Origin of the sequence: Pseudovibrio flavus (assembly GCF_009711345.1) — a bacterium.
Taxonomy (GTDB): Bacteria; Pseudomonadota; Alphaproteobacteria; order Rhizobiales; family Stappiaceae; genus Pseudovibrio; species Pseudovibrio flavus.
In genome coordinates this window covers 1-49,473 of sequence record NZ_SMMA01000059.1, presented here as the reverse complement: position 1 = coordinate 49,473, position 49,473 = coordinate 1, and the positions used below count along the sequence as shown (strand labels likewise).

Annotated in this window: 45 protein-coding genes; 27 read left to right on the top strand and 18 right to left on the bottom strand. The window is 52.7% G+C overall.

The features are described 5' to 3' along the window. Positions 1 to 534: energy transducer TonB (locus E1162_RS07685; RefSeq protein ID WP_257098759.1), on the top strand; the 534-nt coding region annotated here is incomplete at its 5' end. A 68-nt stretch (positions 535 to 602) separates the two neighbouring features. Here E1162_RS07685 and E1162_RS07680 read toward each other — a convergent pair. From E1162_RS07680 to E1162_RS07670, 3 genes are read right to left on the bottom strand one after another with little or no spacing between them, the layout of a single operon-like run. Continuing rightward, positions 603 to 1,388, bottom strand: coding sequence for a heme ABC transporter ATP-binding protein (locus E1162_RS07680; RefSeq protein ID WP_155128971.1), 786 nt, complete (start codon positions 1,386 to 1,388; stop codon positions 603 to 605). 29 nt (positions 1,389 to 1,417) lie between these two features. Next, positions 1,418 to 2,512 carry a FecCD family ABC transporter permease gene (locus E1162_RS07675; RefSeq protein ID WP_257098756.1) on the bottom strand — a complete coding sequence of 365 codons (1,095 nt, stop codon included), beginning with the start codon at positions 2,510 to 2,512 and terminating at the stop codon, positions 1,418 to 1,420. A gap of 12 nt (positions 2,513 to 2,524) precedes the next feature. Continuing rightward, entirely contained in the window at positions 2,525 to 3,400 is an 876-nt protein-coding gene (locus E1162_RS07670) for a heme/hemin ABC transporter substrate-binding protein (RefSeq protein WP_155128969.1), read from the bottom strand. A 255-nt stretch (positions 3,401 to 3,655) separates the two neighbouring features. Here E1162_RS07670 and E1162_RS07665 point away from each other — a divergent pair, with 255 nt between their 5' ends. Further along, on the top strand, positions 3,656 to 5,704 hold the full coding sequence (locus E1162_RS07665) for a TonB-dependent hemoglobin/transferrin/lactoferrin family receptor (protein ID WP_155128967.1): 2,049 nt from the start codon (positions 3,656 to 3,658) through the stop codon (positions 5,702 to 5,704). Positions 5,705 to 5,737: 33 nt separating this feature from the next. Then, positions 5,738 to 6,067 carry a heme-degrading protein HmuQ gene (hmuQ, locus tag E1162_RS07660; RefSeq protein ID WP_155128965.1) on the top strand — a complete coding sequence of 110 codons (330 nt, stop codon included), beginning with the start codon at positions 5,738 to 5,740 and terminating at the stop codon, positions 6,065 to 6,067. A gap of 59 nt (positions 6,068 to 6,126) precedes the next feature. Here the strand turns inward: hmuQ and hutX are convergent, their stop codons facing one another. Together hutX and hutW are read right to left on the bottom strand one after the other, a co-directional pair. Then, positions 6,127 to 6,627, bottom strand: coding sequence for a heme utilization cystosolic carrier protein HutX (gene hutX, locus E1162_RS07655; RefSeq protein ID WP_155128963.1), 501 nt, complete (start codon positions 6,625 to 6,627; stop codon positions 6,127 to 6,129). Between the two features lie 8 nt (positions 6,628 to 6,635). Then, on the bottom strand, positions 6,636 to 7,973 hold the full coding sequence (gene hutW / locus E1162_RS07650) for a heme anaerobic degradation radical SAM methyltransferase ChuW/HutW (RefSeq protein ID WP_155128961.1): 1,338 nt from the start codon (positions 7,971 to 7,973) through the stop codon (positions 6,636 to 6,638). Positions 7,974 to 8,311: 338 nt separating this feature from the next. Here hutW and E1162_RS07645 point away from each other — a divergent pair, with 338 nt between their 5' ends. The 14 genes from E1162_RS07645 to E1162_RS07580 all read left to right on the top strand — a co-directional run bounded on the left by E1162_RS07645 (position 8,312) and on the right by E1162_RS07580 (position 23,599). Next, the gene (locus tag E1162_RS07645; protein WP_155128959.1) at positions 8,312 to 9,982 is read left to right on the top strand and encodes an ABC transporter ATP-binding protein/permease; all 1,671 of its coding nucleotides are present in this window, start codon (positions 8,312 to 8,314) and stop codon (positions 9,980 to 9,982) included. Next, on the top strand, positions 9,979 to 11,592 hold the full coding sequence (locus E1162_RS07640) for an amino acid ABC transporter ATP-binding/permease protein (RefSeq protein ID WP_155128957.1): 1,614 nt from the start codon (positions 9,979 to 9,981) through the stop codon (positions 11,590 to 11,592). Before E1162_RS07645 ends, E1162_RS07640 begins: the two co-directional genes overlap by 4 nt. 126 nt (positions 11,593 to 11,718) lie before the next feature. Continuing rightward, on the top strand, positions 11,719 to 13,332 hold the full coding sequence (locus tag E1162_RS07635) for a cytochrome ubiquinol oxidase subunit I (RefSeq protein ID WP_155128955.1): 1,614 nt from the start codon (positions 11,719 to 11,721) through the stop codon (positions 13,330 to 13,332). 5 nt (positions 13,333 to 13,337) lie between these two features. Beyond that, the gene (gene cydB, locus E1162_RS07630) at positions 13,338 to 14,501 is read left to right on the top strand and encodes a cytochrome d ubiquinol oxidase subunit II (protein ID WP_155128953.1); all 1,164 of its coding nucleotides are present in this window, start codon (positions 13,338 to 13,340) and stop codon (positions 14,499 to 14,501) included. A 15-nt stretch (positions 14,502 to 14,516) separates the two neighbouring features. After that, positions 14,517 to 14,657: a cytochrome bd-I oxidase subunit CydX gene (gene cydX, locus E1162_RS07625; RefSeq protein WP_155128951.1), complete on the top strand. Its 141-nt coding sequence runs from the start codon at positions 14,517 to 14,519 to the stop codon at positions 14,655 to 14,657. Between the two features lie 61 nt (positions 14,658 to 14,718). Further along, the gene (locus E1162_RS07620) at positions 14,719 to 16,023 is read left to right on the top strand and encodes an NAD(P)/FAD-dependent oxidoreductase (protein WP_155128949.1); all 1,305 of its coding nucleotides are present in this window, start codon (positions 14,719 to 14,721) and stop codon (positions 16,021 to 16,023) included. An 18-nt stretch (positions 16,024 to 16,041) separates the two neighbouring features. Continuing rightward, a complete protein-coding gene (locus E1162_RS07615; RefSeq protein WP_155128947.1) occupies positions 16,042 to 16,401 on the top strand; it encodes a DUF5368 domain-containing protein in 360 nt (119 codons plus the stop codon). A gap of 405 nt (positions 16,402 to 16,806) precedes the next feature. Continuing rightward, on the top strand, positions 16,807 to 17,397 hold the full coding sequence (locus E1162_RS07610) for an ABC transporter permease (protein ID WP_371311850.1): 591 nt from the start codon (positions 16,807 to 16,809) through the stop codon (positions 17,395 to 17,397). Continuing rightward, a complete protein-coding gene (locus E1162_RS07605) occupies positions 17,397 to 18,194 on the top strand; it encodes an ABC transporter ATP-binding protein (protein ID WP_155128943.1) in 798 nt (265 codons plus the stop codon). The genes E1162_RS07610 and E1162_RS07605 overlap by 1 nt, the downstream gene beginning before the upstream one ends. Further along, positions 18,187 to 19,137: an ABC transporter substrate-binding protein gene (locus E1162_RS07600; RefSeq protein ID WP_155128941.1), complete on the top strand. Its 951-nt coding sequence runs from the start codon at positions 18,187 to 18,189 to the stop codon at positions 19,135 to 19,137. Before E1162_RS07605 ends, E1162_RS07600 begins: the two co-directional genes overlap by 8 nt. Positions 19,138 to 19,146: 9 nt before the next feature. After that, on the top strand, positions 19,147 to 19,704 hold the full coding sequence (locus E1162_RS07595) for a hypothetical protein (RefSeq protein ID WP_155128939.1): 558 nt from the start codon (positions 19,147 to 19,149) through the stop codon (positions 19,702 to 19,704). Positions 19,705 to 20,066: 362 nt separating this feature from the next. After that, the gene (locus tag E1162_RS07590; protein WP_155128937.1) at positions 20,067 to 20,705 is read left to right on the top strand and encodes a TetR/AcrR family transcriptional regulator; all 639 of its coding nucleotides are present in this window, start codon (positions 20,067 to 20,069) and stop codon (positions 20,703 to 20,705) included. A gap of 49 nt (positions 20,706 to 20,754) precedes the next feature. Then, a complete protein-coding gene (locus tag E1162_RS07585) occupies positions 20,755 to 22,074 on the top strand; it encodes an enoyl ACP reductase FabMG family protein (RefSeq protein ID WP_155128935.1) in 1,320 nt (439 codons plus the stop codon). A gap of 409 nt (positions 22,075 to 22,483) precedes the next feature. Beyond that, positions 22,484 to 23,599 (top strand): hypothetical protein, encoded by a 1,116-nt coding sequence (locus E1162_RS07580; RefSeq protein WP_155128933.1) that lies wholly within the window; start codon positions 22,484 to 22,486, stop codon positions 23,597 to 23,599. Between the two features lie 109 nt (positions 23,600 to 23,708). Here the strand turns inward: E1162_RS07580 and E1162_RS07575 are convergent, their stop codons facing one another. Both E1162_RS07575 and E1162_RS07570 read right to left on the bottom strand, forming a co-directional pair. Further along, complete coding sequence (locus E1162_RS07575) at positions 23,709 to 24,080, bottom strand: DUF4345 family protein (protein ID WP_155128931.1); 372 nt, start codon at positions 24,078 to 24,080, stop codon at positions 23,709 to 23,711. Between the two features lie 32 nt (positions 24,081 to 24,112). Next, positions 24,113 to 25,051: an SDR family NAD(P)-dependent oxidoreductase gene (locus E1162_RS07570; RefSeq protein WP_155128929.1), complete on the bottom strand. Its 939-nt coding sequence runs from the start codon at positions 25,049 to 25,051 to the stop codon at positions 24,113 to 24,115. Between the two features lie 120 nt (positions 25,052 to 25,171). On the opposite strand from E1162_RS07570, the gene E1162_RS07565 reads away from it, so the two are divergent. Then, positions 25,172 to 26,083 carry a LysR family transcriptional regulator gene (locus E1162_RS07565; protein ID WP_155128927.1) on the top strand — a complete coding sequence of 304 codons (912 nt, stop codon included), beginning with the start codon at positions 25,172 to 25,174 and terminating at the stop codon, positions 26,081 to 26,083. A 24-nt stretch (positions 26,084 to 26,107) separates the two neighbouring features. Here the strand turns inward: E1162_RS07565 and E1162_RS07560 are convergent, their stop codons facing one another. From E1162_RS07560 to E1162_RS07515, 10 genes are all read right to left on the bottom strand, one after another. Beyond that, complete coding sequence (locus tag E1162_RS07560) at positions 26,108 to 27,289, bottom strand: BaiN/RdsA family NAD(P)/FAD-dependent oxidoreductase (RefSeq protein WP_155128925.1); 1,182 nt, start codon at positions 27,287 to 27,289, stop codon at positions 26,108 to 26,110. 113 nt (positions 27,290 to 27,402) lie between these two features. Then, a complete protein-coding gene (locus E1162_RS07555; RefSeq protein WP_371311849.1) occupies positions 27,403 to 28,482 on the bottom strand; it encodes a TRAP transporter substrate-binding protein in 1,080 nt (359 codons plus the stop codon). Between the two features lie 83 nt (positions 28,483 to 28,565). Beyond that, positions 28,566 to 29,129: a TetR/AcrR family transcriptional regulator gene (locus E1162_RS07550; protein WP_257098743.1), complete on the bottom strand. Its 564-nt coding sequence runs from the start codon at positions 29,127 to 29,129 to the stop codon at positions 28,566 to 28,568. Between the two features lie 182 nt (positions 29,130 to 29,311). Further along, positions 29,312 to 29,524 carry a cold-shock protein gene (locus E1162_RS07545; RefSeq protein ID WP_155128921.1) on the bottom strand — a complete coding sequence of 71 codons (213 nt, stop codon included), beginning with the start codon at positions 29,522 to 29,524 and terminating at the stop codon, positions 29,312 to 29,314. Positions 29,525 to 30,717: 1,193 nt separating this feature from the next. Beyond that, positions 30,718 to 31,923 (bottom strand): BaiN/RdsA family NAD(P)/FAD-dependent oxidoreductase, encoded by a 1,206-nt coding sequence (locus E1162_RS07540; RefSeq protein ID WP_155128919.1) that lies wholly within the window; start codon positions 31,921 to 31,923, stop codon positions 30,718 to 30,720. A 110-nt stretch (positions 31,924 to 32,033) separates the two neighbouring features. Further along, the gene (locus E1162_RS07535) at positions 32,034 to 33,170 is read right to left on the bottom strand and encodes an ABC transporter ATP-binding protein (protein WP_155128917.1); all 1,137 of its coding nucleotides are present in this window, start codon (positions 33,168 to 33,170) and stop codon (positions 32,034 to 32,036) included. Next, a complete protein-coding gene (locus E1162_RS07530; RefSeq protein WP_155128915.1) occupies positions 33,163 to 34,848 on the bottom strand; it encodes an alpha-glucosidase family protein in 1,686 nt (561 codons plus the stop codon). Before E1162_RS07530 ends, E1162_RS07535 begins: the two co-directional genes overlap by 8 nt. Positions 34,849 to 34,852: 4 nt before the next feature. After that, positions 34,853 to 35,680 (bottom strand): carbohydrate ABC transporter permease, encoded by an 828-nt coding sequence (locus tag E1162_RS07525; RefSeq protein WP_155128913.1) that lies wholly within the window; start codon positions 35,678 to 35,680, stop codon positions 34,853 to 34,855. Then, complete coding sequence (locus E1162_RS07520) at positions 35,677 to 36,642, bottom strand: carbohydrate ABC transporter permease (protein WP_155128911.1); 966 nt, start codon at positions 36,640 to 36,642, stop codon at positions 35,677 to 35,679. Before E1162_RS07520 ends, E1162_RS07525 begins: the two co-directional genes overlap by 4 nt. Positions 36,643 to 36,717: 75 nt before the next feature. Beyond that, positions 36,718 to 37,983, bottom strand: a complete 1,266-nt coding sequence (locus E1162_RS07515) for an ABC transporter substrate-binding protein (RefSeq protein WP_371311848.1) — start codon at positions 37,981 to 37,983, stop codon at positions 36,718 to 36,720. A 324-nt stretch (positions 37,984 to 38,307) separates the two neighbouring features. On the opposite strand from E1162_RS07515, the gene E1162_RS07510 reads away from it, so the two are divergent. The 9 genes from E1162_RS07510 to E1162_RS07470 all read left to right on the top strand — a co-directional run bounded on the left by E1162_RS07510 (position 38,308) and on the right by E1162_RS07470 (position 48,060). Next, complete coding sequence (locus tag E1162_RS07510) at positions 38,308 to 39,327, top strand: LacI family DNA-binding transcriptional regulator (protein ID WP_155128909.1); 1,020 nt, start codon at positions 38,308 to 38,310, stop codon at positions 39,325 to 39,327. 130 nt (positions 39,328 to 39,457) lie between these two features. Continuing rightward, positions 39,458 to 40,621 carry an acetyl-CoA acetyltransferase gene (locus E1162_RS07505; RefSeq protein ID WP_155128907.1) on the top strand — a complete coding sequence of 388 codons (1,164 nt, stop codon included), beginning with the start codon at positions 39,458 to 39,460 and terminating at the stop codon, positions 40,619 to 40,621. A 304-nt stretch (positions 40,622 to 40,925) separates the two neighbouring features. Beyond that, entirely contained in the window at positions 40,926 to 42,389 is a 1,464-nt protein-coding gene (gene cysG, locus E1162_RS07500; RefSeq protein ID WP_155128905.1) for a siroheme synthase CysG, read from the top strand. 11 nt (positions 42,390 to 42,400) lie between these two features. After that, positions 42,401 to 42,694, top strand: a complete 294-nt coding sequence (locus E1162_RS07495; protein ID WP_155128903.1) for a DUF2849 domain-containing protein — start codon at positions 42,401 to 42,403, stop codon at positions 42,692 to 42,694. A 31-nt stretch (positions 42,695 to 42,725) separates the two neighbouring features. Further along, entirely contained in the window at positions 42,726 to 44,384 is a 1,659-nt protein-coding gene (locus tag E1162_RS07490) for a nitrite/sulfite reductase (protein ID WP_155128901.1), read from the top strand. Beyond that, positions 44,371 to 45,132: a phosphoadenylyl-sulfate reductase gene (locus tag E1162_RS07485; protein ID WP_155128899.1), complete on the top strand. Its 762-nt coding sequence runs from the start codon at positions 44,371 to 44,373 to the stop codon at positions 45,130 to 45,132. Before E1162_RS07490 ends, E1162_RS07485 begins: the two co-directional genes overlap by 14 nt. After that, positions 45,116 to 45,673, top strand: a complete 558-nt coding sequence (locus tag E1162_RS07480) for a DUF934 domain-containing protein (RefSeq protein WP_155128897.1) — start codon at positions 45,116 to 45,118, stop codon at positions 45,671 to 45,673. Before E1162_RS07485 ends, E1162_RS07480 begins: the two co-directional genes overlap by 17 nt. Positions 45,674 to 45,804: 131 nt before the next feature. After that, positions 45,805 to 47,286 carry an aldehyde dehydrogenase family protein gene (locus E1162_RS07475; protein ID WP_155128895.1) on the top strand — a complete coding sequence of 494 codons (1,482 nt, stop codon included), beginning with the start codon at positions 45,805 to 45,807 and terminating at the stop codon, positions 47,284 to 47,286. A 24-nt stretch (positions 47,287 to 47,310) separates the two neighbouring features. Beyond that, complete coding sequence (locus E1162_RS07470) at positions 47,311 to 48,060, top strand: SDR family oxidoreductase (RefSeq protein ID WP_155128893.1); 750 nt, start codon at positions 47,311 to 47,313, stop codon at positions 48,058 to 48,060. A 57-nt stretch (positions 48,061 to 48,117) separates the two neighbouring features. On the opposite strand, the gene E1162_RS07465 is transcribed toward E1162_RS07470, so the two are convergent. Beyond that, positions 48,118 to 49,380, bottom strand: coding sequence for a diguanylate cyclase (locus E1162_RS07465; RefSeq protein ID WP_155128891.1), 1,263 nt, complete (start codon positions 49,378 to 49,380; stop codon positions 48,118 to 48,120). Between the last annotated feature and the right edge of the window lie 93 nt (positions 49,381 to 49,473).

Genomic DNA, 49,473 nt, shown 5'->3' with positions numbered 1-49,473 from the left:
CCAGAGCCAGAGCCAGAGCAGGCGGCACAAGTTAATGCTGAAGAGCTGAATGAACCCGAGGTGGCGGCTGTGCCTGTGCCTCGTGCTGCGCCACCTCGTCCGAAGGTCACCCAAAGCAAGAAGCCGCCGAAAGTGGCGGGAGCTGCGCATAACAGCGTAAAGGGTGCCCAAGGCAAGCAAGTTAAAGGTGAGGCGAAGGCGAGCGGTAAACGCAATCAGTCAGCCGAAAGCGGTAATGCAGACCGCGAGAACTACAAGGGACGGCTGATTAGAAAGCTGGAGCGGGCTGTGCAGCGTAGCTACCCTTCCAAGGCTCGCCGCCGTGGTTTGGAGGGTTCGGTTGTTGTCTCATTCTCCGTAGAGCCAAGCGGCAGCATTAGCGGTCTTAGGGTCGTAAGGGGAAGTGGAAACCCGCTTTTTGATAAGGCGGCGCTCGCTGCGGTTAAGCGGGCAGCACCTTTTGGCAAGTTCCCAAACAGCTTAGGAAGCAAGCCGATGGGGCTTCGGTTGCCGATAGACTTCAAGATGAAGTAGGCCATTACGAATAGGAAAAGGCGGGTCGAGCCCGCCTTTTTTGCGTTCGTTATTGCAGTGCTGGCAATCTAACCCGCCATCGCAAAAGTGTTTTGCGCGGCCCATTTGGTTTCGATCATCTCCTTGGAGAGGTGATAGACCTCCTGAAGCATTGAGAAGTTGATCGTATCCTTGGGCACTCCGAATGAGTGAGAGGTACCATCACTCAGCACCAAAACCTTGTCTGCATAAACGGCTGCAAGGTCGATATCGTGCAAAATGGCGATGGCGCAGCCACCAGCCTTGGCGTAATTTTTCACCAATCCCAACAAATCGAGCTGGTGTTTTAAATCCAAACTGGAAGTGGGTTCATCGAGAAATAAGGCGTTTGGCTTTCCCTCTCGAACCGGATCCCATACCTGACAGAGTACGCGGGCCAGATGAACGCGCTGTTTTTCCCCGCCGGAGAGCACCTGATAGCTGCTATTGGCATGCCTTGCCATATCAACGGTCTCCAGCGCTTCCATTATTCGCAGGTCCCGCTGACGTCCGTGCAAACCGGAAATACCTGCTCCAATACCAAGGCCAACAACCTCGTGAACGGTGAAGGGAAAGCTCAGTGATGATGCTTGTGGTAACACTCCGCGCCGTGCTGCGAGTTGCTCGCTGCGCAGCTCTTGGAGAGGAATGCCGTCCAACAAAACTTGTCCGCTGGAAGGAGTAGTTTCGCCGCTCAGGCACTTGAGCAGGGAAGACTTGCCCGCACCGTTCGGCCCAATGATAACCGTCAGCTCACCAGCCTTTGCTTCAAAGTCCAGATCATGAAGAATGTTGCGCCCACCGCGCTTCAAGCTGATCTTACTGGCTGAAAACATGTGTTTTTCTCCTGTGTGTTCCAGCCGCGCTAGAAAGTGAAGAGTGAGCGTTTGCTCAGCAAAATACTAAGGAATACCGGTGCCCCGATCATCGCCATCAATATTCCGATTGGTAACTCGGCAGGTGCAACGATTATGCGGCAAGCGACATCAGCTCCCACAAGCAAAGAGGCGCCAAGCATGGCACTAGCGGGAAGTAGCAGCCTGTGATCTGGCCCCAAAACCAACCGCAGAATATGCGGCACCACAATACCAACGAACCCGATCGCTCCTGCTGCTGAAACGGCAGCTCCTGTTGCAGCCGCTACCACAAGAATTATCCAGCGTTTCAGTTTTTGGCGATCAAAGCCTAGGTGAAAGGCTTCGGCTTCACCAAGAAGAAGGGCGTTTAAGCCCCTGCTTAGAAACGGAATGGAGATAAGCAGTGCTAGTACAAAAGGGGCAATGGAAGCGATCCGGCCCCATGTTGCTGCACCAAGGCTGCCCATGGACCAAAACGTAAAGTCTCTAAGCTGATTATCATCGCTTTGAAAAACGATGAGACCCGTGAATGCTCCGGTAATAGCGGACAGCGCGATACCCGCCAAAAGCATGGTCGCAACGGACGTTTCTCCGCCCCGCGTTGAGACTTTGTAGAGCAGTAGGGTGGAAATCAGACCGCCGCCAAAGGCGCTTAAAGGCAGGAGGAAGGAGCCTGTGAGCGCTGCGATACTTGCGGGAAGCATGGAACCCAAAACAATTACGGAAACGGCAGCAAAAGCAGCGCCTGAAGAGACGCCAACAATGCCAGGATCAGCAAGCGGGTTGCGAAACAGCCCCTGCATCATAGCGCCGGATACCGCAAGAGATGCGCCAATCATGCAGCCCATTATGGTGCGCGGTAAGCGGATGTCGAAGAGCACCACATGATCGCGCATGGACATAGGCTCACCAGCTCCAAAGGCATTCATGATGCCTTGGAAGAGCGCGTTGAATGAAACCGATGATGGACCAATGGCAATGGAGACGACAATAACGCTGAGCAGCACCCCCGCCAAAACCGGAATGGCATAACTGCGGGCAGGGGATGCGCCCAAGGTGCAAACCGACTTATCCATGGAAGACGCGGTAGCGGATAAAGACATCGTACTGCGCCTCTAAGATGCCAGTTCGGAGAGTTTCACAGAAAGGTCTTTGATTGCACTTGCAGCGCGTGGACCGAACCCGAGAAGGTAGACCGCGTCCATGGTGACGAACGCTTCATTTTGGCCAGCAGGCGTCAATTCAATGCCCGGAATTGCAGCAAGCTTTTCTTCCGGTTTGTCCGTTTGAAGGCGCTTGCTTAGCAAAATGATATCCGGCTGCGCTTCGACTACTGCTTCAACGGTTACCTGCTTGTATCCGTCGTAGGTATCCATGGCGTTGCGGCCACCAGCAAGCTCAATTGCAGCATTTGCGCCCGTGTTGAGGCCAGAAACCATCAAACGGTCCGAGCCAACAGAAAGCACGAACATGACAGAAGGTTTTGCTGGCATTGCTGCTGTAATTTTCGCAAGTGCCTCTGCATCTTTGTCAAAAGCGGCGATGAGTTTTTTACCTTTGTCTTCAACGGAAAGAGCAGCTGCAACCTTCTCAATTTTTGCTTTCACGCCATCCAGAGAATGCTCTTCAGGGATAGGGATGATCGGAACCGAAGAAGCCTTCAACACGTCCAGAGTGTTTTCCGGTCCGGAGCCTTCAACCATGAGCACAAGGTCAGGCTCGACAGAAAGCAGACCTTCAGCGCTCAGGGCGCGCATGTAACCAACATTTGGTAGCTTCTGCGCTTCTGGTGGGTAAAGGCTAGTGGTGTCTACCGCTACGAGTCGGTCCTCTTCGCCTAAAGCATAGATAATTTCAGTTATAGACGATCCAACAGATGTAATCCGTTGTGGTGCGGTATCTTCCGCAGCTGCCAGATGTGGCATGGCAAAAACAGATAAAAACAAAGAGCTTAAGCTCAATCGAAGCGCCGATTTGACATAATTGATCATCGCCAATCCCCTAACTCTTCTTGGCGAGCGTGCACAGTGCAGCAAAGGCAGACACACCCACGACCCCTTAATTGCAATTGCGAATAACTTGCAATTTATATCTTGACTCTATAATTCAGGTTTATATAAAAAATCAACATCGGCGAACGCATGCTTTGTGCATTCGCGGGGAAAATATCATTTTACTTGCAGTGACTTGAACGGGGTGTTCAAGCAGTCGGCAGGGTATTGTCAAATTGGTTTTTTGGGGGCCTCATGGGCGGTAGAACCGTGCGGCTAGGGATGTTTCGTGCCGGAACAGCCTTGGCATCGCTTTGCCTTTTTTCCAGCGCTTACGCGCAAGAAGGTATCACTTCACTCGACACAATTACGGTTACAGCCTCCAAGGGCGAAGGGGCAGCAATTGAAGAGCTGGCCTCTGTAAGCGTTGTCGGTGAGCAGGCGCAGGAACAGACCAACGCGAACACCGTTTTGGAGCTGATGCGCGGCGTTCCGGGTATCGCGATTGCTGCCAATTCCGATGACACAGGTGCGAGCGTTAACCTTCGAGGGCTTGAAGGCCAGGGGCGCGTAGCAGTTAACATCGATGGTGCACGACAGAATTTCCAACAGTCTGGCCACGGTCTGTCTAGTGGCTCTTTCTACGTTGAGCCTGAGTTCCTTGTAGACGCGACGATTATCAAGGGCCCTGTTGCCAATGCCTATGGCTCGGGCGCTATCGGTGGTGTGGTCAGTTTCCGCACGAAAAACCCGAGCGACATCCTTCATGGGGATGAGACGTGGGCACTGGAATCCATGTTGCGCTACAGCACGAACAACGGCTGGGCAACAGGGCACACCGCAGCGGTTCGGCTGAACGAGAATGTCGCAGCGCTTGGCTCGATGACCTTGCGTCGAAATTTTAATTATAAGGATGGTAATGGTTTAGAAGTCGCCGACTCTGGCAGCGATATTCTGCGTGGAATGTTTAAAGCCGAGATTGATCTTAATGATGAGCAGCGTTTAGTTCTTGGTTACATTCGTAACACCGATGACTTTATCAACCACAAGGAATCCAAATACGGAAGCTCGACTTACAAAGATACCATTGTTGATAACACTCTAACCGCCAACTATGAATTTACGAGCCTTTCCAGCGATCTCTTAGACTTGCGAGCCAGTGCCTACTGGACCAATACAGATCGTGAACAAGAGTATCTTCAGGATCCTGCGCTTGCAGGCCAAGCTCGTACATTCGAAGTCAATACGATTGGGTTTGATCTAAACAATACTAGCCTTCTGGAAACAGGTTCTTTCCGCCATGCCTTAACGTATGGACTGGATGCCTATCAGGATACCGTCGATACCTACGATCCGAAAGGCGTGGGCAGCCTTTACACGCCGTCTGGTAAACTTCAAGTATTTGGCACATTTGTTCAAGATACTGTAGAGTACAGCGAGTGGCTTCAGGTAATCGGTGGTCTGCGTTTTGATGCATATCAGCTCGAGGGTGGAACTACTGAAAATACGGGCCATCGTCTCTCTCCTAAAATCACTTTGGGTGTAACCCCATTTGAAGATACAGCGTTCTCTGGGCTTCAGTTCTACGGGACCTACGCGGAAGGCTACCGAGCTCCAAGTATTACAGAAACGCTCATAAGCGGAAGCCATGGCCCCTCAGCTCCCTTTGAGTTTATTCCTAACCCGGACCTTAAAGCAGAAACTGCAAAAAATTTGGAAGCTGGCGTTAATTATGCGGGAGAAGGTCTCTTTAAGCCAGAAGATCAACTGCGTGTAAAAGCAACTGTATTTCGTAATGACGTAAAGGACTTCATCGATTACGAGTACCTTTGTCTATCAGGTAGTTGCTCCAGCCTGCCGTACGATGCAGTCCAAAATCGTAATATCAGAGACGCTCGCATCGAAGGCGTCGAGCTGGAAGCGGCATACGATACTGGTTGGATGTTTGCAGGTGTCGCTGGAACAATCCAGAAAGGCTACAACGAGACTGATGGTGGTTATCTGGAATCCATTCCTGCCAACAAGTTCGTAACCACCTTGGGCTTCCGCGCATTGGAAGAAAAAGCACGCTTCGGTGTTCAGTGGGAAGCGGTTGCCGCGCAGGATGATGTTGCGAGTGCGTCGGATGCCAGCGATAGCTACAACGTCGTAAACCTCTTCGCGGCTTATGAGCCTAAAGAAGGCACGACCTTGAGCCTGCACGTTGATAACCTTTTCGACGAGAATTACCGCCCTTACCGTTTCCAGGAAAACTCACGCGGTCGTACCGTCATGTTCACTTTCAAAACCCGCATTGGCGGTTAATCCGCACCTACTAAAAGCAAAGGAATACGCGCTTTGTATATCGCAATGAACCGCTTCAAGATTGTTCTTGGACACGAAGAAGAGTTCGAAAACGTATGGCGTAGCCGTGAGGGCCGTTTGGTAGGCTTGGAAGGTTATGTGGAATTTAAAATGCTCAAAGGCCCTAAAGCTGAGGACCACACCCTCTATGTTTCCCATACTATCTGGGAAACATATGACCACTTTGTTGCTTGGACAAAGTCTGAGGCATTTAAAGAAGCACACAAAGGTGCAGGTGCCCGCAAGCACTTGTATCTGGGTGGCCCGCAGTTCGAAGGCTTTGAAGTCGTGATCAGTGAAGATCGCAACGGTACGCGAAAATAAGCGCCCCATCAGACCGGTAAAAGAAAACCCCGCTTGATTGCTCAGGCGGGGTTTTTGTTTTAGGCAGCGCAGCCAACCAACGACTTCAAGGTCGCGAGCTGGTCGGCAAGAATGTTGCCGTCAGCATCGCGCTTCAAGAACACTTTCAGGTAACAGGCGCCGATTGCATCAAAGAAGTTGATGGACGCGGTTTTGCTGGTGAAGAATGGGCGCTCCATAAACACGATGGAAGTGCATGCGTCAGCCTTGATGTGGCCGGAAAAGCCGCCAGCAGTTTTCTTCAGGTTATAAAAACCACGCGCGTAGGTCCCTTCAGGGAAAACGCCGGAGACTTCAAAAATCATGGAACCTGTGTTGCAAACGGTGGTGACCTCGCCCAAAGACGGCAGGGCTTGGATGATCCGGTCAAAGGCATCGCCTTCGATTTCGTGCCACATGGTTTCAGGCAAGCAGCGGACCGCTTCCAGAAGTGTAATACCTTCTTCGGTTGCAACGGTTTCCAGCAGAACAGCAGGGTTTTCAGCAAGCTTTGCAGAAAGGGCGGCAAGTTTATCAGTCATATCGTCTCTTAGGAGGGTTGGAGAGAAATGTGGTGGCGCAGAGCAAGTTTCAGATTGGTCAAAAGCGTTTGATGCCAGAACTTGCCCGCAGTGGTGAGCTTGATGACGGCAGAGCCTTCTATGAGGCCAGCAGCCTGCCAGTTTTCGAGGAGTTGAAGAGCAGTGTCTTTAAAGCCGCCAGCCAGCGGATGGGCAGCTTCAACCAGCGCAAGGTCGAGGCGCATGTTTTCAATGCCGCCTGCCAGTTCATTCAGCGCTGGCGCAAGTGGGTCTTGTGCCTGAATACGGCTAAGCGGTTTTAAGCCGTTTTCGATCTGATCGAAGTAGGCAGCAAGGTCGCCCGTCACACCGTATGAATAGCCATTGAGATTGCCGCCGGAGCCAGAGCCGAAGGCGAGACAGTCGCTACCAGATTTAACGAGCCCGTTGTATAGGTTGCGCTCTCTCGTACGCCGTCCCCAGTGACTGGAGGAAAGCTGCCGCCAACCGTGCTGGTCCAAAAACTCAAGGCCGTGCTGGTACATCAAACCTTGCTCGGGCAGCGGGCGGGTCGCTTCGCATTTACCCTTTTCAATTGAACGGGAAAGTGGGCTGCCGGGAAACACTGCAAGTGTGTAGAGATCGACGCCGTCAAGCTCCAGATCGATAACGGTCTGAAGGTCATTGTGCCAAACCTCGTCATCTTGATAGGGCAAACCCAAAATCAGATCGCAGACGATAGCTGCGCGATTGCGATCTCTAAGGCCCTCAAAAAAACGACGCGCTTCTTCGCCGCTCGCTTTACGGCCCATACGCTGACGCACGCGGGTATTGAAGGACTGAACGCCCGTTGAGAACCGGTTCGCGCCCGCATCCAGACAGGCATCGACCTTTGCATCATCGAAGTGGAATATGCGGCCTTCAACGGTGATTTCGCAATCTGGCGCGAGAGGGTAGAGATATCGGATTTCGCGGATAAGACGAGCTAGATCCTTGGCGTGCAGCGCTGTCGGTGTGCCGCCGCCGAAATAAACGGCATTGATGGGCGCGCTCTGACCGGCCTCTGTATCGGCCATCATACGCAGCTCTTTTATCAATGCATCCGTGTAGGGAGCCGAAGAATCCTCGGTCCATTTATTACGATAAAAGCCGCAGAAAAGACAGTGGTTCGCGCAGTAGGGAACATGCAGGTACATAACCGCAGGCCCTTGACGTTTCTGCGTTTTTAGCCGTGCAAACAGCTGTTGTCTTTCGTCTTCCGGTACTTCCTTCGACGCAGAACCGGGCATGTGCGAACCGCGTTTTTTAAACGCGTTTTGTATGGGGCTGCCGGTGGTCTCGGCAAAAAGAGAATGAAGTCCGTGCATCAATTGGCTTTGGTTGGATTCTTGTTGTTCTGTGTGTCGGGGCAGAGCAAGCCTCGTCACAAGCAGGGGTGGCCTCAGTGAAAACTAAACCTGAATTATGTCCTCAAGTATTGTGCGAATGAAAATCATTCGCAATTAGTGTCCATGCGTACCAGCCCGTAATCACCATGTTTTTGGCGTGGCGTTGGAGAAGTCATTTTGTAACGAGTGGATGCTATACGAACCCTGCGGCATCAGTAAGTTACCTAACTGTGCCGTTGCGACCAAATGATGCAGGTTATTGAAAATTCCATTAGGGCAAATACAGTCGAATTAAAGGGTCAGGAAGGCCGCAGAACATGTCCGGTAGTGAGCAAAGCAGCCCACAGCCAAACAAGAAGACACTGCAAAAGCGGATCATTGCGCCGGTTTCAGCCGAGTTGCGTAAGGCTGGCGTGTTGTCTGTTCTCAGCGGGCTTATTTGGCCACTGCAAGCTCTTCTGATCGCTTGGACTGTTTCTGGTTGGGCATTAGGTACGACAGACTTTTCTGCAACTGTCACGGCCGCCATTGGTCTCGTAGGTCTAGGCGCTGTGAAAGCGCAGCTGGAGAAGACTGCTGGCTTCTGGCTTTTTGAAGCGGCTGATAAGGTGATCACCATTGAGCGGCAGAACCTGTTGCAGCGCGAAGCGCGCCAACCGTCCTCTGCTGGGTCCGCCGAGATCGCCGCTATAGTCGTGCAAAAGCTCCCCATGCTCCAGCCGTGGATCACCAGATACCACGTCGCCATGCTGCGGGTTTATGTGCTGCCGATTGTCTATCTGGTTCTCACCTTCACCTTTTCTTGGGTGATCGGTCTGGTTCTCTTGGTGGCTGGCCCGCTTATTCCTGTCTTCATGGCCTTGGTTGGCATGGCTGCGGAAGAGGCATCGCGAAAACAGGTTATCGAAATCGGCAGCATCAACAGCATGCTGATGGAACGCCTCTCCGCGATGACCGATATCCGTCTTCTGGGCGCTACAGATCGTGCCATCGACGATTTTCAAAATCGCGCGGATACCTTGCGCGAAAAGACCATGGCGATTTTGAAGGTCGCGTTTCTTTCCTCCACCGTTCTGGAGCTATTTGCAGCTCTTGGCGTGGCGATGGTTGCGGTTTTCGTCGGCTTCACATTGCTGGGCGAAATTCAGTTCGGCACTTGGGGTGAGCCGCTTTCCTTATTCGGCGGTTTGTTCCTGCTGCTGCTCGCGCCTGATTATTTCCAGCCGCTTCGTGACCTTGCCGCAGCTTGGCATGATCGTGCTTCCGGCCTTGCTGTGGTTGAAGAGCTGGAAGCTTTAGACCGTGCTGAGCGTACCAGCTTCGTTGGCCGCGCCGAGTCTGTCGAGCCTATGAGCGGTGACATTCAGATAACCCTTTCTGGTGCGTCGATGATGAGAAGCGGGGCAGAACTCCCACTACCTAATCTATCAATCGGGCAGGGGGAAGCCGTTGCTCTTGTTGGCCCAAGTGGTGCAGGTAAAACCTCCACACTGTTTGCACTCGCTGGCCTGCTGCCGCTGCACAGTGGTGATCTCACAGTTTGTGGCCAACGTCTGGGCGAAGACAACGCCGACGCTTGGCGCGCCCGTGTTGCACTGGTTCTCCAACATCCTCATTTTGCCGACACAATTCTTGCTGACTATTTGGATCCTAACGAGCAAAAGCAGGATCCGTGGCCTGTGCTGCGGCTAACCCACGCCAGCGAGATTGTTGAGCACCTGCCAGATGGTCTCCACACATCACTGGGTGAAACCGGCGGCGGTGTCTCCGGTGGTGAAGCACGGCGATTGATGTTGGCGCGGGCGCTGATGCGTAACCCTGAAGTTCTGCTTGCAGACGAGCCAACCGCCGATCTCGATCCTGAAACGGCAGCCTTGATTATCGACAGTCTGGTGCACTTGAAAGAACGCGGATGCACGCTCATTGTTGCCAGCCACGATCCGGCACTCATTGCTGCCATGGATAGAGTTGTGGAGGTCGCCGCATGATCGCAGTGCTTCGCATCATCAAAATCCTCATTGGGGCAGCCCCTTGGGCAATGGCCCGCGGTGCAGCTCTGGCAGTTGTTGTGCTGCTCATGGGTGCGGCCCTTTTGGGCTTGTCTGGTTGGTTCATTACCGCCACAGGTCTTGCAGGGCTTGCCGGTATCGGCATCATGTTTGATGTGTTCAAACCATCAGCCGGTGTGCGCCTGCTCGCATTGGGCCGAACGGCTGCCCGCTATGGCGAGCGCCTTCTGACCCATGACGCTACACTACGGGCATTGGCCGCTCTCCGTGTTGACCTCCTCAAGCGACAAGCACTGAAGAGTGCAAGAGCGCTTTCCAAGCTGCGCGGCGAGGTCACCCTGACGAGAATTATCACTGATGTTGATATTCTGGACGGGTTGGTTCTGCGCCTACTGCTTCCAGTTTCCGCTGCAATCATCACTCACGTAGTTGCCTTCCTCATGCTGGCTTGGCTGGTTGGTAGCACCGTCGCGCTCACAATCGCGCTTGTGTATCTGCCGATCGCTGCGATCATTCTGTGGCATCTTGCTTCACGCACGAACGAACCTTCGCGGGCAGGGGAGGCATGCCAACAGGCCCTGCGACGCGGTGTGATCGATATGATCCGTGATCGCACAGACCTGATCCTGAGCGGCAGACTTGGCCAGCGGGAAGGCGAGCTGCTTGATCTGGACGCCAAGACCAGAGTGGCGCAAAGGCTTCTTGACCATCGCGAGCGGATCGCTGGTATGCAGCTAACCGTTCTGGTTTCATTGGCGACAGCGGCAGCGCTTGTTGCAGGCGGCTATTTGATTGAGCAAGGAGCAGTGAGTGCACCACTTGCTACGATTGGTGTTTTTGTTGCTCTGGCACTTGCAGAGACAATTTTGCCTCTGCGCCGCGGATTTGCAGACCTCGGGCGTATGTTCGGTGCAGCACAGCGCATTTCCGGTGAGCAGCAACATAGTCTTCCTTCCAAGCAAGCGGACACGCATTTAGGCGCAGCCGCTGATGAATGCATTCTGCGCGTAACCAGTAAAACGCTGAGTTTTGAGGTAGGTAGGGGCGCATCGCTTGTGATCACAGGCCCAAGCGGTGCCGGTAAAACCACTTTGCTTATGCAGATTGCTGGGCTTGGTGATGACGCAAGACGGGTTGACCTTAACGGAAGCTGTGTTAGTGAGTGGGGCGAAAACGATCTGAGATCGTTTTTAACGATGGTTCCGCAAAGAAGCGGCCTTATTGCTGGAAGCATTTTCGACAATTTGGCTCTCTCGGGATGCACCGATGAGAGCGACATGTGGCAGGCTCTGCACGCGGTAGAGCTGGCTGATGACATCGAACAAAAAGGTGGCCTGCATACCCGTCTGGGTGAGGCAGGATCCGGCCTCTCGGGAGGTCAGGCAAGGCGCTTGTCACTTGCCCGTGCGATCCTTCGCAGACCACAGGTTTTGTTGCTTGATGAGCCGACAGAAGGTTTGGACGAGGTGACGGCAGAGCGGGTTCTTTATGGAATACGCCAGTTCCTTCCTGATGCCACCATCATTGCAGCAATGCATCGCGGATCAGACCATCCGCTATTCGAACAAAGAGTTCAAATGTTGTGGTGACTTCACCACTATGTGAACAGCTTCAAGCTGTATTTAATGGCCCGCAAGGCTTTGGGTTGATCAATCTCATCTGCTGCGCGCGCCCGTCGTGAGATAATGAAACGATAAAAATAATGAGGGTCTAGAATGGAACTCGATGTCGTAGAGCTGTCGCGCTTACAATTTGCGCTGACAGCTATGTACCACTTCCTGTTTGTTCCGCTCACGCTGGGTTTGTCCATCCTCGTAGCGATCATGGAAACGGTCTATGTAATGACCGGTCGCCCTATCTGGCGGCAGATGACGAAATTCTGGGGCACACTCTTCGGCATCAACTTCGTGCTGGGTGTGGCAACAGGTATTACGATGGAATTCCAGTTCGGTATGAACTGGTCTTACTACAGCCACTACGTAGGCGACGTTTTTGGTGCACCGCTTGCCATTGAAGGCTTGATGGCCTTCTTCCTTGAGGCAACCTTCGTTGGTTTGTTCTTCTTTGGCTGGGACAAGCTTACTAAGGTACAGCACCTTGTTGTTGCTTGGCTTGTTGCCATTGGTTCCAACTTCTCGGCACTCTGGATTTTGATTGCAAACGGCTGGATGCAAAATCCGGTTGGCGCTCAGTTCAATCCAGATACCATGCGTATGGAGATGACCTCGTTCTTCGATGTGGTCTTCAACGAGGTCGCGCAGGCCAAGTTCGTGCATACGGTTTCTGCCGGATATGTAACCGCTGCGGTTTTCGTAATGGGCGTGTCTGCTTGGTACCTGCTTAAGGGCCGCCATCAGGAATTGGCTCGCCGTTCTATCGCGGTTGCAGCATCCTTCGGTTTGGCTTCGGCGTTGTCTGTTGTGGTTCTGGGCGATGAGTCCGGTTACTCCACCACCCACACTCAGAAAATGAAACTGGCAGCAATGGAAGGCATGTGGGAGACCCACCACGCGCCAGCTCCATTCACCGCTGTTGGTTTCCCAGATCAGGAAGCGCGTGAGACCCATTACGCCATCGAAATTCCTTGGATGATGGGCCTTATCGGCACTCGCTCTTTGACCACGGAAATTCCGGGCATCAAAGACCTTGTAGATGTTTCCAAGGAACGTATCCGCTCCGGTATCATCGCATACGACGCGCTGGAGAATATCCGCACGCTTCGTGATCGCGCGCCGGAAGCAATGCGTGAAACCTTTGAAAAGCACAGCAAGGACCTTGGATACGCCTTCTTGCTGAAGCGCTACACCGATAACCCTCGCACTGCTGATGATGCCATGATCGAAAAGGCTGCTTGGGACACAGTTCCTCAGGTGTTCCCGCTCTTCTGGGCTTTCCGCATCATGGTGGGCCTCGGTATGCTCTTCATCATCTTCATGGGCTACTTCTTCTGGCAATCGAGCTTCAAGGGACAGCAGTATCCAAAATGGGCTCTTCGCGCCGCAGTGGCGATGATACCGGCCCCTTGGATTGCAGCAGAACTTGGTTGGTTCGTTGCTGAATATGGCCGCCAGCCGTGGACGGTTGACGGTGTGCTGCCAACAGCACTTTCGGTCAGCCACCTGTCGGTTGGAGATCTTCTGTTCACCCTGTTCGGCTTTGTACTGTTCTATTCGGTGCTCTTCGTGATCGAGGTGGGCCTGATGATCAAATACATCCGCAAAGGGCCGTTTATGGACGTTGAAGAAACGGACGAATGGACAACCCGTCATGAAAGTCGTCTTCGTCGACATGACGGCAAAGGTCCGTTCGCAATCGAGCCAGCGGAGTAAGCGACATGGTACTTTACGAACTTATCTCTTATGACGTTCTTCGTCTTATCTGGTGGCTCCTTCTTGGTGTTCTGTTGATTGGCTTTGCCATGACAGATGGTTTTGACATGGGCGTTGGTGCGCTCCTGCCGTTTGTTGCAAAGACTGACCTTGAACGCCGCGTTGTCATCAATACCGTTGGCCCTGTTTGGGAAGGCAACCAAGTCTGGTTCATTCTTGGCGGCGGCGCGATCTTTGCCGCTTGGCCACCACTCTATGCGGTCAGCTTCTCCGGCTTTTATCTGGCGATGTTTATCGTTCTGGCTGCGCTTATTGTGCGTCCGGTTGCGTTTAAATATCGCTCCAAGCAGCCAAGCGCTCGCTGGCGTAACAACTGGGACTGGGCACTGTTTGCTGGCGGTGCAGTTCCTGCGCTCATCTTCGGTGTGGCTGTCGGCAACGTTCTACAGGGCGTACCGTTCGAGCTGACACCAGAGCTGTTTGCACGCTACGAGGGCTCGGTGTTTGGCAAGCTGTTTGGCCTGCTCAACCCGTTTGCTTTGCTGGCTGGTGTTGTGTCGCTTTCCATGTTGCTCACCCACGGTGCAGCTTGGCTTTCGTTGAAAGCTGAAGGTGAAGTGGCAGCCCGCGCCCGCAAAATTGGCTCTGTAACAGGTCTTGTAACCATGACCGGTTATGCACTGGCTGGCCTGTGGCTTGCCTATGGCATTCAGGGTTATGAACTTGTTGGTCCGGTCATCACAAATGGCCCATCCAACCCGCTGTTCTCCGAAGTTGTGCGCACTGACACTTGGCTAACTGCCTACGCCGCCCGCCCTTGGATCACCATTGCTCCGGCACTTGGTTTCATTGGTATGGCTATGACCGTGCTTGGTCTTCGCAAGGGTAAGGAAGTTTCCACCCTGCTATGGTCCAAGCTGGCAATTCTGGGCGTTATCTCGTCCGTTGGCCTGACCATGTTCCCGTTCATTCTGCCTTCGTCATTGAACCCGACGGCTTCATTGACGGTTTGGGACAGTTCTTCTTCGCATCTGACACTGTTTATCATGCTGGTAAGCACGGCGATCTTTATGCCGATCATTCTTGCTTACACCGCATGGGTCTACAAAGTGCTCTGGGGCAAGGTAACGCCTGAAAGCGTCGAAGAAAACTCGGACACGGTCTACTAAGAGGAGCTATCGGATATGTGGTATTTTGCTTGGCTACTTGGTTTGCCGTTGGCAGCAGTTTTTGCGGTGATGAACGCGATGTGGATCGAAATGCAGCGCGACCGTGAACTGATGGAAGAAGATACAGGGGCAAACAGTTCTTCTTCTGGACGTTAATCCGCGAGGATTTTCGCAGGGCGGTCTCGCGACCGCCCTGCATTTTAGGGAGTGAACTAGAATGTTGAACCGTCGTCGTTTTCTGGGGCTCAGTGCGGCCTGTGGTGCAACTTTAACGTTTAAATCTACGATTGCTAACGCTAAGGTAAATTCGCTCAACACCAAAGCAAAGATAATCATAATCGGTGCGGGGGCTGCCGGTGCTGCCCTTGCCAATCGCTTGCTGCGTCGTTTGACTGGCGCGAAAATCACCGTAATAGACCCACGCAAAAGGCACCTCTATCAGCCGGGGCTTTCGCTGGTTGCTGCCGGTCTTGCCGGGCCGGACTACGTCATTTCCAAAACCACAGACTGGCTGCCAAGCGGGGTAACTCTTCTGGACGAAGCCGTAGCGGAGGTTGACCCTCTGACAAAAACGGTAACCACGCAGAAGGGCCAGACCCTTTCCTATGACTACCTTGTTGTAGCTCCGGGGCTTGTTCTGGACCACGATGCTATCGAGGGCTTTTCACTCGATATGGTGGGCAAAAACGGTATAGGCGCTCTATACGCCGGACCGGAATATGCAGCCAAAACGTGGGAGGCAGCGCAAAAGTTCACCGAGACCGGTGGCACAGGCATTTTCACCCGTCCGGCAACGGAGATGAAATGCGCAGGCGCTCCGCTGAAACACACTTTCCTCATTGATGATATCGCTCGCCGTGCTGGTAACAGTTCCAAGATGAACATGATCTACGCGGCCAACAACAACAGCCTTTTCGGTGTGCCTATCGTCGCCGAGAAGGTGCGTATGCTGTTTGGTGAGCGAGGCATTGAAAGTGTTTATAGCCACGTTTTGAAATCTATAGACGCGGGCAAGAAACGCGCTGTTTTTGATACGCCCGATGGCCAGAAGGAAATGGACTACGACTATCTCCATGTCATCCCGCCGCAGAGGGCACCAGAGTTTGTGCGCCAATCTGGCCTGAGCTGGGAAGAACGCTGGACCGATCAGGGCTGGGTTGAAGTTGACCAGTACACCCTTCGTCATCGCCGCTTCGGCAGCATCTTCGCTGTTGGCGATGTTGCCGGTGTTCCAAAGGGTAAAACCGCAGCCAGCGTAAAGTGGCAGGTGCCTGTTGTTGAAGATCACCTTGTTGCATCCATTGCAGGCAAGGAAGGAACGCAGGCTTACAATGGTTACACATCCTGCCCGATGATCACCCGTATCGGTCAGGCCATGCTCGTTGAGTTTGATTACAAGAACGATCTTGTTCCGTCATTCCCGGGCATCATCGCTCCACTAGAAGAGCTTTGGATTAGCTGGCTTATGAAGACTGTAGCCCTCAAGCCTACCTACAACGCAATGCTGCGCGGTCAGGCTTGATAACGGGGAGGCAAGACAATGAAAGAGCTTACATTCGAAACCCTTATCGCGGTTTTTGACGAAATGTTTGGCGCAAGTCTGTTTTGGGCCTTGGTGGCAATAGCAGGCGCTGTGACGCTTGCTTACATCTACGTTCTTATTCGTGACAGGCATATCAGCTGGAGCAAATTCTTGCTTGCGCAGCTCTCGATGCCATTTGGCGCTGTTGGGGCGGTGCTGTTCCTACAAGCGATCACCCATTCGCAGTTCTCCGATATAGGCGGGCCGATTGATGTCATCGTTCTGCTGGGCGTTGCTGCAGTTGGTGCTGTTGGAATGGCTATCCTCGTTTACACAGTGGATGCGCTGTTTTTCAGAAAGAGCAGCGCGGCGCGGTGATTTGAGCTTCTGCTCAGCATTTAGGAATTGGGGCGGTCCGTGATGGGCCGCCCTTTTCGTTTGTGGTTTAAGTCGTCACAAATTGGACTGTAACCCTCATATTTACCCTTATGTGCTATTGCGAACTATTCGCATCTGATAATTTTGGCTTAACTACCAGCTGATTAGAGGCCGTTCGGCCTCTTCTTTTTTGCTTAGTTGGTGGGAATGGTTCGCAATAGCAGTCGCAATAACTGGTGGGGTAAATTCCTACTGCCGGCGTTACTGCCTCTGCTGCTTTTGGCAGTATGGGGGGGAGCCTCTGCAGCCGGGTGGACCAATACATTTTTACTCCCGTCACCTTGGGAAGTGCTAGAGGCGGCAAAAGACCTTGGGTCCAAGGGCGCTTTGCAAGAGCACCTTGCCGTGTCTTTCGGCCGAGTGCTCGCTGGCTTTTCCATTTCCGCAAGCTGCGCACTGCTTCTGGCTGCTTGCCATCACTCCATGCCCCGCCTTGAACAGTTCATGAGTGTTCCGCTTGAGGCCATCCGCGTAATTCCCCCGCTTGCAACAGTTCCAGTCCTAATACTCTGGCTTGGTATCGGGGAAGCTTCAAAGCTTGCCATTATCGTTCTTGCAAGCTTCTTCCCTGTGTATCTCAGCACGCGCACAGCCCTGTCGCTGTGTGATCCCAAGCTTATGCAGATGGCGCATACTCTGCGGTTGACCAAGTTGGAACGACTGCGCCTTATCACAGTGCCGCAGATATTGCCGGGAGCTATGACAGGCCTTCGTTTGGGCTTTGGTTATGCATGGCGGGCTCTGGTTGGCGCGGAAATGATCGCCGCAGCCGCTGGCCTTGGCTACCTCATCATCGATAGCGAAGAACTTGCCCGCACGGATCGCGTTTTCGTCGGTATCGCAACCATCGCAATTACGGGCCTGTTGCTGGACGCCATTTTCCGTCGCTTGCTGCCTCAAGATAAGCGTCAGGGCGCTCTGAAAGGAGTGTTTTGATGAAGACTGTCGAGCTTAATGGCGTTTCTAAATCCTATAGCGAAGGACAGCAGGATGAATCCCGCCGCCTGAGCGTTTTAAAATCTGTAGACCTTACTCTTCAGGCGGGAGAGATTACGGTTCTAATTGGCCGTTCCGGCTGCGGAAAAACCACTCTGCTTCATATGCTTGCAGGTCTGTTAGAGCCGGATGCAGGCGTTATAAGCCCTGAAGGCATTGCAGAGCAGTGCGGCGTTGTTTTCCAAGATCACCGCTTGTTGCCGTGGCTGACAGTAGAAGAAAACCTGTCTCTGGCGCTTCGCCATCGCCGCGACTTGGATGCCAGTGAAAAACGCAGACGTGTCCTGCGCGTCCTCAAGCAATTGGGGCTGGAAGCGGCACTGACGAAAATGCCAGCGGCACTTTCCGGCGGTATGGCGCAGCGCGTTGCTTTGGGCAGGGCGCTACTGCTGGAGCCAGAACTGTTCCTTCTTGATGAGCCGTTTGCAGCACTGGATGCGCTTACCCGTTCAGATATGCAGCACCTGTTGCTTCCGCTCACTCAAGAAAAACCGATCACCACCTTGTTCGTTACCCATGATCTTGCAGAGGCGTGCCTCATCGCAGACCGCATTATCGTTATGGATCAGGGCACTATCAGAACAGACATCGCGGTTAGTCAGCCAAAACCGCGAGACCTTTATTCGCCGCAGATGCGCGAGCTTCGCAACACATTGGAGCAAGCGCTCGACATCGGCGCTCCTCATTTGGACGCACCTTCAAACAAATACCGAGATACAGGACAAGATCATGCTTAAGAAGCTCTGGGCCCCATTGGCAGCAGTTGCGTTTGGCCTCACCGCCGCGCCACTTTCTGCAGAACCTCTAAAAGAACTGAACGTTTCCTACGTTACATCGCCGTTCAACCTTCAGGTTATGGTGACCAAGCAGAACGAACTGCTGGAAAAAGAGTTCGAAAAAGACGGCATTAAAATCAACTGGCACGAAATCACATCCGGTCCAAAGCAGGCGCAGGCAATGGCTGCCGGTTCCCTTGACTTCGGTATGGTGATGAACACCACCTCTCTGCTGATCTCCAATGCAGCAGGTAACCCGATCAAGGTTGTTGCTGGCGTTGCACGCCCGTACGACACCTTCGCTCTGGTTTCCGCAGATGATGAAATCCGCAGCTTCGCAGACCTAAAGGGTAAAACCGTTGCTGGTCCAAAAGGCACTGTTCTTCACCAGCTGCTGGTTGCCGGTCTTGAAAAAGAAGGCCTGAGCGAAGCAGACATCAACATGGTGGCAATGCCTCTGCCAAAAGCACGTGTTGCAATGCTTGCCGGCCAGATTGATGCTGCGCTGCTAGCTGCAAGCCTCGTCATCAAGTCTGAAGAAGAAGGCGCGCACGTCGTTGCGACTGCAAAGGGTTTGGTTCGCCCGCTTCTCGTACTGACTTCCCATGAGAAGTTCGTTGAAGAGAACCCAGAGATCGTGGAACGCGTTGTGAAAGTTCATCAAGAAGCAATGGATTGGATCAACGAAAACCCTACCGAGGCTATCGCTCTTGGTGCCGAAGCCTCTGGTATCTCCGTAGCTGATGCTGAGAAACTGGCTGGCTGGGCAAACTTCACCACCAAAATGAACGCTGACGATTTGGCTTCCATGGAAGACGACATGGCGTTCCTCATCAAAAACGAAATGATGCGTGAGAAGGTCGAAATCCCATCTCTTTTCACTGCTGGCGCACTAGAAAACTAAGAGAGTACAATGACTCCACGCTACTATGATGACCGCTCCATCAAGCTGAAAGAGGGTGATCTTCCTCTTTCCTTTACCCGCAACGATTTGATTGCCTACGCAGGCCCAGATCAGATCATTGCAACAGCTTTGATGTTCAACATGTTCAGCTTCGCCTTTGCTAAACTTGCGAAGGAAGGTGAAGTGCTTGAGCGTAACAAGATCAAAGTCCAGCTTGGCTTCCCTGGTCCTGGTGTGAAGGATTGCGTTGAATTGGTATTGCGCGGTCTGACCCGCAACGCCGAGAACGTCACCGCGGTCACGGAAAACCTGCCGGAAGAAGCACCTCTGGCGCTGATCGGTCGTTTTTATTACGAGTTCCAGTACGAAGACCGCCGCATCGCGCTTTGGCCGAAAGACGGCTTCTTCACTGATGAATTCCGTGAAATGGTCATCAAGTTCCAGCCACGCGCCGGTTCTGAGGAAGAGCAGCTGGCTTACCAGCAGTTCAAGTGGGATCTGATTGATCGACTGATGGCTGCCGGTGAAGAAAACGTGTTCCACTGGAAAGAAGTGGCAGCTCACTAAGCGATTTCGGGTGCTTGGGGCTTATGCCTCTGGCACCCGCTCCAGCATGGCAGGCAACTCATTGTGCGCCGCCTTATTACCGCGATATTTCTTCTTTTAGTTCTGTAAAACGACACTCATTTTCTATGTCGTTCATTGGCTTGCCTAGAGGCCGCCCTGCCTTCTAAAGGCTTCGCATTTACACCTTCCCTTAAAACCAGCGCACTGGTAATTGCTCCTGCGTAAGGTTGTTGCTGCCTTTCTGGACCTCAAGCGCCAAAATTAGCGCAGCGCTCGCCCGCAACACTCTCCTTCTAAAAGATCTTGAAAACACTGTTTGGTACTGATAGGTACCAAGCCGAAAGTAGCATGGAGAGATTTGCTTGGTAGCGCCTTCGATGCGCCGGGAACGGCGCGACAGACAACAGCGAAAACAACAAATCATCGACGTGTCGCGAAAGCTCTTTCTGTCTCACGGCTTCGAAAAAACTTCCATCAAGATGATTATCGATGAGGTTGGAGGGTCAAGACGCGACGTCTACGACCTGTTCGGCGGCAAGGAAGATCTTTTCGAAGCAGTGATGCAAGATCTGATCGAAAACGTGAAAGAAGCAGGGGCCTTGGAAAGCCTAGCGAATCCAAGCAGTGATATCTTCAAGGACCTTTATAATCTTGCTTATGGCCTTCTAAATAAACTGCTGGAGGCCAGCTCAATTACGATTATGCGCCAGTTCGTAACCATTGCCGAAACCCATCGCGAGCTTGGTATTCGTGCATATAATAGTGGACCAGCTTCAATTAATCGGGCTCTAGAAGTTTACTTTGAAGCGCGAACCAAAGATGGAACACTGGAATTAGAGGATATTCCTTCAGCCGCACGCATGTTTTTTGATATGGTGAGGGGAGATTTCCAGTTACGAATGCTGCTAACCGGTATTGATAGGTTTGAGGATGAAGAGCTCTCGAGGCACGTTTCCAGAGCTGTCAGATTATTTTTAAAAGGGGCGGAGAGTCGCGCGTAGACCCTGCATCCTAATGAGAACAACAACTATTAACTTCCAGGAAACATAGATGAAAACATCGCTACCACTAAAGAAAATCCCTCAGAACACCCTGTTTGGTGAAGGGGATGTCTTTGTACTCTTTGGCGAACTGTTTGGCCGTGGTTATGCAACTGGCCTTCTGGATCAAGCCAAAGCAGCAGGCATGAAGGTGATCGGTATTACCGTTGGTCGTCCTGATGCTGACAACGCTTTGCGCGCACTGACCGCAGAAGAGTTGGCTGAAGCAGAAGCGAATCTTGGCGGTAAAATCATCAACATTCCACTGCGCGCCGGTTTCGAACTGGACGCGCCAGCCGGTACTGCAACCCCGACCGACCTCGTTAACGAAATGACGCTGGACGGCTGGCAGGAGCACAAGCTGGACTGGGATCATCTGGCGAAATGCCGTGAAATCGGCACCGAGCGTTTCAACACTGCTCTTTCCCAGATCATGGAACAGCTTGATGGCATGATTCCTGAAGGAAAGAACGTTTTCTTCGCACACACCATGGCTGGCGGTATTCCGCGCGCTAAGGTATTTATGGCGATCGCAAACCGCATCTATAAAGGCCGCGGTAAGCGCTACATGCCGTCTCAGGCTTTGGTTGAAAGCGATCTGGGCAAGCTGATCCTGCAGAACTTCGAAGAAGTGACCGCGAACAGCTTTGGCTACCTGCTGCAGGCAAGTAAAGCGCTGCGTGAGCGTATTGAAGCGTCTGGCGGTGAAGTTCGCTACACAGCATATGGCTACCACGGCACTCGCGTGCTCATCGATGATGAATATTGCTGGCAGACCTACACCAATTACACTCAGGGCTTTGCAAAGATGCGCTTGGAAGACCATGCTTCTGAAGCATGGAACAACGGCGTAAAAGCAACCGTGTTCAACTGCCCTGAAATCCGCACCAACTCTTCTGACGTTTTTGCAGGTATCGAGCTTTCTCTTCTGCCTCTGCTGAGCGCTTTGAAGAAAGAAGGCGGCGGCGCTTGGGTTGACGCTCTGTGGCAGCGTTGTCAGGACATGCTGAAAGACGACGTTAGCGTTGAAGCTATTTTGAAGAAGGTAAATGACTATCAGACCGATGCGGTCATGCAGCCATTCTACAACTTCGAAGCATGGCCAATGCCAAACTCCGCTGAACAGGTTGATCTGACTGTTGGTACTTCTCAGGAAATCGTTGAGCTGCACAAAGAACGCAACAAACTGGTGAGCGATGAGCTGAGCCAGCACGTTCTTACTGCAACTGGCATGCTGATCTTCGGTGAAGCAAGCGCTCCAGAAGCTCCGGTTCTGTGGCTGGATCACGATCTGGTTGCACAGCAACTGATTCAGGTGAACGCTAACTAATCTTATAGTTAGCGGGGAACGCCTCTAGCGTTCCCACCGGCATGATAATCGAAGGCCCGAATGCTCCCATTTCTGAGCGTTCGGGCCTTTCTGTTTTATATGCGCTATAACAAGGTGTTCTTTACTTGCTTCCCCTTCCAATTGGCCTCTCTGAGCCTCTCGAAGAAAGAACGCCCATACCCTTCTGAAAACTTAGGAAAACAGCAGTCAAAAATCCGCTTGACCTTCCTGCGACTGGAACCGGTAGAACGTCTTTATCCGAAACTTGAGAACGGCTTTCTTTGCTACCTCCCCTAAAAGGCGGGTGCGCGCTAATGGGCCCAAAATGCTGTCGCTTTGTTTTATTCGGTGCAGCGTATTTTCGAGTTTCAGGACTGTTTGCGAGACACCTATTGGTATTGAGAGAATTATGTTTTCATCGGTTGTTCTTTTTGGCGGCACGGGTGACGTTGGTAAGAGAGTTGTAGAGTTACTCCTCACTCATACAGATTTCGATGTGGTTCTGGTTTCTAGGCGAGGCGGGACTGATACCAAGCGCGTTAAGAAACTGGCGCTGGATCTTAGTGATGCGAAAGCACGAGAGAAAATTCCAACAAATGCAGTCACGGTAAATTTAACAGAGGCAACGCCTCCCAGCCTTCTGGGTACGATTGTGGGCGATGGCGGTACGTTTCTGGATATCTCGGCTTCTCCTCAGTATGTGGCTGCGATTGAAGACGAAGTCGCCGCAGTTGATAGCCTTGGCTCTGGAGTTATCTGTGTCGGAACGGCTCCGGGCTTAAGCACTCTCGTTGCTGCACGCACTGCGCAAGCAGAAGGCGCTGCGTCGGTGGACGTGGGAATTGAGCTGGGTATGGGGCGCCACTACGGCCCTGCTGCTACCGAGTGGTTTTTTGAAAGCGTCGGCTCTTCCTATTCCATCGGAAGAGGAAGCCACATTCAAGCCATCACTTCTGGAAGCCTAAGCCGTTCTTTCCGTTTCGAGGCCAAGGATAAAAGACGGCCTGCTGTTGGAATAGGCTTCCCCGATCAAGGCATCGCCCCTGCTGGTAAATCCGCAACTGTTCGCACGTTCTTGGCGGTTGACCCTTCCTATGTAACCCGCGTGCTCTCTGTTCTATTGAAGCTCGGTTTTGGCCGCCTTTTTGCGAAGTGGTCTAAACCCCTTGCAAAGATTTTGACAAAAACACCAGCCCTTGGCGGTGCGAACTCTCGGATTACCGCGGAGAGCTATTCCGTTTCGGGCGAATTGCTCGGCAAAGGAACATTGAAAGCGGGAGATCAGTCGGATCTGACCGCTGGCATGATCGTCGCAACGCTTCTGGCAATACACTCAGCGCAGCAGCCTAAATATGGGCTGAGAACCGTTGGCGACTTTTTGACGGTAGAAATTGCGCTCGATAGCCTGAGAAAGCTCTTGCCCACAATGAAAATAGAGGCTGAATTTTCTGGCGAAGGTTTAGAGCAGGCAAAGAGTGATTGTTGTAGCCAGCGCGACCAGCCGCAACAGCAGCTTGCTGGCTGATGAGTTAAAACACCCAGTCACGCTTTTCGGTAAAAGAAGCGTGACTGGGATAGTTTTTTGTTCAGTTAAACGGTCCTCGCTCTGCCACGAGCTTGAGAAACTCTGTGCTTCAGAATGGCTGAAAATACGCACCAAGCAGAATTGCCACCATCACGAATTCAACCAGCAGAGGCGGTACGACAGCCTTGTCAAAACCATCTGCAAGAATGCCGACTAAGCGTCCCAGCGCGACTACGCCTAGCAACAAAGCTACAACAACGAATGTTTGGCTGGTGCCCGTAATAAGGCCGTAGGCTAGAAGAGCCACGCTAGTCAGGAATAGACCGCCAATCACAGAGCGAATGGTGTTCAATCCGGCTGCCCCAATCGGTTCCAGCGCGAAGTTTTTAGTCATCTTGCGCGGGGCGAACATGGAAGTTGTACCAAGGCCCAGAAGCATGAGGGTAGCCGCGCCAACGAGAATTTGAAAAAGGGTTTCCATTGAAAAATCTCCAGTTTTGAAATGATTTGAAATTAGGATGCTTGGACGGTGACAATCTGATGAACCGCCAGATTGGCGTTATCTTGAACGAGGGGGTCCCCAAGGGTCGGGAAGAGGGTGGCTTGATCCACCAGTTTGCCAACGGCGGCCTCACCGGCACTTGCGTAAAAAGAGCCACTTTCAAACTTTGGGTCTAACAGCGCATCAACATAGCGTTTTGCGCCATCCTCAATGCCGTGCATCATGCCCAGCATTGGCATAAGCACACCGCCAATATGCTTGAAGAACAGCTTCTTGAGAAACGGCAGATCGTCCATACCATTGGTGCCGGTCGTCCCGCCCGGGCTCATGGTAACAAAGCGCAGGTGAGGGTGCTTGCGAGCCATTGAAGACATCCAAAGAGCAGCAGTCAGCTTAATACCCGCGTATGCTTCCATCGGGTCACTGCTTTCGGTGAAGGTTCTACCGTCCGCCATAGCGCGGAATTCATCGACGGTCGCAGAGCGAAGTGCCGGTCTCGGAACGCCCATTTTGGGTATACCCCGTGCAGCCTCGGAACCTGCGTAAACAACGGTGGAGGTGATCAGCTGTCGCTCCAGCATTTCATCCACCAGCACAACGTGACCCAAAACGTTCACGGCGTAGATGCTTGTCACGCCATGCGTGGTCATCGCATTGGACGATCTGCCTCCCATACCACCGGCATTCAACAGCAGCGCATCAACGGGCTTTTTCATTGCGGCAACAGCACCGCGAACCGAGGATGGGTCAGAGACATCCATCAGGATTATCTCGAAAATGGACCTTTTTGTTTCGCGTTCCAGCGCTGCTTTGGCCGCAAGGGCTTTGTCTTTGCTTCGGCACGCGAGATAGATTTTCTCAATGCTGCTTATACCTGCAAGTTGACGGGCAGCTTCTCGGCCTAGACCTGCATTTGCTCCAGTAATCAAAACGGAATTTACGGGGTTCATCTGAATAACTCTCGAATGGTTGTGTTTGATGCAGAGAACGTACGATGGTTGAATTTTGATGGGTAGATGGGTAAAAATGGACGCTGTGTTTCAAAAATGAACCATCAAAGAGCGGGCCGCATGCACGAAAGTTATTCGTTGAACTGGGACGACTTGAAGTACTTTCTAGCCGTTGCTCGAAGTGGAACCATCAGGGGTGGCGCCAGCAATATCCGCGTAAACCACACAACTCTGGCAAGGCGGATCGAAGTGCTGGAAGAGCGGGTTGGAAGTCGCTTGTTCGACCGCTCAAAAGCGGGGCTGGTGCTGACACAGTTGGGCGAAGATCTGCTGCCTTATGCGCAGAAGGTGGAAGAGGAAATGCATGCAGCATCGCGCGTCATTGTAGGGCGTGATGCTGAACCGCGCGGGACGATATACGTGAGCATGCCACACGGGCTTGCGATGACGTCAATTATGGACGACCTATCAGCGTTTTCTCATCAATATCCGGAGATTGAGCTTAACCTAACGTTCTCTAACTCCATTGCAGATCTCACTCGTCGCGAAGCGGATGTGAGCTTGCGCGTATCAAGCGAAGTTACGCAGGATGTTGTTGGCCGTAAGCTGGTGCAAATGTCTCAGGCTGCCTATTGCTCGCGCCGCTATGCAGAGCAAATAACTGACAATGAGGGAGAAGGCCTGCAGTTTATTGGTTGGCATGAGGCGGAGGAAGCTGTGACCGCGCCTTGGTTACAGTCTAGCTTCTACCCAAAAGCCACGCTTCGTCACCGCGTGTCGGAACTGGTGCCGCTAATAACCCTTGCAGCATCTGGATTGGGGATGGCCTATCTCGCATGTAATCTGGGAGACCGTCATCCAGACCTCATCCGTGCCCCGTTCCAAAAACCGCTGCCCTACAGAAGCCTCTGGCTTCTGCTGCATAGAGACCTGCGCAACACTGCCCGTGTTCGCCTCTTCGTGGACTTTCTAGCCACCCGCATTTCTGCGAGGAAAAACGAGTTTTGGGTGGCTGGCACGGTAACTCTCTAGATAAAAACGGTCTTCAGCGCACAATCAAACAAACTGCCCAGCTGCGTGGCCGGATGCCCATGCCCACTGGAAGTTAAACCCACCTAGATGGCCGGTTACATCAACAACCTCACCAATGAAGTATAGGCCCGGTACGTCTTTCGATTCCATCGTTTTGGAGGAAAGGGCATCTGTATCGACACCGCCGATGGTCACCTCAGCGGTGCGGTAGCCTTCGGTGCCCACTGGTTTGACGTTCCACTCATGAACAAGAGCCGCGATCTTTCTAAAAGCTTTATCGGAATGGTCTGCCAAGCGGCCGCCGAGTTTTTCTTCCTCGGATAGAAACTGAGCAAGGCGTTTTGGTAGCAGCTCTGTTAGGGCTGTGCGGACATCTTGCTTAGGAGACTTACCTCTTGCTTCCTTTAGGGCAGAAAATACATCGCCGTCCGGTAACAGGTTCACGCGGATCGGCTCACCCTCATTCCAGTAAGAAGAGATTTGCAAAATAGACGGACCGGATAAGCCGCGATGGGTGAAAAGCAAACCCTCGCGGAATTTGGTCTTGCCGAAGGTCACCACAGCATCCACCGAAACACCGGACAGGTGCTTGGTCTTTTCCTTCATTTGTTCGCTGAACGTTAGCGGAACCAAAGCTGCGCGAGGCGCAAGTACCGGAAGACCGAACTGTTTGGCAACCTCATAGCCGAAGCCTGTTGCGCCCATCTTTGGAATAGACGGCCCACCAGTGGCGATCACCAAAGACTGGCAGGTGTAGGCGCCTTTCGAGGTCTCTAGATGAAAGCTGCCATCTGCCTGCTTCGAAACAGAGATGATCTTGGTTTCAAGAGATAGCTTTGCGCGAGCCTTTTCCAGCTCGGTCAGTAGCATGTCGATGATGTCTTGCGAGCGGTTGTCGCAAAATAGCTGCCCAAGTGTCTTCTCGTGCCACGGAATGCGGTAGGAGTCGACAAGCTTGATGAAGTCGTGCTGGGTGTAGCGCTTTAGTGCAGAAACGCAGAAACGAGGGTTCTTGCCAAGATAGTTGGCTGGAGAAGCGTGCAGGTTGGTGAAGTTACACCGACCACCGCCAGAAATGCGGATCTTCTCTGCGGGGCGCGCAGCATGGTCCAGTACAAGGACGGACCGTCCACGTTTTCCGGCTTCTATGGCACACATCAAACCAGCGGCGCCAGCGCCAAGCACAATGACATCTCTTTTCTGCATGGCGCACCTTATGAGCAGCTTTGCAGACCTCGTCAATGACGAAGATGAATGTGGCCTTGTTTTGCCTGATTATGGAAGGAGGCGGTTTGACCGCCTCCCACAAACTTCGTTGGTTATACGCCCCAGACTGTCGCGCGGTCCTTGTAGAGCTGGCCTTCAACGTTTTTGGCGTAGAAGGCGGCTTGTCGCATGAACTCGATGTAGGAGTTATGGATGCGCTGGGTTAGCTCATCATCACCCGGATAGGCCGCCAGAATTTCCCGCGTTGCTTCTCCAAGAGCTTCAACAACATCCGGAGGGAAGGCCGAGACCTTCGCGCCCTGTTCTATCATGGCAGTTAGAACACGGGCGTTGTTGTAGCGGAACTCAGCTGTCGTATCTTCTGCTTGTGCCATCGCAGCGTTTGCAAGAATTGTCTGCTGCTGAGCGGTCAGCCCCTCGTAGAAGTCTTTGTTGACGATCATCTCAAGGCCCGCGCCCGGCTCGTGGAAGGCAGGCAAGTAGTAGTAAGGCGCGATGCGATAGAGGCCCAGAGCCATATCGTTCCATGGGCCAACGAACTCGGCTGCATCAACAACGCCAGACTGAAGGGCAGGGTAGATTTCTGGCGGTGGGGTGAGCACCGTACTGACGCCCAACCTGCGCATGATGTCGCCGCCAAGGCCAGCGATGCGCATCTTTAGGCCCACAAGATCGTCAAGCTTCTCGATTGGCTTCTTGAACCAACCACCGGCCTGAGTGCCAGAGTTGCCAGCATAAAACGGCTTTACGCCGAAGGGTGCGTATGCCTCATCCCAGAGCTCTTGTCCGCCGCCGTAGCGTAGCCAGCCGGACTGTTCTGTTGCGTCCAGCCCGTAAGGCATAGCAGTGAAGTACATCGTGGAGCGGATCTGTCCGACCTGATAGTACGGCGCGTTGTGGCCGATCTCTACTGTGCCGGAGGAAACAGCAGAGAAAACCTCGAAGGGAGGAACAATCTCACCGCCCCCATGATAGGCGACCTTTATGGTGCCATCAGACATAGCCTCAATGCGCTTTGCCAAGCGTTCTGCCGATGTGCCAACACCGGGAAACCCTTTTGGAAATGCGCCGACGAGCTTGATCTCGAGATTGCCCGTTGCAATGGCAGGGGAGGCTAAAGTAGCGCCTGTAGCGGCGGCACCAAGGCCTGTCAGAAAAGTTCTACGTTTCACGACTCGCTCCACTCCTGATAATTTTACATAGGAGTTTAGCCGTATTGGTCGATAACTTGAAATAGCAGTCTAGTGAAATACACCTAAAGAGTGTCGTTCTTTAGTGCATCAATCATCCGGTCAAGCTGCTCGGCGGTCTGCTGATCGGAAAGAGGCATCAAGGTAAAGAAGCGCGTTGCGCGTATGCCCTCAACCGCAAAGTATACTGTGCGGGCAAGGTTAGGGTTGTCAGACTCAGCCTCAATGCGCGCAAACAGTTCCTCATTAAACTGGCGGATAGGGTCTAGAACGCTTCCGTCCTCTCCAATAGCAGCGACAATGCCGAGCTTTGGTTTGGATTCTTGAAGAATAACGTCCTTGAGGCTCACCAGCATCGCCCGAGCCAGCTTGTTAGGGTACGGGTCGTCTGCAATCTGCGCTTCAGACTTCTCCATCATGGCTTGCAGTTCACCAACAAACTGCTGGATCATGCCCTTGATAAGCGCGGCTTTGGTGGGGAAGTTGTAAAGCAGTCCGCCCTTGGAAATGCCAGCCTTCTTCGCGACCTCTTCTAAAGAAAACGTAGGCCCGCCATGCTCGCTCACAACCTCAATCGCTGCATTGATAATGCGGTGGCGCGTGGAAGAAGGTTTAGTGTCGCTAGGCAAATGGGCCTCCAAGCCGTTCCGAATTCAAGAGGTTTAGCTAGCTTTGTATTGTCATATTCGGAAATTTTAGAAAAGCTTAGTAGCCACAGGTTGAACAGATAATTCCAATGCTACTGTTAAAAACAGCGATTGCAGCAGGTGTGGAAGCTCTTACCTGCTGCAATGCTTCAATGAAAAACCGGCTATACCAGTTCGATCTGAGTTGCCTGCTTGCCGCGACCACGCTTGTCGTCTTCTGTTTCAAAGGTCAGCGATGCGCCCTCTGTTGGTACTGCTAGAGCTGCCCGCTCAAAGGCGGTGATGTGGACGAAAACGTCTTTGCCGCCATCTTTTGGAGTGATGAAACCGAAACCACGATCGTGGTTGAAAAACTTCAAAGTGCCATTCTGGCGCATTGGAAATGTCCTCTTTCCTAAAAGTGTAGCCTGCAAAGGCAAGCAGATGGTCTGTGAGGACTGTAATCAAATTATGGCAAGCGTACGTCTTCGTGACAGCAATAGCCGGGTATTCAAAACAGCCCGCTGCAAGCAAAAAGCCACAGCTAAGAAAAACTCATAGACCTTAAGCGCAAAGGTGCCTATTTCAGAGATTTTAGGGGAGTTTGATTAATTTAATTAAATCAATAATTTATTGGATAAAAAATGCGTTCATTATTCCTCTGCGTTATCTGGCTCATAACTGTTTTCACAAATGTCCACCTCATAGTAGTGAGTAATTAAAACGAACAGGAATCTAAAATTTGTACGCCCTACTATGTTGGGGGCAAGAGTCTCTCCTGTTCTGTCAGACTAACAGAGCACGCCACAGGCGATGGAAATGCCCTTAACAAGGTGCGTTTCTTTATTTTGGTCTACCAATAATGACGGCTTTAGAGCGCCAACTTTGGCCAATTGGCAGCACTCCAATAATAGGCCCTGTCTGCTTCGCTTCCTAAGGGGAGTGGGCTAGGAGTTTGAGAGTTCTAATGTAAGTCGCGCTTGGTGGAACATGCAGGTGTTGCAATTTTAAATATATATCACGCAACCAATAGTATATCACAAGGTGTTGATTTGTGTGATATTTCTTTTGCCTCATGATGTAAGCCCGCGCTGAGTAGAGGCGTAAATTTTCGTAGATTAGCGATAGTCTTGTGACTTACGGAGCCTGCGACGAAAACTTTTATTGAATATCGTTTTAAGGCGGCGTAATGCCATTTTTTGAACATGATCGAGGTCTAGAAAATCGACATTCCGAATGGAATTGTCGGCCGATATTCATATTGGTAGACCAATAAAAAGAATAAAGCTCACCACAGGAGTTTGGCTCCTGATGCACGTGACCCCATCCATCGAAAGATGGAAAAGAATGAGACCCGGAAAACGGGCGAAAACCCAATGCTTCGGCAGGGGGTGACTAATTTTTATAGATAGCCCTTGGGCTAATCAGTGCATTGGACGGATATCCATTGCCCCAACACTATAGGCCGCGTCCCCTCCCTAGCGGCCTGGATATCTGTCCCGTGTTAGGCACCGAAGAACCTCCCTCTTCGGTGCCTGTTTTTTTTATCTAAATCAATGATGTTTCTGTCGGACGGGCCTGCCCGCTGTGTCTACTTGGAAAGATGCGCGTCTATCGCGAGCGCAGCAGCACGGGCGGTTGCGAACACCCCTTGCAGCAAGTAGCCGCCGGTCGGTGCTTCCCAATCCATCATCTCGCCCGCTACGAAGTAGCCTTGCAACTTCTTGAGCATGAAGTTTGCTTCAATTTCCTCCCAGCACACGCCGCCCGCAGATGAGATGGAGCGTTCCAGAGGCTTGGCACCTGTAACGGTAAGAGTGAGGGATTTAATGCGCTGCGCAATGTCTTTTGCATCGGTTGGAAGAGGTCCAGCTTCTCGTAAAAGTGCGATAGCCACCGGAGACAAACCGGTGGCCTTGCGCAGATGATTGCTCAAGGACTGCTTGCCTTTTGGCTTTGATAGGCGGCGGCTGAGTTCATCCAGAGAGAGGTCTGGTCGAAGATCAAGAATAATTTCGGTGCTGCCGTTCTGTTCCAAGCAATTGCGAATGCTTGATGACAGGGCATAGATTGCATTCCCCTCAAGTCCCGTCGGGTCCACCATGGCTTCGCCCTTAACGGTTTTGTCATTGTGGGCAAGCGCTATGCGCTTAAGAGGCTGGCCAGCAAAGCGCTCTTGGAAAAACGGCGAGAACTGAATATCAAATCCGCAGTTTGCTGGACGGAATTTGGCGATACTTATGCCTTTGGCTTCCAACATGGGGACCCATGCAGCATCAGAGCCCAGCTTTGCCCAACTTGCCCCGCCAAGCCCAAGAAACACAGCATCCGCTGCAATGGCTTTGCGGTTACCATCAGTATCTTGCAGGACCGGAGCGCCGTCCTCATTAATAGCGACCCAGCGCACTCGGGTTTCAAGTTTGACGCCCAAGGAAGTCAGGCGCTGTAGCCATGCTCTAACAAGTGGTGATGCTTTGAAGCTTTCAGGGAAAACGCGGCCGCTTGAACCAACAAACGTTGGTTGCCCCAAACCGTGGCACCACTCCCGCAATGCCTGCGGCGGAAAGGTCGAAATTGCGCTCAGTAGCTGCTCGTTCTGGGGCTCATATCGCTTAAGAAAAGCGTCTAGCGGTTCGCTATGGGTAAGGTTTAGCCCGCCACGGCCAGCCATAAGAAATTTGCGGGCAGGGGAGGGCATATGCTCGTAAATAGTGACAGCATATCCGTGTGCGCCAAGAATTTCGGCTGCAAATAGACCAGCAGGTCCCGCTCCAATAATGGCAACTTCCCTAGGCATTACTCAGGCTCTCGTTATTTGATAGCCTCTCATACCAAGCTTTTCAGCAATTGCACGCGCAAAACTCCCCACCGCTAAAAACAGAAAAGCGCTCTCCCTGATAGGCAGCCTCACTGTTGGGTGGTGAGAGTGCGAAAATCAAACTGTTCCTCGGCTTTGGCACTAGCGGTTCTGGCAAAGGCTTTTCCATCAGCGTCAAACAGATGACAGTGCTCCTCAGGAAACTGAATGCGTATCGCACTGCCAGCAGCAAGGGTGGTGTCACCGCGTCCTTGAATAGTAAGCATCTCGCCAGTACTGAGCGGAGCGTAGAGGAAGTGACTTTCGCCGAGCTCCTCAATCACCTCCAAAGGTAGTTCAAGGCTACTGTTTTGATCTACTAAGATGTGCTCGGGGCGAATGCCCACCGTAACTGCGCTGCCAACCGCAGCGCCACTACTATCTACGCCTACAGTGATCACAGGGCCTGCATCGAGCTTAACTGTGGTGGTCTGGCTTCCCGCTTCCATCAGTGTGCCGCGCATGAAGTTCATCTTTGGCGAGCCAATAAAACCGGCAACGAATTTGTTGCAAGGCTTGTGGTAGAGCTCAAGCGGTGCGCCAACCTGTTCGATCCGCCCTGCTGATAGAACAACAATCCTGTCTGCCAGTGTCATCGCTTCCACTTGGTCATGGGTCACGTACACCATTGTTGCACCCATCTCGCGGTGGAGCTTGGCAATCTCGATGCGCATTTGAACGCGCAGCGCTGCATCAAGATTGGATAGGGGTTCATCAAAAAGGAAAACCCGGGGGTTGCGAACAATGGCTCTGCCGATGGCGACGCGCTGTCTTTGTCCGCCCGATAGCTGCTTAGGCTTTCGCTCCAGCAGGTCCGTTAGCTCCAGAACCTTTGCAACTTCATGAACCTTCTCCTTGATCTCCTGCTTGGAGTGGCGGGAAAGTTGAAGCCCGAACGACATGTTCTGGAAGACGCTCATATGCGGGTAGAGCGCATAAGACTGGAAGACCATGGCAATCTGACGGTCTTTCGGAGAGCGGTTATTCACCACTTCGCCGCCGATCAGTATGTCGCCACCGCTGATGTCCTCAAGGCCTGCAATCAAGCGCAGAAGTGTTGATTTTCCGCAGCCGGACGGGCCAACGAAAACAACCAGCTCCCCTTGGTTTATGACTAGGTCAACACCGTGAATAACAGCAGTTTTGCCGAAGGATTTTTTGACAGATCGAAGTGTTACGTCAGCCATTTTTCCCATCCTCCGGCTGTATGAAGAAGGCGGCCTGCCAAGCAGAAAGCATCAGCGACGTGCCATCATGGGACGAAGCAAAGCCATCAGCAGAAAGATGACGCCAATTTGTGTAAGGCGCGGGGAGCGGAAGAGTTACCGCATCTGAGGAAATGTTGAAGACACAGAGTATTGTTTGCCCTTCATGGCTGCGGGTAAGAGCAAGCACCCCGGCGTCTAGGTCAACGAAATGCGAGCTACCTTTGACGAGAGCCGTCTGCTGCCTGCGCCATTTAAGAAACGCCGAGGAGCGGTTAAGGGCGCTGCTAGGTTCCCGCTGCTGGCGCTCTGCATTCATGGCAATGTGTTCTGGTGCTACTGGAAGCCAAGGTGTAGCCGTAGAGAAGCCGCCATTGGCGGTATCATCCCATGCCATAGGTGTGCGGCAACCATCGCGGCCCTTGAATTCTGGCCAGAATTCAATGCCATACGGGTCCTGCAAATGCTCGAATGGCACATCCACCTCGGTAAAGCCAAGTTCCTCGCCTTGATAAATGCAAGGTGACCCACGAAGGCAGGTGTTCACCGCCAGCAGCAGCGGCGCAGCGAGGGCTTTATCTGTCCCCTCCGGCAATCTCGACATAGTTCGTACAACGTCATGGTTCGACATTGCCCAGCTCGGCCAGCCAGTCTCGACAATTCTCTCAAGCTTGCCAACCTTGCTTCGAATGTAATCCGGGGTCGGTTCATTGACCAACAGGTCGAAGGAGTAGGCCATATGAAGCCGTGTTCCCTGCTCGGTATACTGAGCAATGAGGGCCGCACTTTCATCATCCGCGCCGATTTCACCAACAGTGGTGCGGTCTTCATATTCCTCCATCAGCGCTCTCAGACGTTCCAGAAACGCGATGTTTTCCGGTCTGGATTTGTCATAAATGTGCTGCTGGAAAGAGTAGGGGTTGTTAGGCCGCGCAGAAGAAAGCTCCATGTCAGGAGAAAGAGGCGGATTGTCCCTTAGCTCCTTGTCATGGAAGTAAAAATTGGCGGTATCCAAGCGGAAGCCATCAATGCCGAGGTCCAACCAGAAACGTGTTTCCTCCAGCACCGCGTCTTGCACCTCAGCATTATGGAAATTGAGGTCTGGCTGACTGCGAAGGAAGTTGTGCAGGTAATACTGCATGCGCCGCGTATCCCACTGCCAAGCAGATCCGCCGAAGACTGAAAGCCAGTTGTTTGGCGGCGTCCCGTCTGGTTTTGCGTCCGCCCACACGTACCAATCTGCTTTGGGGTTGTCCTTGCTTTGGCGGCTCTGGGTAAACCAAGCGTGCTGATCGGAGGTGTGCGAGATCACCTGATCCATCAACACACGAAGCCCTAGTTCGTGGGCCTTATCGATCAAAACCTTGATGTCATCCAGTGTGCCGAACATTGGATCGACCTGACGATAATCGGATACGTCATAGCCGAAGTCGTCCATTGGTGATTTCATGAAAGGTGAAATCCAGATGGCATCAACGCCTAGATCCGCAATGTAGGGCAGGCGCTCGGTAATACCCGGAATGTCGCCAATACCATCGCCGTTGCTGTCAGCAAAAGAGCGAGGGTAGATCTGGTAGATAACCGCGCCGCGCCACCAGTCTGGATCGCGCTTCAGGCCGCTTGCTTCCTTGGTTTCTTCGACAATATCTAAAGTGGTCATAAAGCTATCCTTTAACGGCGCCTGCGGTCAGGCCAGCCACAATCTTTCGCTGGAAAATGAGAACAAGAACGACAATCGGCACTGTAACGGTAACCGATGCAGCCATAATGCGGCCCCACGGCAGCTCGAACTCGCTAGCGCCCGAAAGCAATGCAATAGCAACCGGAACGGTGCGCACTTCGTTTGAAAGGGTGAAGGTGAGCGCAAACAAAAACTCGTTCCATGCGCCGATGAAGGTCAGTAGGCCGGTTGTAACGAGGGCAGGCCACATAAGCGGAAGAAAGACCCGCCAGATGATTGTGAAGGACGAGGCCCCGTCAACAATTGCAGCTTCCTCCAGTTCCTTCGGTATTTCACGCATGAAGGTGGTAAGCACCCAAACCGTGAACGGCAGCATCAAAACCGTGTTGGGAATGATCAGGCCGGTCAGGCTATTGTAGACGCCAAGTGAGCGGATAAGCTCGAACATGCCGGATAGGATCGCGACCTGCGGAAACATGGAGACGCTGAGAATGGTCATCAGCATCAACCCACGGCCCTTAAATGGAATGCGTGCTAGGGCGTAAGAGGCTGTCACCGCAATTGCTAGAGAGATAACAACGACCGACGTTGCAACGATCACCGAGTTCAAAATGTTGGTGCCGAAGGGCTGTTCGACGAAAATGCCGGTATAGTTGTCCCAATTGAAGGATGTCGGTAAAAGCGAGGTGCTGAATAACTCTGAGCCAGACCTGAACGAGGTAATAATCGCGTAGTAAAACGGAAAAACAGCGGCAAAGACGATCACTAAGACCAGTGAGTAGAAGAGGCTGTTTTTAACTAGCTGTTTCATCGCTCACCCTCCCCATCAAAGCGCAGTTTTCCGGCAATGAGAGTAATGACGGTCATGAACGCGACGATCATAAACAGAAGGGTTGCCGCCGCCGAGCCGTACCCCATCTCCTGAAAATCAATGAGTTGCTGCTTGGTGTAGACAGACATGGACATGGTGTCCGTGGAATTGGATGTCAGAACGTAGATGAGGTCGAAAATACGCAGTGCATCCAGCGCCCTAAACACAACTGCCACAACAATAGCAGGGCGAAGAAGCGGCAGAGTTACACGAAAGAACACGCGAACCGGACCGACGCCATCGACCTTCGCTGCCTCGTAAATGTCGTTGGGCAGCATTTGAAGGCCAGCGAGAATAAGCAGCGCCATAAACGGCGTTGTCTTCCAAACATCAACGATAATAACGGCCCACATTGCCGTGTCAGGGTTGGCGGTCCACGCTATCGGCGTATCAATGATACCAAGCGTCATCAGCGCCGCGTTGATTACGCCAAATTGGTCATGAAGCATCCAGCCCCACATGCGGGCAGAAACGATAGTTGGGATGGCCCAAGGGATAAGCACTGCGGTTCTTACAAGGCCACGGCCTTTGAAGTTGGCGTGCAGAACAAGGGCAATGACAAGGCCGAAGACAGTTTCCAGCGCAACCGAAACAACGGTGAAGTACAGGGTGTTTCCGACAGCGTTCCACCATTCAGGGTCAACAAGTAACCCATAGGCTTCTCCGTCATAAACGGCATAGAAATTCTCAAAGCCGATGAACTGGCTCTGCGAAAGGTCGGAGAGGTTGGCATCGGTAAAACCAAGCCAGAAAGTTCGTGCCAGCGGCCACGCAGCCACAACAGCCAGCGCAATAAGCATAGGGCTAAGAAAGAGCCATGCAGCGCGTATGCGAGCTGTCGTTAACTGGGAGCGGTTTCCGCCTGCGCCGACTTGTTCACCACTTGAAAGTGCAAGAGCCATCGGGGCGTCCTTAACCTGACAAAAGCAACGGGAAAACGGAGGGCCCCAACAACGAGGCCCTCCGCTTTGTGGTCGTTACCAGCCTTTACGCTTGATGCGCTTCAGGTCTTTTTCCAGCTTGGAAAGGGAGGCTTCAGCCGAAACCTTTCCAGAAAGAACGCTGTGAGCCGCATTGTAAAAGGCATTGGAAACCTTGTTATAATTGGCTCCCGTTGCGCGGGATGGGCGTGCAACTGCATTAGTGAACGTGTCTTTTAGCTCTCCCATGAACGGGTTCGCTGCCAGAATGTCTGGATCGTTGTAGAGAGAAACAATCGTCGGGTTATATGAGCCCTCTATAGCGCGGCGCTTCTGCTCGTCTTTGCGGGTGAGCCACATAACAAGATCAGCCGCTGCATCAGGGTTTTTGGAGTATTTGGAGACAGCAAGCTGCCAGCCACCAAGAGCGCCGGTTGGTTTGCCCTCTTCCCCGCCTTTAGGCAGAGCCATCACGCCTACCTTATCCTTCACCGGAGAATCTGCGCCCTGCGCCAGGGACCAAGCATAAGGCCAGTTGCGCATGAATACCGCGTTGCCAGACTGGAATACGCCGCGAGCATCTTCTTCCTGATAGTTCAGCACGCCTTCTGGTGCGATGGTGCCGATCCAGCTCGCGGCCATATCAAGGGCTTTGGCAGCCTTCGGGTTGTTGATGGTGATGTCGCCTTCAGGGTTTACAATCGCCCCGCCGCCGAAACTATCAACCCATTCAATGGCATCACAGGTCAGGCCTTCATAGGCTTTTGCCTGAAAAACAAAGCCCCACATCTTGTCGTTGCCACCTGCGCGCTCTTTGTCCTGAACGTCTTGGGCAATGCTTGCCAGATCGCTCCATGTCTCAGGCTGAGAATGGCCGTGCTTTTCTAGCAGGTCTTTGCGGTAGTACAGCAAACCGGCGTCGGTGTAGGAAGGCATGGCTACCAGCTTGCCCTCATAGGTGTTGTTTTCAATGATCGGCTGGAAGTGATCATTCTCTGCGCCGTTGGAATAAGGCTTGAGATCAATAAGGTGGTTACCCAGAATTCCCGGCCAGATCACATCTACCTGAAAGACATCGATATCGTCCGAACCAGAGCCAAGGATCTGTTGGAAGAGTGCCAGCTGCTCAGTCGCAGAAGAGGGAACCGAAACCACCTTAACCGTGTTGCCCGTATTCTTTTCCCACTCTGCTACAGCAGACTTGCAAAGCTCTTGTCCCTTACCGACAGAGCCACAGGTGATGGTAACTTCAGCTGCTGAAGCGACGCCGCCGAAGCCGCCCAAAAGAAATGCCGAAGTGAGTAATACACTTTTGAATTTCACAGAATTGCCCTCCTACTGATCCTGCAAAAGCGACCCATAACGTCCTCCCGAACCGCTTGCAGGTTTCCCTCCCCGCGTTGTGCAGGCAAAAGCGACCAAGTTTCCAAAGCGCTTTGGAAGATAAGCCTGACTCAGTATTTTCACAGAGTCAAGGCTCGTGTTGGAATGCCGGTATTGACCAAGAGGTTCGGCTGAAAATGGCTATTATCCAACAGTTCCGTTCTTTGTGTGAACTAAGGGTATTTACTTTGATTTCTCAAAGCGCTTTAAATTCCCATGGGTTTATTGGTGGGCAATCCGCAGGAACTGAAAGTTGGAAGATACATGTCCTTGAAGAAGTTGGCGGAGCACCTTGGCCTTTCCCAAACAACAGTTAGTCGGGCGCTCAATGGCTACAGCGATGTTTCCAAAGAAACACGAGAACGGGTGTCTATTGCTGCGAAAGAGTTGGGGTACAGGCCCAATGAAAGCGCTCGGCGTCTGGCGACTGGACGGTCCAATATTATCGGTGTCGCGTTTCCGACAGACGAGAACAAACTCGTAGACCCGCACTTTACGGAGTTTCTTTCCGGCTTGGCTGAACGAGCTGCGGAGCATGACTATGATGTCTTGTTAAGCGCCACAAAGGGAGATGACTGGAAAGGGCTGAAACGCGTTGTTTCCAGCCGTACGGTCGATCTGGTGGTTCTGCCCAGTGTCGATGTCAGCGGGGAGCAGATCAGTCTGGTTAAGTCGCTGGACATTCCCTTCGTCGTTCATGGTCGAGTGAAGGACCGAAACGACTATGCCTTCTTGGACATAGACAACTACCAAGTTTTTTATCAGCCAACCAAAATGCTCATTGATCTAGGGCATAAAAACATCGCGATACTAAATGGCCCCCGCAACCGCAATTACACGAACGAGCGTCTGCGAGGCTGGCAAGATGCCTTGGCTGAAATAGGGATAGAGGCTCCTGCCGGTTACGATGCTCATGCCCGCATGACTGAAGCTGAGGGCTTTGCCATGGCCATGGAGCTGCTTTCACGGCCGGATCGCCCAACCGCGCTTGTCTGCTCCAGTACACTTTTAGCATCAGGGGCTTATCGCGCTTGCAGTCAATTGCAGTTGGTGGTCGGAAGAGATGTTTCCATTACGGCCCATGATGATGAGCTGCCCTTTCTATCCGCGATGTCTTTTGACCCGCCTTTGGCTGTTACGCGCTCCTCTATTAGAGCGGCAGGCCGCGAAGTTGCTTCTATCGTCAACCGGTACCTTCTTGGTGAGAGCTGGCAGAGCCTGCAAACCATATGGCAGGCAGAGCTTGTTTACCGTGCTTCCGTAGCTCCCCTGAAAGCCTCTTGAATGAAGGGGATTCAATCCTTCAAGCTTCAACTTCCGTAGGATTGTCATAGAAGCAATCAGGTGAAACCATCGCGCCAACTTGAATGCGGGCCTATGGCCCGCCTGATTGCCTTGACCTAGGGAGGGGACAATGGCTGCGATTATTGGGTGGGCGCACACGCCTTTCGGAAAACTGGTTGATGAAACCGTCGAGTCGCTGGTGACAAAAGTTGCACGCGAAGCAATTGCTGACGCGGGCCTTGAAGCCAAAGATATCGACGAGATCTACCTCGGCCACTTCAACGCTGGTTTCTCCAAGCAGGAATTCACCGCAAGTCTTGTTCTTCAGGCTAGCGATGACCTCCGCTTCAAGCCGGTTACTCGCGTAGAGAACGCCTGTGCTACTGGTTCTGCCGCTATTCATCAGGCTGTTAAGTCCATTGAGGCAAAGCAGGCGCGTCGCGTTCTAGTGGTTGGCGTTGAGCAGATGACCACGACTCCGGGCCGCGAAGTTGGCGAGAACCTTCTCAAGGCATCGTACTTGCCAGAAGATGGCGATACTCCTGCTGGTTTTGCTGGCGTATTCGGCAAGATCGCAGGTCTTTACTTTGATAAGTACGGCGACAACACCGAAGCCCTTGCCCATATTGCTGCCAAGAACCATTTGAACGGCGTCGACAATCCATACGCTCAGATGCGCAAAGACCTTGGTGTAGATTTCTGCCGCGCTGAGAGTGAGAAGAACCCGTTCGTCGCGGGTCCTTTGAAGCGTACCGACTGTTCTCTGGTTTCAGACGGTGCTGCAGCGGTTGTTATCACCGATACCCAGTCTGCACTTTCTGCCAAGAAGGCCGTAGCTTTCCGCTCGCTCGCACATGTGCAGGACTTCCTGCCGATGTCCAAGCGTGATGTGCTGAAGTTTGATGGTTGCCGCGTTGCTTGGGGTCAAGCTCTTGATAAGGCAAACCTTTCCGTCCATGATCTCAGCCTCGTTGAAACCCACGACTGCTTCACCATTGCTGAGCTGATTGAGTATGAAGCGATGGGGCTGACTGCGGAAGGTAAAGGCGCTGACGCTATTCTGGAAGGCTGGACGCTGAAGAACGGCAAGCTGCCTGTAAACCCATCTGGCGGCTTGAAAGCAAAGGGCCATCCTATTGGCGCAACTGGCGTTTCCATGCATGCTCTCTGCGCAATGCAGTTGACGGGAACTGCTGGCGGCATTCAGGTTCCAGGTGCTGAGCTTGCAGGTATCTTCAATATGGGCGGCGCTGTTGTTGCCAACTACGTCTCCATTTTGCAGCGCATTCGATAAAAGCTACTGCAACTGAGCAGCAGCCAATAACGATATTTCTATGAAGACGGGCCTGTAGGTAACTGCAGGCCCGTTTTTGCATTGACGCAACCGCAGATGGATTGCTCTTCTTTAAAGGAGACTGTCGGGCGAAAATCCAAGTCAATCCAGTGCGATCTTTTAATTTAGCATTGCTAAGAAGCGACCATCTGTAGAAACGGAATCCTTTTCTAAGCTCCTTTTGAGCTTTGAAACGCCGTACCCCGAAACTACCTCGGAAAACTACTAGGATTACTCTGATGAATTTGGATCAGAGGGTAAGGCTATGTCGGCGAAGGCAGAGGGTAATCGCAATAATGAAGGAAAGCTTGCCGTTTTCCCGACCTTCAGCAAGGTAGCCGGACGTCCCGTCGTTGTCGTAGGCGATGGAGATGAGGCTGCTGCAAAGGTTCGCCTTCTAAGTGAAACGCAAGCGCACATCATTGTCGTCTCTCAGGAGCCGGAAGAAGCGCTGCTTGAAGCGATTGATAAAGCCTCTGCCGATCTGAAAGCTGAAGTATTTCAACCACACCTTCTAAAAGATGCTGCTTTGGTATTCGCTGCAAGCGGAGATCTGGAGCAAGACACGCGAGTGGTTGAGGCGGGAAGAGCTGCAGGTATTCCAAGCAATGCTGTAGATAGGCCGGAACTCTGCGATTTTTATGTAGGGGCACTGGTAAATCGCGCGCCTGTCGCTGTTGCCATTACATCAACGGGCGTTGGGCCTGTTTACGCAAGGCATATCCGCGCCAAGATTGAGGCGATGCTTCCGCTTGAAGCAGGCAAACTCGCTTCCCTTGCCGAAAGCTTCCGCGAGACGGTTATGAAGCTGCTGCCAACTGGTAAGGAACGGCGGGTTTTCTGGGCGCGGTTCTTCTCCGGAAGCGTTGCAGCCAACGCACTGGCAGGGAACGAGCAGGGTGCGCGAAAAAACGCGCAGCGGCTCCTTAATGGCCCGCTTTTGGCTCAAAATGGCTATGTGTGGCTCATAGGGGCAGGTCCGGGCGCAGAAGACCTTCTTACACTGCGCGCACAGCGCGTTCTGCAAGAGGCGGATGTCATCTTCTACGATGCATTGGTTCCCGATGCTGTTGTGTCTATGGGGCGCCGGGATGCAGAGCGTATTCGCGTTGGGAAACGCAAGGGACATCATTCAGCCTCCCAAGCCGAGATTAATGAGCTCATCGTGGAGAGCGCAAAGAAAGGCCTTCAGGTTGTCCGGCTCAAAGCAGGTGACCCGATGGTCTTTGGCAGAGCAGGCGAAGAGCTTGATGCGCTTTCCCGTGAAGGCATCGCGCATGAGGTTGTTCCCGGTATTACCGCAGCTTTTGCAGCGGCTGCTTCTACCAAGCTACCACTAACGCTAAGAGGCGTTGCTTCCAGCCTTGTGTTTGCAACTGGGCACGATCAACACGGCCAGACATTGCCAGATTGGGCGCACCTCACTTTAAACGGAGCAACCACAGCCGTTTACATGGGTAGGAGTGTTGCAGGCAAGGTTGCTTCTCAGCTGCATGATGCAGGCCTTTCCCTCACTACGCCGGTAATGGCTGTTGAAAGCGCCAGCCAGAAAACCGAGCAGGTCTTTGCCGGAACACTTTCTGATCTGGGAGAGTTTGCAGCACGCGATGATGTGAGCGGACCTGTCCTTATCGTGATTGGTGAAACTGTCGCCTATGCCGATACCCAAAGCGCAAAGCCGCTATCCCCTTTCAAAGATACGCAGATGAAAGCCGTCGCCGCGGCGTGAGGAGGAAATCAATGAAAGTAATTACCGCCAATCGCCTGCTTGATGGTGAAGTTGTCTGGCTTGGCCCAAACGGAAACTGGGTTGAGGTTCTCACTCGAGCTGAAATTCTGGAAGAGCCTTCTCACGTTGAAGATGCACTGAAGACAGCGGAGCACTCGGAAAAGGCTCAGGAAGTCGTTGGAGCCTATGAGATTGATGTGGTGCGAGATGAAGGCCGCATCCTTCCTGCCAAGCTTAAAGAAATGATCAGAGCTGCTGGCCCAACCACAAAGCCGGATCTCGGTAAGCAAGCCCGCGCTTCTTGAATATAGATGCCCATTAGGAAACGGATCGCCCATGTATCGCTATGATGAATTCGACCAGGACTTCGTGGAGCAACGCGTCGAGCAGTTCAAAAATCAGGTGGAGCGCAGGCTAAAGGGAGAGCTGAGCGAGGACGAGTTCAAGCCTTTGCGGCTTATGAACGGGCTTTACCTTCAGCTCCACGCCTACATGCTTCGCGTTGCCATTCCATACGGTACGCTCAATGGCAAACAGATGCGCAAGCTTGCTGAAATTGCCCGCAGTTACGATAGGGGCTATGCGCATTTCACAACGCGTCAGAACATCCAGTTCAACTGGCCAAAGCTCTCCGATACGCCCAAAATTCTGGAAGAGCTGGCATCTGTCGAAATGCACGCGATCCAGACATCCGGCAACTGCATAAGAAACGTGACTGCAGACCATTTTGCAGGTGCTGCGGAAGATGAGTACGCTGACCCACGCGTTTATGCCGAGATACTGCGCCAGTGGTCCTCTTTGCATCCTGAGTTCACGTTCCTGCCGCGCAAGTTCAAGATTGCCATCACTGGTGCGGACCATGACCGTGCAGCAGTGCAGGTGCACGACATCGGCTTGCAGCTAAACCAGAACGAAGATGGCGAGCGCGGCTTTCGCGTCTTTGTAGGCGGAGGGCTTGGCCGCACGCCTATGATTGGCCGTAAGCTTCGCGAGTTTTTACCGGAGCAGGATTTGCTGTCCTACTGTGAAGCCATTCTGCGGGTCTATAACCTGCATGGGCGCAGAGACAACAAGTACAAGGCACGCATCAAAATTCTGGTTCACGAGAGTGGAGAGGACACGATCCGCAATGAGGTAGAGGCCGAGTTTCTCAAAGTTAAAAACGGCTTTTTGAACCTTCCATTGGAAGAGATCGAGCGCATCAACGCTTACTTTGCTCCGCCGGTATTTGAGGATCTGCCTGAAACGGAAAGTGCCTTTGAAGCAGCAAAGGCCGAGAGTAGAGAGCTGGCCAACTTTGCAAAGAGGAATCTAAACCCGCACAAAGCAAAGGGATACACCAGCCTTACCATATCTCTAAAGCCGATTGGCGGCGCTCCGGGTGATGCAACGGCTGAGCAGATGGAAGTCATTGCCGATCTTGCAGAGCGCTTTGCCTATGATGAAATTCGCGTCTCTCATGAGCAGAACATCGTTTTCCCTCATGTGGAGCTGAGAGATGTACCGCTTATCTTCAAAATTCTTGCAGCCAATGGACTGGGAGAGGCGAACGCTGGGCTGATCTCCGATAGCATTGCTTGCCCGGGGCTTGATTACTGCGCCTTGGCGAACGCACGGTCCATTCCTGTTGCTCAAGAAATCTCCGAGCGCTTTGCTTCGCTTGAGCGCCAGCACGATATTGGTGATCTGAAGCTGAAGATATCGGGCTGCATCAATGCCTGTGGCCATCATCATGTAGGCCATATCGGCATCTTGGGCGTGGACCGGAAGGGTGAGGAACTCTACCAGATCACCATCGGTGGTTCGGCAGATGAAAACACCTCCATCGGCAAGATATTGGGACGGGGATTTCCCGCCGATAAAGTGGTCGATGCGGTTGAAACGCTCGTGGATACTTATCTAGACATCCGCGCAAATAAGGCCGAGGCATTCATCGATACCTATCGGCGTGTGGGGGATGCTCCGTTTAAGGAGGCGCTCTATGGCTCGGGGTAACAACGCGGTGCGGGCCTTGAACCATGAGGACGCTCTTCCCTTGGAAGCCGCCGCCTATGACGAACTCTATGGCCGAACAGGGCCTATGAGTATCCTGCGTACCAGTATTGAAGACCTGTTTGTTGATGGCATTGTCATGGTCTCAAGCTTTGGAGCGGACTCTGCCGTCTTGCTGCACATGGTCTCGCAGATCGATAAGGCAACACCTGTTGTTTTTGTCGATACCGGCAAGCACTTCGGCGAGACGCGTTTCTATAGAGATCAGCTCATCAAGCATCTAGGTCTCACCGGCGTTCGCTCGGTTATGCCGGAGTCGGCCCATTTGGTGTCGCAGGACCCGAAGGGCGATCTTTGGCTGAGAGATAGTGACCAGTGCTGCCACATAAGAAAGGTTCTGCCGCTTGATGCCGCGCTTGATGGATACTCCGCATGGATATCTGGCCGAAAGCGCCATCAAGCAGACACGCGCAAGAGCTTGCCGTGGTTCGAGGCAGATGGGCCGCGCATCAAGGTCAATCCGCTAGCTGATTGGGATGCTGCGCAGGTTCTTGCTTACGCCAGAGAAAACAAACTACCGCCGCATCCTTTGGTGGCTCAAGGCTACCCTTCCATTGGCTGCATGCCTTGCACCGACAAAGTGGCGGAGGGAGAAGACCCACGCGCTGGGCGTTGGCGCGGAAAAGGCAAAACCGAGTGCGGTATCCACCTCCCAAGTCACGGAAAGCAAATTGATGGCAGCGGAATTTGATTTGAAGGTGAAAGGAAAGAGCATGGCCTCCACCGTATTCAAAAACGGACAAGTAACCGAAGAAGAGTGGGTTACCGTTTCACCGGACGAACCTTTGCCTGCGGGAAAGGCAATCGTCGTCTCGTTCACTGACTTCCTTGCGGATGCAAAGCGATTTCTGGAAAGCTCTAGCAAGATTGGCGTTGCTCTAGCGCCTGCAGATGACGCGAAAGAGCTGGAGCCATACCTGAATGGTCTGTCGCTGGTTGCTGTTGATTTTCCGCAGTTCACGGACGGGCGCGGCTTTTCATCTGCCCGTGTATTGCGTGAACAACTGGGCTTTGAAGGAGAGATCAGAGCAACAGGAGCTTTCATTCTCGATCAAGTATCCATGTTGAAACGCTGCGGAGTGGACAGTTTTGCGCCGTCAAATGAGGTTGTTCTTCGTGGGCTATTAGAAGGCTCTGGCATGGAAGTGACGCTGTATTCTCAGCCGTCCATTTCCCCTAGCGAGCAAGCCGTAAAAGGTAGGCCGTGGTTGCGCCGCGAAACAGCTGCGTAATCAGCGCAGCGGAACTTTCAAAACCCGTATGCAACTATATGTTTAGCCGTTGAAAACTTTAGTAATTTACAATTGCGTCACAGGATTGGCTCCGCTAGCATCGCCTCAAGTTGAAGTCGGGGGAGAGTTAAATGGGCGACGACGTTAAGATACAGGGCGTTTCTGGTCAGGATGTTTTCTATACATTTGTTGACGGAAAGCAGGCAAAAGCCAGCTGTGAGGAATGGATAGACGTTGTATGCCCGTCGGATGCTAAGAAATTTGCTAGTATTCCAAGATGCGGAGCTTCTGACGTTGGACGGGCAGTAACTGCTGCAAGGCGTGCTTTCGAGACGGGAGAGTGGCCAAAGACTACATCGGTGGAGCGTGGGCGGCTGTTAACGCGCCTTTCTCAGGCAATCGAAGCGCACAAGGACGAGTTGGCCGCGCTGGAAGCCCGCGATACCGGCAAGCCGGTTATGCAGGGTGTTGCAGATGTAAGAGCAGCGGTGCGTTACTTCGAGTTTTACGGCGGAGCTGCAGACAAGGTTACTGGTGAAACCCTTCCATCGTTTGTTGATGATGTAACCACCGTGACCATCCGCGAGCCGCATGGCGTTGTCGGGGCAGTCATTCCGTGGAACTACCCGATCCAGATCTTCTCCCGCGTTGCCGGTGCTGCACTTGCGATGGGAAACACCTTGGTGATCAAGCCAAGTGAAGATGCTTGCCTTTCTGTTATTCGCGTCGCCGAGCTTGCCAAGGAAGTTGGTTTCCCAGACGGCGTACTTAACATCGTCACCGGATACGGCGACGAGGCAGGCGCTGCTCTTGCGCATAATCCGGGTTTGGATTTCATCACCTTCACAGGTTCGCCACAGGTCGGAACAATTATCCAGTCAGCAGCTGCCAAAAACCATATTGGCTGCACGTTGGAGCTGGGCGGTAAGTCTCCGCAAATCCTCTTTGAGGATGCAGATCTCGATAAGGCCATTCCTGTTATTTGCGATGCCCTTACCCGTAATGGCGGGCAAACATGCTCTGCTGGTAGCCGCGTTCTGGTTCATAAATCATTGTGGGATGAAGTCGCCTCCCGTCTTCGGGCGAAATTCCGCGCACTTGTTACTGGTCCGCATGAGCATGACCTTGATATTGGCGCACTCATCAACCCGGCACAGGCGCGGCGGGTAGAAAACTTCTGCTCGCAAGCAGCTAAAGACGGTATTCCGCTGATCGCAGAAGGCACAATTGCGCCGGATGCTCCGGAAGATGGCTTCTACTGCGCAGCACGCCTTTATGGCCCAGTACCGATTGATCACCCTCTTGCGCAAGATGAAGTGTTTGGTCCGGTCCTCTCACTTATTCCGTTCGAGGGAGAAGAAGAGGCGATCCAGATCGCAAATGGTACCCCTTACGGGCTTGTTGCCGGTGTGTGGACCGCAAACTTCGGCCGTGCCATGCGCGTTGCCAAGGCAGTACGGGCCGGTCAGGTGTTTGTGAATGCCTATGGCGCAGGGGGCGGCGTAGAGTTTCCGTTCGGCGGTTTCAAAAAGTCGGGTCATGGCCGCGAGAAGGGCTTTGAAGCACTCAAAGACTTCTCCGCATTGAAGACACTGGTTTTGAAACACGACTAACGCGCTGGAAGGGGAGGCAAGCACATGATGCGTTTAAAAGGAAAGACAGCCATTGTAACCGGCGCGGGCTCTGGCTTTGGTGAAGGTATTGCCAAAACGTTCGCCGACGAAGGCGCTTTTGTCGTCGTTGCTGATATCGACGGGGATGCTGCAAAGCGCTGCGCCGAGGAAATTGGCGAGCAGGCCGTCGCTGTAGCCGTTGACGTTACCAAGATGGACGATGTGAAGGAGATGGTCGCTGCCGCTCTTCATGCGACTGGCCGCATTGATGTTCTGGTTAACAATGCAGGCTACACACACAACAACAGCGATATGCTGCACGTAGATGAGAAGACCTTCGACCGTATTCTCGACGTGAATGCCAAGGCCATTTATCTGTCTGCGATGATCGCGGTGCCGGAAATGGATAGCAGAGGTGGCGGCGTCATAATCAACACCGCATCGACTGCCGGTCTGCGCCCGCGTCCGGGGCTGACTTGGTACAATGCATCCAAGGGATGGGTGATTACCGCGACTAAATCCATGGCGGTGGAGCTGGCTCCGAAAAACATTCGCGTTAACGCACTTTGTCCGGTCGCAGGGCAAACCGGTATGCTTCATCAGTTCTTGGGTGAGGATACACCGGAAAAGCGTGACCTTTTCCGTTCAACGGTTCCACTCGGCCGTTTCTCGACGCCGCAGGATATCGCCAACGCAGCTCTATGGCTGGCCTCTGATGAAGCTTCGTTCATCACCGGTGTAGCGCTGGAAGTAGATGGCGGGCGCTGTATCTAAATCGCATTCCCGAGGAGCTAAAGCCTTCTCGGGAGTACGCACTGATCTGTAATGATATTAGGCCGCAATAATCCTGTTGCGGCCGCTTTCTTTTGCCTCGTAAAGACAGCGGTCTGCTGTTCTAAGGCCATCAGAAAGTGTTGCCTCGCGCCCTGCAGATAAGCCAACGCTGATGGTGGAGGTCAGAACCTCGTTGTCCATTCCCGGGACGGTTACAGGCAAGGAGCTGCGAAGCTCGGAGAGGAAAAAGCGAGCTGTCTGCGCATCGATAGACGGCAGAGCGACGCAGAACTCGTCACCACCAATCCGCACAGCGACCCCGCCTTCAGGTAGGAGGTCGATAATGCGGTTCGCTACTGCTTTGATCAGAAGATCGCCAGTGGCGTGACCAAAGTGATCGTTGATCTGCTTAAACCGGTCAATGTCGATCATTGCATAGCGGATCGGCTCGCCGTTCTGAATGAGTTCATCGTGCATTTTCTCGATGTTCTCATGCAGATAACGCCGGTTAAACAGGCCGGTCATCGGATCACGGTTCGCAAGTTCTGTTAGCCTGCGAATATGCTCGATATTATCAAGGTTCTGCGATACGCGAAGGATCAACTCTTCAGGCGTACAGGACTTTGTCATGAAGTCATTTGCACCGGATTTCAGATACTTAGCGGTGAGCTCAGGGCATGGACCTTCTGCAATCCCGATAACAGCAAGATTATGCAAGCCACGACGCTTGCGGATTCTGGTCAGCGTTTCAAAGCCATCACGATCCGGCAGAGTGTGGCCCAGAATGAGCATCTGGATATCTTCGTTCCTGTCCAGCATTTTCAAAGTCTCGTCACTCGTTGAAGTCGTGGTGACATTGAGACGGTAGCGCTCCAAGCGCTCTTTCAAGACAGTACGATGAGCCGCAGAGCCATCCGCGATCAGCACACGGGTACGAGCGTTCTTTTCAACGCGCTTAACCAGATCGCCGAGATAGCTCAGGCTCGCAGGTGAATCTTTGAGAATATAATCGACGATGCCCTTGCCAAGGATCGTACCACGCGTGGTTTCATCAAAACGGCCGGAAAACACAATGGTCGGCAAACCGGCTTCAATGGTCAAATCCACCACTTCGCCATTTGGCGCGTCTGGCAAAGTCAAATCAACAAGAGCAAGAAATGGCCTTGTTGGTGTCGTCTCTAGAAATGTTTTTGCCTCTGCGAAGTTACGGGCCAGTTCAACATTTTTGAACCCGGCCTTCTCCAGCTCGCCACACATAATTCTGGCAAAAAAGCTGGCGTCTTCAACAAGCAGTATCTTTAAATCTGGTCTGTCAGTCATGGCTACTAAAAACTGCCCACCTTTGTGACATTCCCAATACACAACCGTCCGGGAGTCATGTTTCGATTCCCGGACAGTACCCTTTAGATACTA

Coding starts and splice junctions, on each gene's coding strand:
- E1162_RS07675 (WP_257098756.1), bottom strand. CDS start 2,512: ATGTCTTTATCCGCTACCGCGTCTTCCATGGATAAGTCGGTTTGCACC.
- E1162_RS07510 (WP_155128909.1), top strand. CDS start 38,308: ATGTCCTTGAAGAAGTTGGCGGAGCACCTTGGCCTTTCCCAAACAACA.
- cydX (WP_155128951.1), top strand. CDS start 14,517: ATGTGGTATTTTGCTTGGCTACTTGGTTTGCCGTTGGCAGCAGTTTTT.
- E1162_RS07475 (WP_155128895.1), top strand. CDS start 45,805: ATGGGCGACGACGTTAAGATACAGGGCGTTTCTGGTCAGGATGTTTTC.
- E1162_RS07635 (WP_155128955.1), top strand. CDS start 11,719: ATGGAACTCGATGTCGTAGAGCTGTCGCGCTTACAATTTGCGCTGACA.
- E1162_RS07525 (WP_155128913.1), bottom strand. CDS start 35,680: ATGAAACAGCTAGTTAAAAACAGCCTCTTCTACTCACTGGTCTTAGTG.
- E1162_RS07495 (WP_155128903.1), top strand. CDS start 42,401: ATGAAAGTAATTACCGCCAATCGCCTGCTTGATGGTGAAGTTGTCTGG.
- E1162_RS07680 (WP_155128971.1), bottom strand. CDS start 1,388: ATGTTTTCAGCCAGTAAGATCAGCTTGAAGCGCGGTGGGCGCAACATT.
- E1162_RS07470 (WP_155128893.1), top strand. CDS start 47,311: ATGATGCGTTTAAAAGGAAAGACAGCCATTGTAACCGGCGCGGGCTCT.
- E1162_RS07580 (WP_155128933.1), top strand. CDS start 22,484: ATGTTTTCATCGGTTGTTCTTTTTGGCGGCACGGGTGACGTTGGTAAG.
- E1162_RS07505 (WP_155128907.1), top strand. CDS start 39,458: ATGGCTGCGATTATTGGGTGGGCGCACACGCCTTTCGGAAAACTGGTT.
- E1162_RS07640 (WP_155128957.1), top strand. CDS start 9,979: ATGATCGCAGTGCTTCGCATCATCAAAATCCTCATTGGGGCAGCCCCT.
- E1162_RS07645 (WP_155128959.1), top strand. CDS start 8,312: ATGTCCGGTAGTGAGCAAAGCAGCCCACAGCCAAACAAGAAGACACTG.
- E1162_RS07485 (WP_155128899.1), top strand. CDS start 44,371: ATGGCTCGGGGTAACAACGCGGTGCGGGCCTTGAACCATGAGGACGCT.
- E1162_RS07535 (WP_155128917.1), bottom strand. CDS start 33,170: ATGGCTGACGTAACACTTCGATCTGTCAAAAAATCCTTCGGCAAAACT.
- E1162_RS07545 (WP_155128921.1), bottom strand. CDS start 29,524: ATGCGCCAGAATGGCACTTTGAAGTTTTTCAACCACGATCGTGGTTTC.
- E1162_RS07520 (WP_155128911.1), bottom strand. CDS start 36,642: ATGGCTCTTGCACTTTCAAGTGGTGAACAAGTCGGCGCAGGCGGAAAC.
- E1162_RS07540 (WP_155128919.1), bottom strand. CDS start 31,923: ATGCCTAGGGAAGTTGCCATTATTGGAGCGGGACCTGCTGGTCTATTT.
- E1162_RS07575 (WP_155128931.1), bottom strand. CDS start 24,080: ATGGAAACCCTTTTTCAAATTCTCGTTGGCGCGGCTACCCTCATGCTT.
- E1162_RS07480 (WP_155128897.1), top strand. CDS start 45,116: ATGGCAGCGGAATTTGATTTGAAGGTGAAAGGAAAGAGCATGGCCTCC.
- E1162_RS07600 (WP_155128941.1), top strand. CDS start 18,187: ATGCTTAAGAAGCTCTGGGCCCCATTGGCAGCAGTTGCGTTTGGCCTC.
- hutX (WP_155128963.1), bottom strand. CDS start 6,627: ATGACTGATAAACTTGCCGCCCTTTCTGCAAAGCTTGCTGAAAACCCT.
- E1162_RS07490 (WP_155128901.1), top strand. CDS start 42,726: ATGTATCGCTATGATGAATTCGACCAGGACTTCGTGGAGCAACGCGTC.
- E1162_RS07530 (WP_155128915.1), bottom strand. CDS start 34,848: ATGACCACTTTAGATATTGTCGAAGAAACCAAGGAAGCAAGCGGCCTG.
- E1162_RS07665 (WP_155128967.1), top strand. CDS start 3,656: ATGGGCGGTAGAACCGTGCGGCTAGGGATGTTTCGTGCCGGAACAGCC.
- E1162_RS07585 (WP_155128935.1), top strand. CDS start 20,755: ATGAAAACATCGCTACCACTAAAGAAAATCCCTCAGAACACCCTGTTT.
- E1162_RS07615 (WP_155128947.1), top strand. CDS start 16,042: ATGAAAGAGCTTACATTCGAAACCCTTATCGCGGTTTTTGACGAAATG.
- E1162_RS07570 (WP_155128929.1), bottom strand. CDS start 25,051: ATGAACCCCGTAAATTCCGTTTTGATTACTGGAGCAAATGCAGGTCTA.
- cysG (WP_155128905.1), top strand. CDS start 40,926: ATGTCGGCGAAGGCAGAGGGTAATCGCAATAATGAAGGAAAGCTTGCC.
- E1162_RS07560 (WP_155128925.1), bottom strand. CDS start 27,289: ATGCAGAAAAGAGATGTCATTGTGCTTGGCGCTGGCGCCGCTGGTTTG.
- cydB (WP_155128953.1), top strand. CDS start 13,338: ATGGTACTTTACGAACTTATCTCTTATGACGTTCTTCGTCTTATCTGG.
- E1162_RS07670 (WP_155128969.1), bottom strand. CDS start 3,400: ATGATCAATTATGTCAAATCGGCGCTTCGATTGAGCTTAAGCTCTTTG.
- E1162_RS07605 (WP_155128943.1), top strand. CDS start 17,397: ATGAAGACTGTCGAGCTTAATGGCGTTTCTAAATCCTATAGCGAAGGA.
- E1162_RS07595 (WP_155128939.1), top strand. CDS start 19,147: ATGACTCCACGCTACTATGATGACCGCTCCATCAAGCTGAAAGAGGGT.
- E1162_RS07465 (WP_155128891.1), bottom strand. CDS start 49,380: ATGACTGACAGACCAGATTTAAAGATACTGCTTGTTGAAGACGCCAGC.
- E1162_RS07620 (WP_155128949.1), top strand. CDS start 14,719: ATGTTGAACCGTCGTCGTTTTCTGGGGCTCAGTGCGGCCTGTGGTGCA.
- hutW (WP_155128961.1), bottom strand. CDS start 7,973: ATGCACGGACTTCATTCTCTTTTTGCCGAGACCACCGGCAGCCCCATA.
- E1162_RS07565 (WP_155128927.1), top strand. CDS start 25,172: ATGCACGAAAGTTATTCGTTGAACTGGGACGACTTGAAGTACTTTCTA.